The sequence below is a fragment of the Hyalangium versicolor genome, from assembly GCF_020103695.1.
GTDB lineage: Bacteria > Myxococcota > Myxococcia > Myxococcales > Myxococcaceae > Hyalangium > Hyalangium versicolor.
Genome location: NZ_JAHXBF010000010.1, coordinates 1 through 56351 on the forward strand (window position 1 = coordinate 1; position 56351 = coordinate 56351).

48 protein-coding genes and 1 other RNA gene (1 of these 49 running past the window's edge) are annotated in these 56351 nt (G+C 66.4%); 28 read left to right on the forward strand and 21 right to left on the reverse strand.

Annotation, left to right across the window (positions count from 1 at the left end; genetic code table 11):
- Positions 1 to 122 precede the first annotated feature (122 nt).
- Positions 123 to 365 (reverse strand): biotin/lipoyl-containing protein, encoded by a 243-nt coding sequence (locus tag KY501_RS21170; RefSeq protein ID WP_224365042.1) that lies wholly within the window; start codon positions 363 to 365, stop codon positions 123 to 125.
- 406 nt (positions 366 to 771) lie between these two features.
- On the opposite strand from KY501_RS21170, the gene KY501_RS21175 reads away from it, so the two are divergent.
- The 6 genes from KY501_RS21175 to KY501_RS21200 all read left to right on the forward strand — a co-directional run bounded on the left by KY501_RS21175 (position 772) and on the right by KY501_RS21200 (position 10263).
- Entirely contained in the window at positions 772 to 4305 is a 3534-nt protein-coding gene (locus tag KY501_RS21175; protein ID WP_224365043.1) for a serine/threonine-protein kinase, read from the forward strand.
- A 91-nt stretch (positions 4306 to 4396) separates the two neighbouring features.
- Entirely contained in the window at positions 4397 to 5191 is a 795-nt protein-coding gene (locus KY501_RS21180) for a hypothetical protein (protein WP_224365044.1), read from the forward strand.
- Positions 5192 to 5234: 43 nt separating this feature from the next.
- Positions 5235 to 6185 (forward strand): hypothetical protein, encoded by a 951-nt coding sequence (locus tag KY501_RS21185; RefSeq protein WP_224365045.1) that lies wholly within the window; start codon positions 5235 to 5237, stop codon positions 6183 to 6185.
- 17 nt (positions 6186 to 6202) lie between these two features.
- Positions 6203 to 7456, forward strand: coding sequence for a YcaO-like family protein (locus tag KY501_RS21190; protein WP_224365046.1), 1254 nt, complete (start codon positions 6203 to 6205; stop codon positions 7454 to 7456).
- Positions 7453 to 8244: a TfuA-like protein gene (locus KY501_RS21195; protein ID WP_224365047.1), complete on the forward strand. Its 792-nt coding sequence runs from the start codon at positions 7453 to 7455 to the stop codon at positions 8242 to 8244. The genes KY501_RS21190 and KY501_RS21195 overlap by 4 nt, the downstream gene beginning before the upstream one ends.
- 186 nt (positions 8245 to 8430) lie before the next feature.
- Complete coding sequence (locus tag KY501_RS21200) at positions 8431 to 10263, forward strand: leucine-rich repeat domain-containing protein (RefSeq protein WP_224365048.1); 1833 nt, start codon at positions 8431 to 8433, stop codon at positions 10261 to 10263.
- Positions 10264 to 10326: 63 nt separating this feature from the next.
- Here the strand turns inward: KY501_RS21200 and KY501_RS21205 are convergent, their stop codons facing one another.
- Complete coding sequence (locus tag KY501_RS21205) at positions 10327 to 11202, reverse strand: LysR family transcriptional regulator (RefSeq protein ID WP_255636735.1); 876 nt, start codon at positions 11200 to 11202, stop codon at positions 10327 to 10329.
- 119 nt (positions 11203 to 11321) lie between these two features.
- Here KY501_RS21205 and KY501_RS21210 point away from each other — a divergent pair, with 119 nt between their 5' ends.
- Both KY501_RS21210 and KY501_RS21215 read left to right on the forward strand, forming a co-directional pair.
- Positions 11322 to 12062, forward strand: a complete 741-nt coding sequence (locus KY501_RS21210; RefSeq protein ID WP_224365050.1) for an SDR family oxidoreductase — start codon at positions 11322 to 11324, stop codon at positions 12060 to 12062.
- A gap of 27 nt (positions 12063 to 12089) precedes the next feature.
- Positions 12090 to 12302, forward strand: coding sequence for a tautomerase family protein (locus KY501_RS21215; RefSeq protein ID WP_224365051.1), 213 nt, complete (start codon positions 12090 to 12092; stop codon positions 12300 to 12302).
- Between the two features lie 79 nt (positions 12303 to 12381).
- Here the strand turns inward: KY501_RS21215 and KY501_RS21220 are convergent, their stop codons facing one another.
- Complete coding sequence (locus KY501_RS21220) at positions 12382 to 14427, reverse strand: Ig-like domain-containing protein (RefSeq protein ID WP_224365052.1); 2046 nt, start codon at positions 14425 to 14427, stop codon at positions 12382 to 12384.
- Positions 14424 to 16136, reverse strand: coding sequence for an OmpA family protein (locus tag KY501_RS21225; RefSeq protein ID WP_224365053.1), 1713 nt, complete (start codon positions 16134 to 16136; stop codon positions 14424 to 14426). The genes KY501_RS21220 and KY501_RS21225 overlap by 4 nt, the downstream gene beginning before the upstream one ends.
- On the opposite strand from KY501_RS21225, the gene KY501_RS53195 reads away from it, so the two are divergent.
- A complete protein-coding gene (locus tag KY501_RS53195; protein WP_255636736.1) occupies positions 16135 to 16260 on the forward strand; it encodes a hypothetical protein in 126 nt (41 codons plus the stop codon). The two genes, KY501_RS21225 and KY501_RS53195, sit on opposite strands and share 2 nt — an antisense overlap.
- A gap of 110 nt (positions 16261 to 16370) precedes the next feature.
- Here KY501_RS53195 and KY501_RS21230 read toward each other — a convergent pair whose 3' ends face one another.
- Positions 16371 to 16985: a response regulator transcription factor gene (locus tag KY501_RS21230; protein ID WP_224365054.1), complete on the reverse strand. Its 615-nt coding sequence runs from the start codon at positions 16983 to 16985 to the stop codon at positions 16371 to 16373.
- On the reverse strand, positions 16982 to 18892 hold the full coding sequence (locus KY501_RS53655) for a sensor histidine kinase (RefSeq protein WP_304608629.1): 1911 nt from the start codon (positions 18890 to 18892) through the stop codon (positions 16982 to 16984). Before KY501_RS53655 ends, KY501_RS21230 begins: the two co-directional genes overlap by 4 nt.
- Before the next feature lie 576 nt (positions 18893 to 19468).
- Between KY501_RS53655 and KY501_RS21245 the strand changes: the two genes are divergently transcribed.
- From KY501_RS21245 to KY501_RS21255, 3 genes are all read left to right on the forward strand, one after another.
- On the forward strand, positions 19469 to 21448 hold the full coding sequence (locus tag KY501_RS21245; RefSeq protein WP_224365055.1) for a hypothetical protein: 1980 nt from the start codon (positions 19469 to 19471) through the stop codon (positions 21446 to 21448).
- A gap of 105 nt (positions 21449 to 21553) precedes the next feature.
- Positions 21554 to 22438 (forward strand): hypothetical protein, encoded by an 885-nt coding sequence (locus KY501_RS21250; RefSeq protein ID WP_224365056.1) that lies wholly within the window; start codon positions 21554 to 21556, stop codon positions 22436 to 22438.
- Positions 22439 to 22594: 156 nt separating this feature from the next.
- Complete coding sequence (locus tag KY501_RS21255) at positions 22595 to 25012, forward strand: WD40 repeat domain-containing serine/threonine protein kinase (protein WP_224365057.1); 2418 nt, start codon at positions 22595 to 22597, stop codon at positions 25010 to 25012.
- A 235-nt stretch (positions 25013 to 25247) separates the two neighbouring features.
- On the opposite strand, the gene KY501_RS21260 is transcribed toward KY501_RS21255, so the two are convergent.
- The 3 genes from KY501_RS21260 to KY501_RS21270 all read right to left on the reverse strand — a co-directional run bounded on the left by KY501_RS21260 (position 25248) and on the right by KY501_RS21270 (position 28759).
- Entirely contained in the window at positions 25248 to 25601 is a 354-nt protein-coding gene (locus KY501_RS21260; RefSeq protein ID WP_224365058.1) for a hypothetical protein, read from the reverse strand.
- Positions 25602 to 25706: 105 nt separating this feature from the next.
- On the reverse strand, positions 25707 to 27299 hold the full coding sequence (locus KY501_RS21265; RefSeq protein WP_224365059.1) for a M28 family metallopeptidase: 1593 nt from the start codon (positions 27297 to 27299) through the stop codon (positions 25707 to 25709).
- A gap of 377 nt (positions 27300 to 27676) precedes the next feature.
- Positions 27677 to 28759, reverse strand: a complete 1083-nt coding sequence (locus tag KY501_RS21270; RefSeq protein WP_224365060.1) for a M57 family metalloprotease — start codon at positions 28757 to 28759, stop codon at positions 27677 to 27679.
- A gap of 397 nt (positions 28760 to 29156) precedes the next feature.
- On the opposite strand from KY501_RS21270, the gene KY501_RS21275 reads away from it, so the two are divergent.
- Complete coding sequence (locus KY501_RS21275; protein WP_224365061.1) at positions 29157 to 30314, forward strand: hypothetical protein; 1158 nt, start codon at positions 29157 to 29159, stop codon at positions 30312 to 30314.
- Between the two features lie 265 nt (positions 30315 to 30579).
- On the opposite strand, the gene KY501_RS21280 is transcribed toward KY501_RS21275, so the two are convergent.
- Positions 30580 to 31230 (reverse strand): TetR/AcrR family transcriptional regulator, encoded by a 651-nt coding sequence (locus KY501_RS21280; protein ID WP_224365062.1) that lies wholly within the window; start codon positions 31228 to 31230, stop codon positions 30580 to 30582.
- Positions 31231 to 31420: 190 nt separating this feature from the next.
- On the opposite strand from KY501_RS21280, the gene KY501_RS21285 reads away from it, so the two are divergent.
- From KY501_RS21285 to KY501_RS21305, 5 genes are all read left to right on the forward strand, one after another.
- The gene (locus KY501_RS21285; protein WP_224365063.1) at positions 31421 to 33352 is read left to right on the forward strand and encodes a c-type cytochrome; all 1932 of its coding nucleotides are present in this window, start codon (positions 31421 to 31423) and stop codon (positions 33350 to 33352) included.
- A 74-nt stretch (positions 33353 to 33426) separates the two neighbouring features.
- Positions 33427 to 34428: an oxygenase MpaB family protein gene (locus tag KY501_RS21290; RefSeq protein ID WP_224365064.1), complete on the forward strand. Its 1002-nt coding sequence runs from the start codon at positions 33427 to 33429 to the stop codon at positions 34426 to 34428.
- A 55-nt stretch (positions 34429 to 34483) separates the two neighbouring features.
- Positions 34484 to 34714: a DUF1993 family protein gene (locus KY501_RS21295; RefSeq protein WP_224365065.1), complete on the forward strand. Its 231-nt coding sequence runs from the start codon at positions 34484 to 34486 to the stop codon at positions 34712 to 34714.
- A 111-nt stretch (positions 34715 to 34825) separates the two neighbouring features.
- A complete protein-coding gene (locus tag KY501_RS21300) occupies positions 34826 to 35089 on the forward strand; it encodes a hypothetical protein (RefSeq protein ID WP_224365066.1) in 264 nt (87 codons plus the stop codon).
- A gap of 207 nt (positions 35090 to 35296) precedes the next feature.
- On the forward strand, positions 35297 to 35755 hold the full coding sequence (locus KY501_RS21305; protein ID WP_224365067.1) for a hypothetical protein: 459 nt from the start codon (positions 35297 to 35299) through the stop codon (positions 35753 to 35755).
- Between the two features lie 377 nt (positions 35756 to 36132).
- Here the strand turns inward: KY501_RS21305 and KY501_RS21310 are convergent, their stop codons facing one another.
- The 3 genes from KY501_RS21310 to ssrA all read right to left on the reverse strand — a co-directional run bounded on the left by KY501_RS21310 (position 36133) and on the right by ssrA (position 37661).
- Complete coding sequence (locus KY501_RS21310; RefSeq protein ID WP_224365068.1) at positions 36133 to 36729, reverse strand: hypothetical protein; 597 nt, start codon at positions 36727 to 36729, stop codon at positions 36133 to 36135.
- Between the two features lie 16 nt (positions 36730 to 36745).
- Positions 36746 to 37180, reverse strand: coding sequence for a hypothetical protein (locus KY501_RS21315; protein ID WP_224365069.1), 435 nt, complete (start codon positions 37178 to 37180; stop codon positions 36746 to 36748).
- Between the two features lie 119 nt (positions 37181 to 37299).
- Positions 37300 to 37661: a transfer-messenger RNA gene (gene ssrA / locus KY501_RS21320) on the reverse strand.
- Between the two features lie 190 nt (positions 37662 to 37851).
- On the opposite strand from ssrA, the gene KY501_RS21325 reads away from it, so the two are divergent.
- The 4 genes from KY501_RS21325 (at position 37852) to KY501_RS21340 (ending at position 43793) form a co-directional block, all read left to right on the forward strand.
- A complete protein-coding gene (locus tag KY501_RS21325) occupies positions 37852 to 39198 on the forward strand; it encodes a M16 family metallopeptidase (RefSeq protein WP_224365070.1) in 1347 nt (448 codons plus the stop codon).
- Positions 39198 to 40817 carry a M16 family metallopeptidase gene (locus KY501_RS21330; protein WP_224365361.1) on the forward strand — a complete coding sequence of 540 codons (1620 nt, stop codon included), beginning with the start codon at positions 39198 to 39200 and terminating at the stop codon, positions 40815 to 40817. Before KY501_RS21325 ends, KY501_RS21330 begins: the two co-directional genes overlap by 1 nt.
- A gap of 116 nt (positions 40818 to 40933) precedes the next feature.
- Complete coding sequence (locus KY501_RS21335) at positions 40934 to 42946, forward strand: OmpA family protein (RefSeq protein ID WP_224365071.1); 2013 nt, start codon at positions 40934 to 40936, stop codon at positions 42944 to 42946.
- An 85-nt stretch (positions 42947 to 43031) separates the two neighbouring features.
- The gene (locus KY501_RS21340) at positions 43032 to 43793 is read left to right on the forward strand and encodes a 2OG-Fe(II) oxygenase (protein WP_224365072.1); all 762 of its coding nucleotides are present in this window, start codon (positions 43032 to 43034) and stop codon (positions 43791 to 43793) included.
- Between the two features lie 18 nt (positions 43794 to 43811).
- On the opposite strand, the gene KY501_RS21345 is transcribed toward KY501_RS21340, so the two are convergent.
- The 4 genes from KY501_RS21345 to KY501_RS21360 are packed head-to-tail and all read right to left on the reverse strand — an operon-like array spanning position 43812 to position 47939.
- Positions 43812 to 44375, reverse strand: coding sequence for a hypothetical protein (locus tag KY501_RS21345; protein WP_224365073.1), 564 nt, complete (start codon positions 44373 to 44375; stop codon positions 43812 to 43814).
- Between the two features lie 9 nt (positions 44376 to 44384).
- Positions 44385 to 45815: a hypothetical protein gene (locus tag KY501_RS21350; RefSeq protein WP_224365074.1), complete on the reverse strand. Its 1431-nt coding sequence runs from the start codon at positions 45813 to 45815 to the stop codon at positions 44385 to 44387.
- A 10-nt stretch (positions 45816 to 45825) separates the two neighbouring features.
- Entirely contained in the window at positions 45826 to 47085 is a 1260-nt protein-coding gene (locus KY501_RS21355; protein ID WP_224365075.1) for a glutathionylspermidine synthase family protein, read from the reverse strand.
- Positions 47082 to 47939 (reverse strand): DUF350 domain-containing protein, encoded by an 858-nt coding sequence (locus KY501_RS21360; RefSeq protein WP_224365076.1) that lies wholly within the window; start codon positions 47937 to 47939, stop codon positions 47082 to 47084. Before KY501_RS21360 ends, KY501_RS21355 begins: the two co-directional genes overlap by 4 nt.
- A 241-nt stretch (positions 47940 to 48180) precedes the next feature.
- Between KY501_RS21360 and KY501_RS21365 the strand changes: the two genes are divergently transcribed.
- Positions 48181 to 49128, forward strand: a complete 948-nt coding sequence (locus KY501_RS21365) for an AraC family transcriptional regulator (RefSeq protein WP_224365077.1) — start codon at positions 48181 to 48183, stop codon at positions 49126 to 49128.
- 57 nt (positions 49129 to 49185) lie between these two features.
- Entirely contained in the window at positions 49186 to 50409 is a 1224-nt protein-coding gene (locus KY501_RS21370; protein WP_224365078.1) for a nucleotide disphospho-sugar-binding domain-containing protein, read from the forward strand.
- A 4-nt stretch (positions 50410 to 50413) separates the two neighbouring features.
- Here the strand turns inward: KY501_RS21370 and KY501_RS21375 are convergent, their stop codons facing one another.
- Genes KY501_RS21375 through KY501_RS21385 form a run of 3 tightly spaced genes read right to left on the reverse strand, consistent with a single transcriptional unit; the run spans position 50414 to position 52936 of the window.
- The gene (locus KY501_RS21375; protein ID WP_224365079.1) at positions 50414 to 51256 is read right to left on the reverse strand and encodes a hypothetical protein; all 843 of its coding nucleotides are present in this window, start codon (positions 51254 to 51256) and stop codon (positions 50414 to 50416) included.
- Positions 51257 to 51260: 4 nt separating this feature from the next.
- Entirely contained in the window at positions 51261 to 51857 is a 597-nt protein-coding gene (locus KY501_RS21380) for a TlpA family protein disulfide reductase (RefSeq protein WP_224365080.1), read from the reverse strand.
- Positions 51854 to 52936: a CFI-box-CTERM domain-containing protein gene (locus KY501_RS21385; protein WP_309242983.1), complete on the reverse strand. Its 1083-nt coding sequence runs from the start codon at positions 52934 to 52936 to the stop codon at positions 51854 to 51856. The genes KY501_RS21380 and KY501_RS21385 overlap by 4 nt, the downstream gene beginning before the upstream one ends.
- Before the next feature lie 101 nt (positions 52937 to 53037).
- Between KY501_RS21385 and KY501_RS21390 the strand changes: the two genes are divergently transcribed.
- From KY501_RS21390 to KY501_RS21400, 3 genes are all read left to right on the forward strand, one after another.
- Positions 53038 to 53340, forward strand: a complete 303-nt coding sequence (locus KY501_RS21390) for a hypothetical protein (protein WP_224365082.1) — start codon at positions 53038 to 53040, stop codon at positions 53338 to 53340.
- A gap of 92 nt (positions 53341 to 53432) precedes the next feature.
- Complete coding sequence (locus KY501_RS21395; RefSeq protein WP_224365083.1) at positions 53433 to 54653, forward strand: S1C family serine protease; 1221 nt, start codon at positions 53433 to 53435, stop codon at positions 54651 to 54653.
- A 144-nt stretch (positions 54654 to 54797) separates the two neighbouring features.
- Complete coding sequence (locus tag KY501_RS21400; RefSeq protein ID WP_224365084.1) at positions 54798 to 55079, forward strand: vegetative protein; 282 nt, start codon at positions 54798 to 54800, stop codon at positions 55077 to 55079.
- A 40-nt stretch (positions 55080 to 55119) separates the two neighbouring features.
- On the opposite strand, the gene KY501_RS21405 is transcribed toward KY501_RS21400, so the two are convergent.
- A complete protein-coding gene (locus KY501_RS21405) occupies positions 55120 to 55854 on the reverse strand; it encodes an RNA methyltransferase (RefSeq protein WP_224365085.1) in 735 nt (244 codons plus the stop codon).
- 51 nt (positions 55855 to 55905) lie between these two features.
- Here KY501_RS21405 and KY501_RS21410 point away from each other — a divergent pair, with 51 nt between their 5' ends.
- Positions 55906 to 56351, forward strand: the 5' portion of a protein-coding gene (locus KY501_RS21410; RefSeq protein ID WP_224365086.1) for a hypothetical protein. The gene runs 142 nt beyond the window's last position; only the first 446 of its 588 coding nucleotides appear in the window; its start codon is at positions 55906 to 55908; its stop codon lies beyond the right edge, outside the window.

Below are 56351 nucleotides of genomic sequence, written 5' to 3' on the forward strand. Positions count from 1 at the left end.
CGGGTGATCGCTACCTGGCTGCCTCGGTGCCCCACCTGTCATCGCTCCAATTCTCAACATTCCTCACGCCACCGACCAGGCCTCCCGGCTCACCCTGCAGGCCCCTGATGCAGTAGTGCTACTTAGCTCGCCGTCTCATCCAACCTGCACAGAATGCCGCCCTTCGGGACCACCTCGCCCTCGGCGGCGACGATCTCTGCCACCCGCCCCGCTGTGGGCGCCGGGATCTCAGTGTCGGCTTTGTCGGTGGCCACCTCGACCAGCGGCTGCTCACTCGTCACAAGGTCACCCTCACGCACGAGCCACTTGTCTACAGTCCCCTCGGCGACATCCTCCCCGAGTTGGGGCATCACAACGTCGATCATCGAATCGCTCCTCGCTCAGTGAGCCCTCTCGGGCGAAGGGTAGAACACCCGCCCAACGGAGCATAAGACGGAGAGGGGCTATGGAGGTATTGCCTCCAACCCCTTGGACGAGGCCGCAGCCGCCTTCGCTCCGGGCGCCAAACTCCGGCCTTTTCTGCTCCCCCACGCGTGGGCAGGGCCGAAACCACAAGAGGCGAACCCACCGCCTGAGGCAGTGCTCGGTGCCGCGGCCCCAGCGGTGCACAGCAGCCTCTTCCGTGAACTCGCGATCGCTCTTCCGAATGAGGAAGCCCGCCCGTCCGGAGAGGAATACATCGAGGGCTGAAGCCGCACGCCGAGCCTTGTTGTCGCCGTCGCAGTGCCCTCCCTACTCATAGAGATACGGAGCATTGGCATAGGGGAAGCCATGAACCAAGGGGAGGTCTCTCTGCCGGGGCAGGAACTGGCTGGTCCCCCGCAGATGATGGGCCCTTATCTCATCCAGGGGGTCCTCGGCAGCGGAGGAATGGGAATTGTCTACCTTGGGGTCCACCGGCGAACGGGCGAGCGCGTAGCGCTGAAGACGGTACGCGTCACCCGTGCCACCTCGCTGGCCAGCATCCGGCGAGAGGTCCAGTCGCTCAGTCGCATCCACCATCCTCAAATCGTCCGCATCATTGAATACGGCGTGGCTGGCGGGCTGCCCTGGTACGCCATGGAACTCGTGGAGGGCCGGAGCTTCCATCGGCTCATCGCGCGCTACTACGACCAGCCAGGCCTCTACTTCTCTCTCTCCTCCAGGAGGAGTACCCGAGAGGGGGCCTGGCGCGAGGAGGCGGGCACACCCACCTTGGAGGGAGTGCCAGCGCTGCCAGCACGCCCCCTGTTGGAGTGGGTACTGCAGTTGTGCGCCCCGCTGGCCTACCTGCACGGCTGTGGCCTCGTCCACCGCGACCTCAAGCCCGGCAACATCTTCATCCGCAAGGACGGCTCCATGGTGCTGGGCGACTTCGGCCTGGCTGTGGAGTTCGGCGGAGCCTTCGGGCGCGAGGTCCTCAATGCCGACGGGGCTGGATTGGGCACGCTCATGTACATGGCACCCGAGCAGATCCGCGGGGACCTCGTGGACGCCCGTGCCGACCTCTACTCTCTGGGCTGCATCCTCTACGAGTGTGTCACCGGCTTCGTGCCCTTCTTCGGCAGCTCCGACAAGGTCATCCGCCGCCGGCACCTCCAGGAGCCGCCCACTCCGCCCTCGCGTCTCGTCGAGGAGCCAATTCCGGAGCGGCTGGAGTGGCTCATCCTCAAATTGCTGGCGAAGCGGCCCGAGGCTCGGCTCGGCTATGCCGAGGACGTGGCCCAGGTGCTCACAGAGTTGGGAGTGGAAGTCGGCAGGCCCAGGACGCTCCCCAAGCCCCGGCCTTACCTCTACCGCCCGCCGTTGATGGGGCGAGAAGCCGTCATGGGCAAGCTCCGTGGCCAGTTGGAGGAGATGTTGCTCTGCCAGGGTGGCCGGGTCTTCATTGGCGGGGGCAGTGGAATGGGAAAGACGCGTCTGGCTCTCGAGGTGGCGCGTGAAGCCCTCTATCGCAGCATCACGGTGGTGACCTGCGAGTGCCCCCCCATCGGCCTTGCCTCGCCGCTCCACCCCTTCCGCGCGCTACTGGCCAAGGTGATAGATTGGTGCCGCAACAGCGGCGAGGAGGAGATAACCCGGCTGCTCGGGCCAAAGGCCAAGGTGCTGGTGCCCTACGAGCCGCTCCTGGACGAGCTCCCCGGCCAGCGAGAGCTGCCCCAGCCCCTCCCTCTCTCCAACACCGACGCCGCGCGGGCTCGCATCTTCTCCGCCCTCCAGGACATTCTCTTCGCCTTCGCCCAGGAAGACCCCGTCCTGCTCATCATTGACGACCTCCAATGGGCAGACGAGATGACCCTGGCCTTCCTAGAGCAGCTGAGGCAGGAGGACCTGGTCGAGCGGGGCGTGCTGCTGCTGGCCACCTACCGCATGGAGGAGATGAGCGAGGCCCTGCGCGCGGTGGTCACCTCACCTGGGTCGCTGCAGGTGGAGCTGGGGCGACTGGACGAGGGCAGCATCGAGTCCATGGCGCGCGGCATGCTCGCGCTGCACGCGCTGCCGCAGGACTTCGACAGTCTGGTCCGCCGCTCAGAGGGCAATCCCTTTTTCGTCGCCGAGTACCTGCGAGCGGCCATCTCGGAGGGGCTGCTCCACCGTGACAGCGTCGGCCAGTGGCGGCTGGACGAGCGGGCACGATCAGAGGGCTCTCTCACCAGCCTGGCGCTTCCGGTCTCCATCGCGGAGGTCATCCACCGGCGCCTGCGCGAGCTGGATGCCAGGTCCCAGGTGCTTGTGGAAAGCGCGGCCGTACTCGGGAAAGAGTTCGACGCCGAGCTCCTGCTGGAAACGGCGCCCCTGACCCCCACGGAGGCTCTGGCGTCCCTTGAGACGCTGCGGGTGCGGCAGATTCTCGAGAAGGCTGCGGGTGGCAGGCTGCGCTTCCTTCACGACAAGCTGCGCGAAATCACCGACGCCCGCATCCCCCCCGAACGGAGCTGCCAGCTCCACTTCCGGGCCGCCGAGGCCATCGAGCACCGGTACCAACGGGCGCTCGACTTCCCCCTCTACTTCGCGAGCATGGCCAACCACTGGATGAAGGCCGAGGTCCACGACCGGGCCAGCCGCTACTTCCACATGGCGGGCGAGCGCGCTCGCACGGCCCATGCCACCCGGGAGGCCATTGGCTTCTACCGGGAGGCGCTCGCCGAGGCCCGCGAGCACCAGAGGCAAGAGGGCCACGAGGCGGAGGACTGGCGCTTGCCCCTGCTGCGCACCTACGAGAACCTGGGAGACGTGTTGTCGCTCACCGGGCAGCAGACAGAGGCCCGCGAGGCCTTTGGCGAGGCCCTGGCCCGCGTCTCTTCGAGCGAGCGGATCCACCGGGCCTGTCTCCATCGCAAGGTCGGCAAGACGTGGGAGCCGCACCACCAGCACGACAACGCGCTGCGCGCCTACGACGCGGCCGAGGCCTCCCTAGGACGCGCGCCCGAGGAGACGGGTAGGTCGGACCCGGACGTGTCTGCCTGGTGGACGGAATGGGTGCAACTCCAGTTGGAGCGCCACAGGATCTGCTACTGGATGAACCGCGAGGAGGAGATGGCCCGCCTGGTGGAGAAGATCCGCCCGGTAGTGGAGACTCGCGGGCTGCCCCAGCAGCGCGCCCGTTTCTTCGTGGCGCTCGCCAATAAGGCATTCCGGCAGCAACGCTACGCAATTTCCGCCGAGACAGTGGAGCACGGCCGCCTCGCGGTGGAGGCCAGTGAGGACTCTGGAGACATGGAGACGCAGGTGATGGCCCGTTTCTGCCATGCCCTCACCCTGCTGTTGCACGGGGACCTCGGCGAGGCCGAGCAGGAGAGCCTCGCCGGACTGCGGTTGGTGGAGCAGACCGGGGACCTGACGCAGAAGGCGCGCCTCCTCACCTACTTGGCCGTGGTGTACCGCGAACGCGGGCAGGTCGGCCGCACCCGGGAGTGCTGCGAGGAGAGCCTGAGAGTAGCCACCGCGGCCCGCATGGACGATTACGTGGGCGCGGCCCGGGCCAACCGCGCGTGGGTGGCATGGCGGGAGAAGCGGGTGGATGAGGCCGAGCAGGAGGCTCGGGCGGCCCTGGAGTGCTGGCGCAAGCTCTCGGCCATCTACCCCTATCCGTTCCAATGGCAGGGCTTGTGGGTACTCCTGGCGGTGGCTCTGCGGCGGATGGCCGTCGCGGAGGCAGTGGAGCATGCGCGCGCGCTGTTGGACCCGACGCAGCAAAGGCTTCCGCAACCACTGGCCGCCACGTTGAATGCCGCGCTAGTCGCATGGCACCAGGACCAACAGGAGGCAGCTCGGGAATACCTAGAACACGCCACGGAGGCCGCCCAACGGATGGGTCTGCTTTGAGAAGCGCTGCCCACACTGCTCAGCAATGCTCACATTCAGAGACACCACACTCTGCCCTTAATAGAGCCACACTTTCCCCGTGAGGAGATCCATGGACCTGACACGATATCTGCTCTTCACCAGCCTGGTGAAACACGGTGGAATGCTGCGCTATCTCTTCGCCTCCCAGGTGAGGAAGCGACTGCTGGAACAGTATCAATTGCGCAGACAGGTGAAATCTTCGGCATTGACAGGAAACCCAGACAGGCTGTTCGAACTCTACTACATCAACAAGCTGGACGAGGGAGAGGCCGAAAAAACGTTTGAACGCCTGCGGGATGACCCGAGCTTCGTTGCAAGTCAGCAAGTGATTGATGACGTACGCATCACGGAAGATGAACGCATCCACGACCTGATCATCCCCCCCGCGATCGTAGGGTTGAGTCAGATGCCCTATCTGACTGAGAGCAAGAGCCAACGGGCGTGTAGTCAGGCTGTTGCGGAGGCCCCCTATCTCCTGCACGTCACGTGCACACTGCACGAAAAGGAAAACTTGACGCAGTTCAATAAGTCCATGTCCGTGCTGATCAAAGAGTTCGAACGGGCAGGTTTGTCCCTGGTCGTGGCCGGCCAACGGACGTGCAAGCTGGAGCTTCCGGCGGATCCCAAGCAAAAAGTCAAGCTGAGTGAAATCGCCGAGAAAGAGGAGCAACGCGTTGAGATTATAAACATATGGGAATTCGATAATCCTGACAACATCAAGCGGTTGATGATGCGGCATGCGGAAAGCCAGGCGTACGCCGAGCTTGACGAGATCTGCGATCAGGAACAGCACTTCTGCAGAAACGTGTCGCGCCACTATCAGCGCTATCCACTGCTGGGTGGGAACCCCTTGTCCATCACTTGATGGCTGGCCAGTTGGGACTGAGCAAGCCAGAGGCAACAGGAACATGAGCGACAAGAAACCGAATGGCGAGAAAACCTGGCCAGACAATTCCAAACTGGATCTCCAGCAAGATCTGCAAATCGAACAGGATGACCTGGTCATCTTTGGCGAAGACGGGAAGTTCTACGTGGTCCAGAAAGGGCAATACACGTCGACCGAACTCCCGCAGGCCCTGTTGAGCGCACCGGAGTTCGTCGTTGGACTGGGCGCGATGGTCTCCGACATCACTGTCACTCATCCATGGAGTGAACAGAGCGAGCTGACGGAGAGATGCTCGTGCGTCGTGCTGAATCTGGCTGCCATCCGGCAGGTGAGCGAGAAGGAGGATCCCAGAAAGGCCCTGACGTTCCTCGAGAAGCAGGGCCAGGGGGACAAGAAGAGCACCCACTGCCTTCATTCGGATGGGAAGCAGACCGCGCTCAACGTGAAGCCCGGGCAGAGCGATCTGGTGATCTTCAACGAGGAGAAGAAGTTCTATTGGGTGAAGCGGGAAGAGTACGAGTTGATCGAGCTTCCTGAAGACTTGAGAAGCGCGCCGGAGTTCATGGTCAGGCTGGGCGCGGTGGTTGCGGACATTCCCAGTCTGCCGACAGCGGGCTGTGCGTGCTACCTCCTGAACTTGGCCAGTGTCCGGAAGGGAAGCAGCTACGCTGCCCGGGTTGCCGAGGAGCAGAATCTGGGCGGTCGGCTCAAAAAGCTGGAGAAGCAAGACCCAGACAGTGCGTCCCTCACTCAGGCGAGGCAGGAGGCCGTTCGCGCCAGCAAGGAGGAGGAAGAAAAGGCCGGGTACGAGACAACGGCGTTGCGAGGCAAAATCCAGAAAATGGAGGCCGACGCGTGGCGGAAGAAGTGCGAGGCTGCCCGGGAGCGGAGCAAAGCAAATCGGAGAGGGCCGACTTGGATGCAACGTCTGCGTGCCCGACTGGGAAGACGTTCCAAGCTCCGGAGTCGATAGTGGAAGGCGGACTGACCATGCGTCAGGGGAGGAGCAAGACCTGCCCAGCAGCCCGAAAACGCTACCGGGCGGGGACGCACCGGCTGATCTCTCCTGAGGAGACGCTCCAGCGGGTTCGGCCCCTGATGGGAGTGATGGGCATCACCCGCATCGCCAACATCACCGGCCTGGACCGGCTGGGGATTCCCGTGGTGACGGTCTGCCGGCCCAACTCGCGCTCCTTGGCTGTCTCCCAGGGCAAGGGGTTGGACCTCGCCTCCGCCCGGGTTTCCGGACTCATGGAGGCAGTGGAGACGTACCACGCCGAACACATCACCCTCCCGCTCACGCTCGCCACTTACAACGAGCTGCGCTTCAGCCACCCGCTGGTGGACGTTGCCCGGCTCCCCAGGCTGTCGGTGGGCTCCTTCCACGCCAATCTGCGGCTGCTGTGGATCGAGGGCCGCGACCTGCTCGGCGACAGGCCGGTGTGGCTGCCCTTCGAGCTGGTGCACACCGACTACACCGTGCCACTCCCCTCGGGCAGCGGCTCGTTCTTCATGAGCTCCAACGGACTGGCCTCCGGCAACCATTTGCTGGAGGCCATCAGCCACGGCATCTGCGAAGTGGTGGAACGTGATGCCACCACCCTCTGGCACCTGCGCTCCGCAGAGGAGCGGCAGCGGACCCGGCTCGCGCTGGACACCGTGGACGACCTGGCATGCCGGGAGGTGCTGGAAAAGTACGAGCGCGCCGGCGTGGACGTGGCCGTCTGGGAGACAACGTCGGAGGTCGGGCTGCCCGCCTTCTTCTGCATGAGTGCGGAGCGCTCGCCGGAGCCCTTTCGTCCGCTCTACCCGACGACGGGCGCGGGGTGCCATCCCACCCGCCAGGTGGCTCTGCTCCGGGCCCTCACCGAGGCGGCCCAAGTGCGGGCCACGCTCATCTCCGGCTCGCGCGATGACCTGGGCGTGGACCGGTACTACAAGGCCCTCCAGGACCCGGGCCTTTGGTCCCGCGTGCATGCGCTGATGCAGTCGCACGGGTCCATGCGGTGCTTCGACGAGGTGCCCTCCTTCGAGGCGGACAGCTTCGACGAGGACGTGGCCTGGGTGCTGGCACGGCTGGCTGCGGCGGAATTCGAGCAGGTGGCGGTGGTGGATCTCTCCAAGCGTGCGTTCGGGATTTCTGTGGCGCGGGTGGTCATCCCCGGGATGGAGGCCATCCACGATGCTCCTGGCTATGTACCGGGCACCCGGGCCCGGCGGCTCCTAAAGGAGCGCCTCCCATGATCTACGTCTTCGCGGGGCCGACCCTGTCCGCCGAGGAAGGGAGGGCGGAACTCGACGCGGAGTTCCTCTCACCCGCAGCCCAGGGGGACGTGTACCGGGCCGCCCTCTCGAAACCCGAGGCCATCGGCCTCATCGATGGCTACTTCGAGCGCGTTCCCGCCGTGTGGCACAAGGAACTCCTCTGGGCCATGGCCGAGGGGATCCACGTCTACGGCAGCGCCAGCATGGGGGCCCTGCGCGCGGCGGAGCTGGCCCCCTTTGGCATGCATGGCGTCGGAGCCATCTTCGAGGCCTTCCGGCACGGCGACCTGGAGGACGATGACGAGGTGACGGTAGTGCATGCGCCGGAAGAGGCGGGGTTCCGGACGCTCTCGGAGGCGATGGTCAACATCCGGGCCACGCTGGCGGGGGCTGAGCGGGCCGGGGTGCTCCGCACGGAGGCACGGGTAACCCTGGAGCGGATCGCCAAGGGGCTCTACTACCCAGAGCGGAGTTACCCGACCGTTCTTTCCCAGGCGGCCCGGGAGGGGATCCCGGACGCCGAGTTGGAGCGGCTCCGCGGCTGGCTGCCCCATGGCCACGTCAACCAGAAGCGCGAGGATGCCCTGGCCATGTTGCGCACAATGCGCGAGGAGCTGGCGTCCCATCCCGGACCGAAGCAGGTCACCTATTCGCTCGCACGAACGGACGCCTGGGAGGAGGCATGCCGCCGCGTAGGCGCGATGGAAGCGAGTTCCCAGAAACGCGGGCCACCGATTGGCGAGACAGCGGCTCCTCTGGCGAGGTAACGCCTCGAACTAACAAAGACTCGAGGCATCGCAGGCCCGGACGATCCCGCTCACCGCGATCGAAGTCCCTCGCTTTCCCGGCCTGCTCGCTGTGCTCCGCATCAACAGCATCCCGGAATCAGGTGTACGGAGGGACAAAGCGTTTCGTTGCGCGGCCTCATCGCTTCGCAGTAGTCCCCCGAGTCCATGAGAGCACCTCGACTTCCGGCGATCCACCACCACCTCCAGCTGCGGCTCCTTGGCCTCGAGGGGGCGATTCGCAAGTTCTGGTCGTACGAGCAGCGCGGCGCGAGCCTCGACCTGCATCACGGAGTGGTAGGCACGGCGGGTAAGCGCGAGTCCAAGGCATTCCCTTCGGAAGAGGCCGCAGCCGCCTTCGCCCGGAAGACCGTCGCGGCCAAGGTCGCCAAGGGCTACTACTCCAGCGAACTCGCCTTCGAGACCGTCACCTGGTCGCAGGTGAAGGACGAGGTGAAGGCCGCTGGCAACTCCGAGGCCGAGAGCGATCGCGTCCTGGTGCTCACCGGGGACATCGTCGTGCCCCACAACCTGTGGCTCGACTACCGCTGTGGAATCCTCGCCCTGGCCGACGAGGACGACCCTCCCTTCATCGGGCTCATCGTGCGCGGCAACCTGACCATCGAAGGTTGCCTCCTCAATCATGAGAACGACTACGGGCCGTTCCTTCAAGTCCACGGCAACCTCATCGCTCAGGCCATCGCGACCGGTGGCTCTCAGATACGAGTCAAGGGGAACGTCACGGCCAGGGACATGGTCGGCGTCTACAACCACGGCTGCTTCGCGGCCGGCGGCGAACTCGTGGCCCGCACCATCGCCACCGAGCACACCATCACGGCGGAGGGCCCGCTCGACACGCACCAGTACCTCGGCTGGGGCGCGAAGGTCTTCGCCGTCTCGGGTGGCGTCGAAGACAGGCAGGAGCCCTACGAGGCGAAGGGAGTGTTCGTCCCGGCGGTGGTGGACGGCGATCGTGTCGACCTCCGCAAGGCACGGGAGCTCCTGGCCGCTGGCAAGCCCATCTCCCGGACTGAGTTCACCAGCGTCCGGGGCGCGTTCCGGAAGCTTGTCGCCAAGAAGCTCGAGGAGCCCGACAAGGTCAAGAGCCTCTCGCTGGCAGGGAAGGACCTGACGTCGTTGCCGGAAGAGCTCTTCCTTTTTCGGCGCCTCGAGAAGCTCGACCTCACGCACAACAGGCTCCGGACGTTGCCCGAGGAGCTTGGCCTCCTCACGGAGCTTCGCGAACTCCACCTCCGGGGCAACGGTCTGCAGACGCTCCCCGAGTCCATCGGTGCGCTGACGAAGCTCCGCTTCCTGAACCTCGAGGCCAATTGCATCTGGCGGCTCCCGGAGTCACTTGCCCGGTGCGTCGAGCTGCGGATGGTGAACCTCACCAACAACCCGTACTCCCCCGTTCGGAACTCCTTTGGCGGCTGGCAGAAGGTCGAGCTGATGTGGGACTTCCCCGAGGTGCTCACGCGTCTGCCCAAGCTCGAGACGCTGACCTTTGACGGAACGTTCCTGCGCACGCTGCCGGCGCGACGCTTCGACAGCACCACCCTCCAAAAGGTGACCGTCCGGAATTCACTCGTGATGCAGGTCGACCCGGAGCTCCACGCGCAGCTCAACGTGGCCGTGGAGGACAGCGCCCAGCGCGCCGTCAACTACATCCGTTATTGGTTCGCCACCGACGTGATTCATCTCGAGGACTTCTACGACTTCAAGGCGCGGCGCTACGACTTCGCGGAGGTCATCACCCTGCTGGGGCTGCTCCTGCGCATCAACATTCCCACGGCGGCGCCGTATGACGCGTCGGTGGCGGAGTTCAAGAAGCAGAGCGAGTACCTCGCCAAACATCTCAACTGGGACGGCAAAGGGGGCCATCACGTGCGCGCGTTGTTTGGCGCATTGCGCGATGCGCTGGACACGCTGGGCGAGCCCTACCCCGACAACGCGCTCATCGCCGGCCTGCGGACCGTCTTCGCGGCCCATGCCGCCTGATGGCTCAGAGAAGGTAGAGGAGCTGCGTGATGGGAGACCGGAGCGCGACCAGTCTGCCCCGAGTCACAGCCGCGCACGCTTGAAGATGTCGGAGATCCAGTCGAGGAACACGCGCAACCGCGGCGCACGCTGCCGATCGCGCGGGTAGAGCGCCGTCAGCGGCGTGGGAGAGGGGGGATGGTCCGCGAGGACTTCGACCAGGGTGCCGCTCGCGAGATCCTGCGCGAACCGATACCGCGGCGCCTGCACCAGCCCCAGCCCGAGCCGCGCCAGTTCGGCCATGGTGTCCGAATTGTTCACCCGGACCCGGCTTGGCAAGGCGATGTGGCGCAGCCTCCCGCCCACGCTGAATTCGAGCGGCAGCACATCGCCCGTCCTTGAGGAGACGAACCCCACCATCTGGTGCCCCTCCAGCATGTCAGGAGTCATGGGGACGCCGTGCGCGGCAAGATACGCGGGGCTCGCCACGGTGATCTCCTCGATCGTGCCGAGACGGCGCTGGAGCATCCCGCTGTCCTCCGGCTCGCCCGCCCGGATGACACAATCGACGCCCTCGCGGATCAGGTCGACCAGCCGATCCCCCTGGCCGATCTGCAGCTCGATGAGCGGGTGGCGGGCGAGGAAGTCCGGCAGGTGGGGCAGCACGAAGGTGCGCGTGAGAAGCGGGTGGGCGTCGATGCGCAGCAGGCCGCGGGGCCGCGCGTCGCGCAACAGGCCCTCTGCTTCCTCCACCTCGGCGAGGATGGCGACACAGCGGCGATAGTACTCCTCGCCATCCAGCGTGGGCGCTACGTGCCGCGTCGTCCGCGCGAGCAGGCGCACACCGAGCTGGGCCTCCAGCCCCTTGAGCGCCTCGGTGGCCGTCGAGCGGGGCAGACCCAGGTCGGCCGCCGCCGCGGTGAAGCTCCGTCGCTCGACGACGCGGACGAACAGACGCATGCGATCAAACCGGTCCATTCCGGATTGTTCGCCATATCCGAATGGTCATGGCAAGTCCCGGCCGATGATGCGGCGTCGCCAGGCAGGTATCTCCTGACTCGCACCACAGGAGAGAGTTCATGCAAGAGCAACGGCAGAGGGTCGCGATCGTAACGGGGGCATCCAAGGGTATCGGCGCGGCGGTCTCCCGACGCCTGGCGCGCGAGGGGCTCACCCTGGTCGCCCATTTCGCCCACGGTCGCGAAGAAGCCCATCGGCTGATCGGGGAGATCGAAACGACTGGAGGAAAGGCCGTCGCCGTCCAGGGAGATCTGGCCGACCCGGCCACGGCGTCCGCGCTATTCGATGCGGCCGAGCGGGCATTCGGTGGCGTCGACATCCTCGTCAACACGGCCGGCATCATGGAGCTGGGTCCAATCGTCGAGTTCGAGGACTCCACCTTCGAGCGACAAGTGGCGGTCAACCTGGGCGGTGTGTTCCGCGGCATGCGTGAAGCGGCGCGGCGGCTGCGCGACGGCGGGCGGATCGTGAACTTCTCGTCGAGCGTCGTCGGCCTCTACCAACCCGGCTATGGCGTCTATGCCGCCACCAAGGCCGCGGTCGAGGCGATGACCCATGTCCTGGCCAAGGAGCTTGGCAAGCGCCGAATCACCGTCAACGCGGTGGCCCCGGGGCCGGTCGAGACGCAGCTCTTCCTCAAGGACAAGAGTCCCGAACAGGTGCGCGCGATCATCGCGATGAACCCCTTTGGCCGCCTGGGCCAGCCCGAGGACATCGCGAACGTCGTCGCCTTCCTGGTGGGACCGGATGGCGGCTGGGTGAACGGCCAGATCATCCGCGCCAATGGCGGCGTCATCTGACTGAAGCGGACTTCAAGGAGAACTCCCATGCCCTTTGCCAACATCAAGGTACCGCAGGCCGCGCTGTCCAAGGCGCAGAAGGAAGACATCGTCCATCGCGTGACGGCGATGTTCGTCGACTACTTTGGCGAGGCGGCGCGCCCGCACGCCATGGTGCTGATCGAGGAAGTGCCCGATGGCGGCTATGGCCGCGCCGACGAAGTGTTCATCCTCCCCGAGGCCTACCGCGCCAAGGACTGAGGCTCCCCTCCGCCCGACTGCGCAACTGATCGAGCGTGGTGCCCTGCGCCAGACGGACGCGACGCGCTGGGCGACGCGCTCATCGACGGCGGTGGATAGGAGCCCCCCGGAGTGCCGCCAGCGCCAGCAGCACCAGCCACGAGGCTGGAAGCGGTGCGGCGCTGCACCCTCCTCCCGCCAGGTGGGGCAACCTGACCGTCCACTGCGCCTCGGCCGGCGAGGGATCGGCATTCCCTGCGGAATCCACCGCGCGGACGCGCAGCACATGGGGACCTGGCGCGAGACTGTAGCTGGGCACGCAAGGTGTGAAGAGGCCCTCGTCCAGGCTGCACTCGTAGGCCACTCCCGCCTCGTTGGAGGAGAACTCGAACTCCGCTTCTTCGCCGACAACAAGGGCCGGAGGGCCGCTTGGAATGAAGGTGTCTGGAGCCTCGGTGTCGACAATGAAGGAGGTGGCAAGGGTGCCCGGGCCCGTGTTCCCCACGGCATCCGTGGCGGTGGCCGTGAGCATGTGCTCGCCTTCGGCCAGCGGCGTACCCACCTTGCAGCTCCAAGAGCCGTCCCCTGCGGCTACCGCAGTGCAGACGGGCGTCGCCATGCCGTCGAGGAGGACACGAACGACAGAGCCCGGCTCCGCGGTTCCTCCCACGCTGGGGGTATCGGCTGCCAGCACCTCGCCACCTCCCGGCTTCGTCACGGCCGGTGCTGCGGGCGCAGCCGCATCCACGATGAAGGCGCGCCAGGCCGAGGGCGAGGAGCTGTTGGTCGCCACGTCGATCGCGGTGGCCAGCACGGTGTGAGGACCTGCCACGAGAGGTTGCGAGGGCATGCAGCTCCAACTGCCACTGGCGGAGGTGATGGCAGTACAGAGAATGAAAGTGTCCTCAACCACCGTGATCTGGCTGCTGGGCTCCGCCAGCCCTCCGAACTCAGGCACCGCGTTGACGATAGCGCCCTGGGCGGGAGTGATGAGCGAGGGAGCCGCCGGGGCGATTGTGTCCCGGAGGAAGGCCACCGGGACCGAACTCACCGTGGAACTCAACAAGGTGACTGTGGCCACTGCCGAATGAGGCCCCTCCGCGAGCGCTGGGATGGCGCAGGTCCACTCGCCAGACCCGCTGGCCACCGCCGTACACGCGGGCGTGGCGTCTCCATCGAGATAGACATCCACCGTCGTGCCGGGAGCGGCCTCCCCCGCGAAGGTTTGGGGTCCATTCCCAGCGGGGGCCTGGGAGATGACGGGCTCCTGCTGGCAGATGGAGAGCGCATCCACTCGGTAGACGATGGTCGTATTGCTGTTGTTGTTCGACGTGCAGTCGGTATCCACCATTGCCACGAGCACGGGACCGGAGACCGCCTCGACGTCCCTCTTCAGTCCGACGCTGAAGCCGGCACTCATGGCCAACACGCGCGAGGGCTGCCCTGAAGGAGGGTTGGCGCCCAGAGAGAAGATGACGGGGCCTGCTGCGCTGGTGAAGTTCACCCCCAGGACTCCGGGCAGCCAGCTACTCCCCGCGTAGTAGCTGATGGCGCCCGAGACGTACCGAACCCGATACCGGCCGGGCGTGCTCAGGAGGGCCTGGGTGGCGGTGTTGGGGAGAATGGGAGAGGCGAGGCTACCGACTGTCGTGCACTCCGAGTTGCCCCGGTACGTGAAGAAGGCGCTCACGGGGGCGGTGGGGCAGCCAAAGCCCGCCTCGACGGCACATGCCGCCGAGCAGCCATCCCCGTCCACCGTGTTGCCGTCGTCACAAGCCTCTGACGCGTCCTTGATTCCGTCGCCGCATGCCACGGTACACACCGAGGGAAAACCCGTGCAGCCATAGCCTGGCTCGATGTCGCAATGGACCCCGCATCCGTCACCGGCGGTGCTGTTGCCATCATCGCACTGCTCACCCTCGCCGAGCGCTCCATCCCCGCAACCCGCGTTGCAGTGCGATGGCTGGCCGTAGCAACTGAAGCCAGCCTCGACGCCGCAGTCCGCCCCACACCCATCCCCCGGGACGATGTTGCCGTCATCGCAGGCTTCACCCGGAGACACGACGCCATCCCCGCACACGGGAGCGGCGGTGTTCACAAAGGCGAGCAGGAGCGGGAGCGCCGCGAGGCAGGCCTGAAGCATCATGGGGACCTCACTGCGATGATGAAGTCGACGCGGCGGTTGGTGGCGCGCCCGATGCTGGTGGTGTTGTCGGCAATGGGGCGGCTGGGTCCATAGCCTGCCGTCTGCAGCCGGCCCGCGTCGATGCCATGCTCCACCAGCCACCGCTTCACGCTCTCGGCGCGGCGCAACGAGAGCAGGTTGTTGAAGTCCACGTTACCGCTGTTGTCGGTGTGCCCCTCGATGCGCAGTTGCTGGATCCAGGGGCGCTCTTGAATCGCTCGGACCAGCGCCTGCAGCACCGGGAGGTTCTCCGCCAGCAGTACGTCCGTGCCCGCGGCGAAGACAATGGGCTGGCGCGTGAGCAGCCGGTCTTCCTTCAGCTCCACCAGGTCGAGCGGGCAGCCGTTCATCTTCGGCTCCAGGCTGGGGACTCCGGCAGCGTCGGGGCAGCTGTCTTCTGGATCGAAGATGCCGTCATGATCAGGATCGCTGACGGGGCAACCCAGGCGCCGGGGATCGGGGGTGTCTCCCATGGGCGTGTCCGGGCAGACATCCTTCTCGTCCAGCACGCCGTCCCCGTCCTGATCCAAGATGGCGCGCACCGTCTCCAGGGAGGGGACCAGCGTGATGCGCGGCAGCTCCGCGGGGCCGGGCGCGCGCACCTGTGGGCGCTCTCGGCGGAGGGGCGGAGCCGCAGGCGGCGGGACCCGCTCACTCGCGCGAAGGGCGTCATAGGACATACGGACGAGCAGGCGGAATGTCGGTGTCCCCGGCTGCCGCTGCAGACCGGCCCCCGCGCCCACACCGATGCGAAGCCGTTCCCCGAGGCGGACATGCAGGCCGAGCAGCGCATCAAGGCTCGAGTAGAAAGGCTTGAAGGCATACGCCCGCGGAGTGATCAGCGTGGCGTAGAAGGCCTCGGGGCCCAGCGCGAAGCGCCCCGCCGGGTGGACGTACTGGAGGCTCGCTCCAAGCTGAGCCTCGGAGCCCGCCGTGCTGCCCTCGGGAACGGGCAACTCTCCCAGGTGCGCCTCGGGGCGCAGGAGGAAGCCCCCCGTCACGGACCAGCGCAGCGAGGAGCGGGCGCCGGACAGCACCAGCTTGGACAGCATGCGCGCCTCCAGATCGCTGGTGTGAGCGGCCGTGCCGTCGAAGAACTTGCGCAGCGGCACCCACAGGGTGCCACCGAGGCTGGCGGAGAAGGCGCTCCGGCCAGGCTGGCCATACAGGCGCACCATGAAGCCGATGCGCGGATCGCTCACACCCAGGCCGCTCACGGGGACGACGCCCACAAGCGGCTCCTCCTGGGCGGCGGCCCGCAGGCTCAGGGCCCGCAGGGAGGAGGCGGAGGAGGACGAGGAGGAGGAGCCTCGCTCCAGCAGCGTGAGCGGCACCGAGGCCGACAGCGTCATGCAACCACAGAACGAGCCCGACACCTCGAGGTCACCGAGCAGTTGGTGCTGGATGAGGACCCGAAGCTGTTGGAACTCTCCGTCCTCATCCTCCACCCCCAACACCAGAGGCCGGTAGGCATAGTCGAGGCTGATGCCCGCCGACCATGTGCCCGCCTCGAACCGGGGCGAGTCCACCAGGAAGGAGGACTCACCCACGGGGGTCGGCTGGGTGCGGTGGATCTCGAAGCCCGAGCGCGGGAGGCTCGGGCGCTGTTGGGCCATGGCCGTCAGGGAAAAGGCCCAGACGGCCAGCAACGAGAGGAGGTACCGGGTCATGTCAGCTCCGTGGGGGGCAGTCACCGTCCGCCTCGTCTCGTCAGAGCAACAGGGACTGCGTCAGTTCGGCGGCAGCTTCACGAGCTTGAACTTCTCGTTGTCGGTGCCCGACGTCTGCCACTGATGGACTGGAATTGGCGCATCAGGTGCTCCTTGAAAGCACTCGGGATGATGTATTCTCTACCTAGAGTGTCTGTGAATGGGTATTGGACCTGGTGCTTACACAGCAGGGGCTCAGTTCTGACCCAGCCGGTCCACGAACCGCACCAGCTCCGCTATCGAGTCCACGCCCAGCTTCTGGATGACGCGGGCGCGATGCACCTTGATGGTCTTCTCCGTGGTGCCCAGTTGCTGGGCAACCTCTTTGTTGGTCAACCCCTGGGCCACCAGCGTGCAGACCTCTCGCTCGCGGGGGGTGAGGACGGCATGACGGGCATGCAGCTCGGCTGCCTCGGCTCGGCTGGCGCGGGACGCCGCATCCTTGAGCAAGGCTTGGGAGATGGCTCCCAGCAATTGTTGCTCATCAAATGGTTTCAGGAGAAAGTCCACGGCGCCGGCCTTCATGGCCCTGACGCTGGCAGGCACATCTCCGTGGCCAGAGATGAAGATGACAGGCAGGTGGCAGTCCCGGGACTCCATGGTCTGTTGCAGCTCCAACCCATTCAGCCCCGGCATCCGCAGGTCCAGCACGGCGCAGCCCGGCGTGTCCCTGGGCAGTTGCGCGAGGAACTCGGCGGGCGAGGAGAACGTCTTCGTGGCATAGCCGACGGTCCGCAGCAGCCGCCCTAGCCCCCGCAGCACGGAGGCATCGTCGTCCACGAGGAAGATGGTGGCGAGGGATTGTGTCATGGCGGGGACTCCAGATGCGCCGCGGGAAACACACACCGTAACAGAGCGCCTCGCCCCGGAGGGCTCTCGGCGTGCAAGTGGCCGCCGTGCGCCTCGACGATGGAGCGGCTGATGGAGAGCCCCATGCCCAGCCCGTGCTCCTTGGTGGAGTAGAAGGGCTCGAAGACGAGGGTCAGCTGGGAAGGCGCGATCCCCTCTCCCGAGTCCTGCACGCTCAGCTCCACCTGCCCAGGGCCTGGCGAGGCGGTGCGGATCTGGATCTGGCGCTTGCCCGCGGGGACACTGGCCATGGCATCCATGGCGTTGATGAGCAGGTTGAGCACCACCTGTTGGAGCTGGATTCCGTCCCCCTGGACGGCGGGCAGCGACGAGGCCAGCACCAGGCGCAGAGTCGCGCCGCGCAGTTGCATGTCGTTGGCCAGCAGGCGCGCCACCTCGCGCACCAGGTCATTGAGGGAGTGGAACTCCTGCCGGGGCTCGCCCCGCTTGAGCAGACCGCGCATGCGGTGGATGACCTCGCCCGCGCGTTTGTCGTCGGAGATGATGTCCCCAAGAGCCTCGCGCACCTCGCCCAGTTCCGGGGGGGTGGCGTTCAGCAGGCGGCGTGCGGCCTGGGCGTTGCTGAGGATGGCGGCCAGGGGCTGGTTGAGCTCGTGTGCCAGCGAGGCCGCCAGCTCGCCCAGGGCGGCCACCCGGCCCACGTGGGCAAGCTGAGCCAGGGTGCGGCGTGCCTCCATCTCCGCGAGCTTCTCCAGGCGTTGGCGCTCCAGGAGCTCGGCCTGGGCACGCATGCGGCGGCGGCGCTCCACCACGAGCCCCCCAGCCACCAGGGCCTGTACGGCGCTGATCGCCAAGGCGCCCAGGACATACCAGCGGTAGCTCTCCCAGAGCGTGGGCTCATTGAAGGCGAGCCGTACCCCCGGAGGCACCCGGTCTCGGGGGATCTCCCAGCGCCGCAGCGCGCGGGCATCGACCGCCAGCGTGCTCACGGGGGCCGGCTTCAGGGGAGCGAGGAATTCCCCCTGCTCTCCGCGCAACACGCGGGCGGTGAGCATGCCCAGTTGCCGGCCCACGGCCTCGTAGCTGACGAGCGCTCCGCCGACAACCCCCCCACCCAGGACGGTGTCGTGCAGGGCGAAGATGGGCCGATTGCAGGCGGCCAGCAGCAGGCCCGCCACCTCGCGCGGTACGAAAGGCCTTCCGGTGGTATCGGTGAGGAAGGTGGATGTGAGGACGGCGGTCTCGTCCGGCAGGGTCCTCGCGCGCTCGAGCATCTCGGCCAGCGGCAGGCCGCTCAGGTCGATGAGCTCCAGCCCTCGCTGCTCCAGCAGGGGCCGCACCTCTCGCAGGATCCGCTCCTGCTGCTCGCGCTCCCAGGGGCTGGAGCCGTTGATGAGTGCCAGCCGCCGTGTGCCGGGCAGCAGTTGCAAGGCCAGCTCCGCGGTGGCTCGCATGTCGTAGTGCAGCCAGAGCCCCGCTACCTGCTCCGGGCGAGGTTGTTGATCCCAGAGCCGCTCTTCTTCGGACAGGATGATCACCGGGACGTCAGGCCACAGCGCCTGGCGCAGTTGCAGGGTCACCTGGATGGCGTCGGTGCGCATGGTGATGAGGGCATCTGGCCGACGATCCCGGTACTTGGCCAGATACCAGGTGTGAAGGGCGCGTGTGTATTCAGGCCCGCGGGCCCAGCCCAGATCCAGGCTCTCGACATCCAGTGTGATGGGACCGTCCTGGGCCTCCCACAAGGAGGAGCGGAGACTGGCGACAAGCATCGCCATGGCGGGCAGCGCCATGTCCTCGGGGGCGAGCAGGAGCACGGACTTTCCAGCCGGACGCGCCTCCTGGGCCACTGCAGGGGGAGTCAGCAACACTGCGAGGCAGAAGAGGACGACCGAGCGCCAGGGCATGAGGGACACTGACCCTTGCAGCATCGACCGAAAAAGAAAACCCTACCTGGGGACTGCCCACCCAGCCTGGGAGGCAGGCTCCAGCACGGGGGGCCCCTCAGAGCGGGCCAGGATGGGTCAGGGGAGGGCACCTCTACGAGGCAGAGCTCGATCAGCACCCCAGATCCTGAGCACCTGTAGAACCTCCAGGCGACGCTGGATTTCGAGCGCCGAGGCGTCTCGCTGGCCCCACGCGTGTCCAGAGTGCGAGCTGCCTCGCGCTGGAATCACAAATGCCGTGTCGTGACTCAACCCAAAGGAAGAAGTGTGAATTGTAGCTCCACCGTTTGCCGCTCGGCGCGCCGGCCCCTGCCAGGCCAAGCACATACACACCCGACCAAGCGGCGGTGGCTCCGGCCGTGAAGATCCTCGTCATCATCGGCACGCTGCTCGCGCCGCTGCTGGGAATCATCCTGGGCGCCATCTACATGGCTGATGCGTCCCCAGAGAAAAGGCTGTGGGGCGCCTGTGGCTCATCGTCGGGACCTCCGCAGCAGGCCTGTACATGCTCTGCATGGCCGCCGCTGGAGCATGACCATGGCGGGCACGAAAGTCCTCACTGTCAATGCGGTACGCCTCAGTCCGGAGACCATCCAAGCCTTCGAGGCCGCCTGTGGCACTGCCTTGAGAAGCGGTGATTATTGGTACGACCCGCTCGCTGGCCACTGGGGGGAATGGGGAGCCCCCCCCTTCCCTCGGCCACTCGCCCCCGGGCTGAGCCTGGGCGGCCCCCTGCCCTTCAACGCCTCGGGAGGGCAGACCGCTGTCGTAGTCAACGGGCGGGCGCTCCACCCCACCGAGATCATGCAGCTCATCGCCAGGTACGGCTCCCCCCCAGTCCCTGGGAGCTACTGGCTGAACGCCAGTGGGGACGTCTTCGCGCAGAATGGGCTGTTCCTGTTCAACGTCCAGGGGACGCCCCAGCGCGCGCCCGCTCCCGTGATGGCGACGGGCATCGACCCGGAGCAAGGCGCCCTCGTGCGGGGGATGGATGAGCTGATGAGACTGCTCCGCGAGCGCGGAGAGGAGGGACAGCTGAACCCGGATCGCCAGGAGGTGCTCGCGTCCGTAGTCAAGGAGGCCCAGCACAGACTCCTCTCCCGGTCCACTGATCCCAAGGCCACCCTGCGGCACATGCGCACGCTGATCGAGCGTGTCTCCGCATTGGACCAGCACAGCCATCCGGCCCGCCCACTCCCCACAGGCTCACGCGCCGAGCATCTCTCCGCTATCGCGGCAGAGCTCAGGCGCAATCTAACCGTGGAGTTGGTGGATGCCCGTGCTTCGCTCGAGGACAAGCAGGCGCTAACAAACCTCTATGAGCGCGTAGCCCATGCCGACTCGGAGCTCCACGAGCCACGCATGATCAATGATCGCACAGCTCTCGCCTACGAGCGCGAGAAGCTCCGACAGCTCGCCTTGGACGTACGCACGTACTCACTGCGGACCCACCTCATGATCGCGGAGCCCTTCTGGGACTTTCCTCCGAAACCAAGGGATCCCAACACGGTGTGCTTCTCGGGGGGAGAGGATGTGCTCCGGCTGATCCAACCGGCCTGCGCCGAGCGTGGGCTGAAGTTCTCCTCCTCTGCCAGCAACCAGGACTCCGGCCAGGGGCGATGGAATCAGCTCTGTATCAGCAATATCGCCATCTTTGATCTGACGGTGCGACCAGGGCCGGAGCTGGCTGCGGTCTGCTACGAACTCGGACTGGCGTTCGCCCTGGGCCGCCCTGCTCTCATCGTGGCCACGCTTGGGCAGCGGCTTCCCTTCGATGTCGATGTCCCTCCTGTTGAGCTGCGAGGAGATGGTGGGGACACTCACCGTCTGGGCGAGGCGCTGGATGAGGTGCTCTACAGCCAGCAGCGCAACGTCGGACGGAGTGCCCTCCGCGAGACCGTGAACTACGCACTGCGACGGTTCGGCCAGGGACGTGGCGACTGGCGGACACTGGGAGGGCTGCGAGCGCTAGGCGAGCAGCCAAACCCAGGGGGCCTGGAAGCCCGCGGCATCCTGGAAACGGTCCTGGAGCACTCCCGCGCTGGGACGCTCCGGCTCATCCACCCCTCCTGGGTAGGACACTATCCCGCGCCCGGTGAGCACCGCTGCTTCCATGTCATGCCCTTTCGCGAGCGCTGGTCCGCCGAAGCCATGGTGATCACCGAGCAGGAGTGCCAACAGAGTGGCGTCCGCTACATCCGCGGCGATCGCGTTCAGGATCCGCGCATCAACCACTCCATCTGGGAAGAGATCTGCCGGGCCTCGCACTTGGTCGTGGATCTGACGGGCTACAACGCCAACGTGGCGCTGGAGCTGGGGCTGGCTGACACGCTGGGCCGCCACACCCTCATCGTGGGGCAGGGCGATACCGTGGAGCGACTCTTCCCTGCCCTGGCCAAGAGGCGCGTGCACCCCTACTCCCTCGCAACCGAGGGCGCGCAGCTCCGGGAGCTGCTGGCTACGTTCCTCAGCCCGAACTCACCCGAGAGCCTGGAGGTACCGCTGGGGCTCGAATGAGTGCCGCATCGGGGGGGGCTGGGCTCGCGTCACATCCCGCCCAGGGCAACTCCTTCCATGGGGAAGTACGTCCTCGCACTGGAACCTCTCGCCAAGGAGAGCCACATGCCTCGTCATCGCGCAGAAGCACTCTGGAACCTCCCGTGGGAGGCAGGTCTGGCCATCTGTCGGGTGGTCGCTCGACAATTGGGGTGGCGGCTCACGAGCGAAAGCTCGACGTGGGTGGCCTTCGTGGAGGAGCGCCGGAATGTGTCATTGACTGCCCCGGTCACGGTCACCGTCATGTGCTTCAGCACGGGGCCCATGTCCACGCGGCTTGTCCTCGAGGTCTCCAGCTTTGGTCCGCTCCAGTCTAGCCGTGTGAAGCAGCAGGCGGACATGGTGGGCCAGCTTCTCGAGCAGAACGCCGCCCGGTTACCCGGGCTGAAGGCCACATCGCGTGGCCAGGTTCCGCTGCCTCAGGAGCCCTGCTCCCGGCAGTTCGCCGTCAACAGGGTGCGCTTGAGCGACGCCCAGTTGCAGGCGTTGGAGAGCACCTACCACACACGCTTCCAGGATGGCCGCTACTGGTACGACCACTCTTCGGGAGCATGGGGAGTTGAAGGAGGGCCGGGAGTCGGAGTCATCCCCGCTGAGCTCCCGATCGGCGGGCCGCTGCGCGCGGATGCATCGAACGGAGATACCGGTTTCTTCGTCAATGGCCGTGAGCTGCACTCAGCAGATGTCGCAGGCCTCCAGCGCTTCTGGCCAGCGGTGTTCCCAGGACGCTACTGGGTCGACGCGCGGGGGAACTACGGCATTGAAGGCGGCCAAGTGCTCGGCAACCTGCAGGCGCTGGCGCAGGCGCGGGCCCAGGTGCAGGCCATGCAGCTGACAGGCGGCGGCGGACCGTGGAGTGTCTTTTCGGGCGGTACGACCGTCGGAGGAGACGGCCAGGGCTTCACCTACGCTTCGGTCCCCGGCTCCTCCAACATGTGGTTCAGTGGCTAGGAGCTTGTCGGCGAATCAGCTTGGGTGAAGAGAGCGCGTGGCAGACTCCCAGGAGCCCCTGTTGGAACAGGTGGGAAACACGCGTGGCATTCACAGCCTCCCATGCCCATACATAGAAGAGGGTGTGACTTTCGACGGGCACATGGGGATTCCAAGATGGAGGCACTGTCTTTGGGAGAGGCTTTGCTGCGCTTCGCGGCGGATGCAGTCGTCCCGCTCGTGGAGGGTGCTGTCGCGGCGCTGAGCCTGGGCATTCCGGGATTGGGAATCGTCGCTTCGCGCGCCATCGGCTATTTCGGCCCCATCATCGTCAAGCGATGGATGGACTGGGGCAGGAACCGGTCGGACAAGGAATGGGACGATGCTTTCGTGGACTTGTCAGCCCTTCCTCCTTCTAGAGCGAACACTGTCGCTGGGGACATCCTCAAGCGTGAGGTTCCGGGCGCCTCGGAAGGGGACAAGCGCTTGGTCCTGGGATACCTGAGCGCCATTCCCTCCTGCGTCAGCCATTCCCTGCAGCCCGAAGCGAGAACGGGGCGTCTGACCCTTCCCCCGGTTCCCTCAGCTGAGCGCCTGCAACAACTCCTGGCTGTGCTCCCCATCGATCCGCTCCCTTTCATCGCGCCCTGCCCGTTTCCCGGGACGCCCTACTCACTGGAGGAATTGGTAGGAGTTGGCGGCTTCGGAGCTGTGTACCGGGCGACGCTCTCCGCCGAGCAGTATCTCCCGCGGGCAATCAAGGTGTGCCTCAACCCCTCCATGCGTTCGAGCCTGGAGCACGAGCGAGCGCTCCTCGACCGGTTGAGCACGGAGGGACGTCAGGGATGGCCGCTTGGCGTGGTGAGGCTCTATGGGTATGAGTTGTCCGCGGCGCATCCTTTCCTTGTTTACGAGTTCGTCCGGGGAAGCAACCTGGGCCGACTGGTCGCCTGGCACAGGCGCCAGCACGGGAGACCCCAGTCCCCCAGCCGTATCCTCGACATCATCCGGCAGCTCACCGAGGCCTTGGCCAGCGTGCATGCCCGGAATTTCGTCCACCGAGACCTGAAACCCGCCAACATCCTCGTGGACGAGTCCGGCACCGTCCGCATCACCGACTTCGGCATTGGCGGAGTGGTGACGGGCGAGGAGACCCGGACCCGGTCACTCCAGACCCTGACTGTGGCTGGCAGCCGCATGCTGGAAGAGGCCACCCTGATTCGGGGCGCAGGCACTCCCCTCTATATGTCTCCTGAGCAATTCCGAGGGGAGTCGTCAGCGGCCCACCACGACATCTACAGTCTGGGGGTCATCTGGTACCAGATGCTCGCGGGCGACGTGCAACGTCCGATGTTTCCATGCTGGGCTGATGAGCTCGCGGAAGAATACCAAGCGCCCCGGGAGCACATCGAACTCATCCGGGCCTGCGTGGGCTACGCGAAGCGGCGCCCCAAGGACGGTGCGGCCTTTCTCCACCTTCTGCCGGCCGTGCGGTCCACCCCTGTGGCCGTTCCAAGCTCCGTCACCAGTCCTGACTCAGTGTCCGTCCCCACCCCGAAACCCCTCCGGCCCACGACCGCGTCCCCCCAACAGGTTGCCGTCAAGAGACTTCCGGATCCCGGCAAAGCGAAGCGCTTGCGTGCGCCTGTTCCTCCAGACCCGATGGGGGCCACCCACGTCTTCTCTGGGCACGAGGCGAAGGTGAACAGCGTTGCCATCTCCGCCGATGGGCGCCACCTCCTGTCCGGGGCCGATGATGGAAAAGTGCTGCTCTGGAAGGTAGGGCACGACAAACCCATCGCCTACCTCCAGGGACACCAGGCAGAGGTGACAAGTGTCGCGTTCTCACAGGACCTCCGGCATGCCATCTCTGGCAGCCGCGACAGATCAGTCCGGTACTGGGACCTGGACGAACGGTACGAAGAGGTGTGGCAAATCAGGGCTATTTTCCAGGCGAGTGTCATAGGCGTCGCGTTCTACGCGGGTAACCTCATTGCCGTGGCCTGCGGCGACCTTTCGCTCTACTCCACTGGAACCCAGTTCCGACTGCTCGACCTGGAACATGGAACTGAGTTGGTGGGCCTGGATGGAGGCACCGCCATCTGCAGCATGGGCTTGTCGGAGTCCCTGCACCAGGCTCTCTTCGGGGAAGACAGAGGCATCCTCGAGGTCTGGGATCTCAACGCTCCCCGGAGAAGGATCCGGGACCTCCAAGGGCACTCCGACAGGGTGACCTGCCTCTGGACTTCTCCCGACGGAAGGCATTGCCTTTCGGGGAGCGGCTCTCCCACCCGCAAACACTGGCCCCGGGACACGACGGTGCGCTACTGGGACCTGGCCGAGGGGCGAGAGCTCCGCTGCTTCCGCAAGCACTCCCAGACGGTCACGGGTGTGGCCCTGCTGTACGGCCAGCGAGCGGTGTCGACCAGTCGTGATGGAACAATGCGCGTCTGGAGCCTGTCGGACGGCGAGGAACTCCACCGCATTGATGTGTCGCCCGTCGCGCTCAACACCGCCACTATCTCGGCCGATGGGCACTTTCTCGCAGCCGGAGGAGAAGACGGAGTCGTGCGGCTCTGGCCGCTGCCAGGCTGAGGGCCCCGCGATCCGCGCGTCACGCCAAAGCTGAACGTAACCACCCGGAATGATTCGGCATCGATATCCCGCTGCGTCCCATGTAGTCCCGCCGAACCTGACCCTGGTCGCGATCGAGCGCGCGAAAACACCGCTCCGTAAGGGTCGGCCATTCATTATCGGTTCTTCACCCGGCGGAGCACTCAGAGTGCTCCGCCGAGCGCACATCGGTTGAATCAGCCACTACGAGGTGCCGTTAAAAGCACCCCCCGCAGTTACCAGCAGAGCAGTTGTTGAAGTTCTGGCAGCACAGCGCCGCGCAAAACGCGTAGAAGCCACCGCAGCTCCACGAATACACCAGACAGGCTTGGTAATCGTTGCTGCAATACTGACAGGTGTCCGCCCCTTTCACGGACGTTGACTCCTGTGCCTTCTGCGCAAGGAACGCTTCGAAGCACGCGCGGGCCTCTGCCTCATTGCGCGCGCCCGCGCAGGCCGAGGACTCGGCGCGCTCCTGCTGCGGCTCGGACTGACCCGGCTCCTCCGCGACACCACAAGCTGACGCGAGCGCTACGAGAACAGCCATCATCAGGGTGTTGAAGATCTTCATGGGCAATGCCTTTTCTTGCAGGGATGCAATGTGGACGAGACATACTGCAAGTAAAGAATGCCGCACGCTGAGTACACATTCAAGACGACCCAGGAAAACAGGCAATCATGGAGCGCCGTTGCGCGCGAAGCGGCGGAAGAAGCTGTCTCCATTCCAGTGCGGTCGCTCGGGCGCATCCGCCACGATACGGGTGAGCTCGGCGAGCACGCGGATGAACTTCGCCGCGCCCTCCTTGTTCACGGGCTGGGCCACATCGTCCGATGGCGCGTGGTAGCGCTCGTAGCGCCACTTCTTGAAGAGGGCCTCTTCCGGAGAGCCCCGGGTGTAACCGAACTTGAAGCTCAAGGCGGGCACCCCCAGGCGGATGAAGGAGTACTGATCGCTGCGGATGAACAACATCTGGTTCGGATCCGGATCGGGCACCAGCGTCACGCCATGGGCGTCGGCGATCTGCTGGAGCGGCGCGGCGAGCGAGGACTCCTCCCGGCCATAAGCCACCATGCGGGTGAAGTCGGTGAGGGGCAGGAAGTTGTCCAGGTTGAAGTTGGCCACCAGGCTCTCGGCGGAGACCGTGGGGTGGGCGGCGAAGTACCTCGAGCCCAGCAGGCCTCTCTCTTCGCCCGTCACCAGCGCGAAGATCACGGAGCGCTTGGGCTTGGACGACTGGAGCGCCCGCGCCAGTTCCAGCACCGCGGCAACTCCCATGGCGTTGTCCATGGCGCCATTGTAGATGCGGTCGCCCTTCACGGGCTCGCCCACGCCCACGTGGTCCAGGTGCGCGGTCAGCACCATGTACTCCTTCGCCAGCGCGGGATCGCTTCCGGGCAGCAGGCCCACCACGTTGACGGACTTCACCGGCGCGATGGCGAAGTCCACCCGGCTCTTGAGTCGCATGGGCAGCTCGAACTTCGGCAGCGGCTGGTCCTTGTCCGCGAGCGCGAGGATCTCCTGGAAGCTGTGCGGAGCCCCAGCGAAGAGCTTCTGCGCGTGCTCGGAATTGAAGGAGACCCGCAGCTTCAGGCCCTGCTCTTCGTTGAGGGAAGCCTCGGCGAACTGCATCGCGGGCTGGTGGCGCGACTCCGAGATGCGCGACCAGGGCATCTCCTGCTGCTTGGGGCTCTGGAGAATCACCAGGCCGACCGCGCCTGCCTTCCGTAGCGCCTGCGTGCGCTCGGCGACGGAGGAATGGTGGGCGCGGAGGGCTCCTGGGATGCGAGAGGGGCCACCTTGGAGGATGACGGCCACCTTGCCCTGGAGGTCCACATCGGCGAAGTCGTCATGCCCGGCCTCGGGGATGGACAGGCCGTAGCCCACGAACACCAGGGCCGCCTCCACAGTGCCCGGCTCGCCCTGCCGGGGCGAGATGATGGCCTCTCGGCCCAGCACCAGCGGTATCTCCTTGCCGTTCCTCACCAGAGCCAGCGACGAGCGCTTCTCCACCACCCGCCGCGAGGTCAGCTCTACATCCTGGAGATACGCGTCGCCAACACCTGGCTTCACCCCGAGGGCCGCGAGCTGCTCCGCGACATAGGCGGCGGCCTTGCGATGGCCCTCGCTGCCCGTATCGCGTCCCTCCAGCGCATCACTGGCGAGGAACTGGACATGGCTCCACCAGCGCTCGGCCTCCGGTGAATCGGCGGCGTGGGCGAAAAGGGGAGTCAAAAGGCCGAGGACGAGCAGGAGGAGAAGACGGGGCATGAGGGAACTCTCCAGCGGAGACGTGGCAGGAGGCAATGGTTTCCGTCCCTTCATCCCTCGTGGGTGAGTGTGGAAACGATCTTCCAAGAACGCGGGCTTTCGATCGCGGGGACCGTGGGCAAAACGCGGGATCTGCTCGTACGTTCCTGGATCAGGAAATTCGCGCGGCTGGACATCCAGAGGCTTGATCTCTGGGCGCTCCAGCCGCCATCGCGCTGCGCGAAACGCTCAAAATGACTCAACCTCGCTGCGGCGCGAAGGGGGAACGATCGCGTTAGCCGCGCTTCCTCGAGATCGTCTCCACACCATGGCCTGAGCGATGGCGCTCGTGGCGCCGAGGATGAGAACCTTCTTCATGCGGGATACTGTGTCTATGATTACGGTCTTGGACACTGGTCAAGATAGCTTGCAAAAAGCTCGGGGGTATACGCACTGCATCCAATCCAGTTGCACGCACGCACTCGCACAAGCGCACCATTAACACCAACATTGAGTGTAAACATATCGGCCGTTCCACTATAGACCGACGTCCAGGTCATTGTTCCAATGGCCCTCTGCTGGCCTTCCCAATACTGGACGTTGCTACTGGCGCCCGACCATGTGACTTTGTTGCGGCCGTAGCACCCGTCCCACGTGACCCTTAGCGCGACCGGCGCCAGCGGCCGCTCCTCGACGATCATCCCGTACATGGCCTGCAGAGCGGTGACGTCGCTGGCGGTGAACTCGCCGGCCTCGAATCTGCGGAAGCAGGAGTTCATGACCGAACCGCCGACCACCGCATCGGTAGGCATGCCCGGGATGAGGATGGCGCCGACGCCAGTTCCCTCGTCGGTGGCGGAGCCGCCGCAGCTGATGGCGCGGTTGTAGTAGTCCGAGTGACGGAAGCCGATGGTGTGGCCAAGCTCGTGCGTGAGGACGTGCGCAATGGTGTTGTCGCTATACTGGCTGGTCTGGCCGCCAAGGGTGATGGATCCGTATGGCAGGCCGTTCGACGGGTAGCCGGCCGCGCCGCCGTTCATGGCTGGATCGATCACGGCGTTGATGGTGAAGCTGCAGTCGGTGCTCGGCGCCCGCGCCATCGAGAAGGTGAGCGGCAGCTCGTCGTAGTGCTGGATCGCCAAGTCGAGGGCCATGCTGAAATTCCCCGTGAACTCCGGGGCGTTGACACAGATCTTCGTCACGGACGCGCTCACGATGTTGGCCGTCCGGTAGTGCTCCTCGGTGGCGCCGGGGGCCCTCTGCAGCATCTCGCGAGACGCCGCCAGGGATACCTCCGCGTCTCCCCCGACGTAGACGGCGTCGCCTACGATCGCGATTTCGCCAGCGGGGAAGCCGGCCTGCAGCAGGTTGTCGATGATCTCCTGCGTGTCCGTGGGTTGCTCGCCGCATCCAAAGGCCAGCACGCTGCTCGCTACGAGCGCGACGACCGCGCTCATCGGGTTCCTGCGGGTGTGAATCATATTCACTCCTCATGGCTGCGGATGAGGGGCGGTATATTCAGGATGAGCAGGCTTGGAGTCAATTGCCTTGAAGTCGTTATTCGTAAGTCAGGCCTTCACAGCACCAAGGTTGTTGATGTCGCTTGATACCGCCTCGTATGTCTTCCACACGAAGGGGAGCCAAGTGCCGTTGTCATCGCTGGCCAGGATGACGGCAGGAGCACTCTGACGCTCGAGCGGACGCGATCTGCGAGGAGCGCTGAAGGCACCATGAATCGGGTGAGGAAAGGACAGTCTCCATCGGCGCTGTGAAGCCACGCCCCTTGAGCGGATGAAGCGGTTCACAGCCGCTCCTTCCCCTGGGTGGCAAGGTGACTCCTGCCTGGCCGCGTTGGCCCGGCATACAGGGGGAATCACCGTGTCACCGTTCATCTGGAAGTCTCGCTCGCTTCTTGCCTCTCTCTCACTGGTCGGGCTCCTCATGGGGCCGCTGGGGTATGGAGCAACCACGGATCCGATGGAGAGCACCGAGCCCGTCTTGGCGCTCGAATCCACTGCCCAGACCGAGTCCGCGGAGACCGGGCCGGACTACGCGCTTGCCCGCGTGGACTGGCTCGAGCCCGTGGTCCTCACCACCGATACACCCAGCTTCGCTCTCGTGACGGGCCGAGCGGTGAAGATGCGAGCTTTCGTCACTGCGCCACAAGCTGGCGCTCCGGCTCCGCAGGTGCACGTCAGGGTGCTCGATTCTCAGCAAGTGCTGTCCGACAGCGTGATGGAGCCCCCTACGCCCGCCATCGTGGGGACGCAGCCGGAGCTCGGCAGCCTCAGCGCGGCCTATCTGTTCCAGCTGCGGGCCGAGTGGGTGAAACCCGGTCTCCAGGTGGAACTCACCGTCGAGTCCGGCCCTGATGGAACCGATCCCGACCTGACCAACAACCACCTGGTGCTGCGACCCACCGTGGATCCGGCTCACGTGCTCTATCTCACCGTGGTGCCAGTGCGGACCCAGATGGAAGGGCTGGCCAGTCTGCCGGAGGAGGCGAACGGCCCGGAGGCCACGCGCCAGGCCCTGAAGTCCCTGCTGATGGCCACCTTCCCGCTGAGCGATGTGAAGATCCGCATCCACGCGCCCTACGACGCTCACGTCACCACGCAGTACAACAACTGGGGCTATCTGCTCGGAGAGATCGACAACCTGAGCTTCTCCGAGGGCAGCCACGGCTACTACCTGGGCTTCATCAAACCCTCAGGGGGTAGCACCGTGGGTAACTCGTTCATGCCGGGCACCGTGGCGATCGTCGCCTCGGGAGACCCGTGGCTCAAGGGCACGGTGCGACATGAACTGGGACACAACTTCTTCAGAAGCCACGCGTACTGTGGCCCCCTGGACGCGAGTGGGCAGAACTGGGGCTACAACGCCGAGAAGAACCAGATGATCGATCCCACCCTGACGAACGACGACATGTCGTACTGCGGCCCGTCCTGGGTGTCTCGCGCCAACTACCTCGGCATCCTCAAGCAGCTCAAGGTCTATGGGCTGGACAAGCCCAAGGACATCTCGGACTGGAAGTAACTGCTCCGAGCCTGCTCGGCCCGTCACCCTTCGGGGGACGCTCGTCTCCAGTCCATGCCCATGGTGGGCGGGTGAAGGCCAGCATCATCCAGGCGATGCGCGCGAGGAGGCCCACCCGGAAGGCGTCCTCCCCGCTGAGCCAGGCGCCGGGCTTGCCCAGTGCCTGGCCCGTCACCGTCTCGGCCATGTGGCGAGTGGGTGTGTTGACGGCCGCCATGGAGGACGCGGAACTCCTCTGCGCGCTCTTTGGACGCCTGGGCCTGAATCAGCGCAGCGGCAATCCCAGCCGCATTGCCAGGAATGACTGCATCACGTCGGCCGCGGCCTGGGTGTATTCGTTCGTCATGCGGCCATGAAGGTAGAAGGACATACGTAGGCTCGCGGTGCCGAACTCCACCGCCAGCGCTGCGATGTCCGGCGGCCCCCGCGGGATGTCGATGCCGCGCGTCGCGAGCAGGCTGCGCGCGAGCGTGCCGAGGCGCGCGATCGTGGATTCGAGCGCGCGAAAGCTCACATCCGAGACCGGCCCGGTCAGCAGGACGACCTGCGCCGCCGGATGCGTGCGGTAGAAATCCGCCGCCGCATGAACCATGCGAGTGATCAGCTCCTGCCAGTCCGTGGCCTCCGCGAGGCTTTGGGCATAGCTCGTCAGGTGCGCTTCCAACGCCCCGAGTTGGCGCTCCGCGAGCTCGTTGAGCAGGGCTTGGGGGGTCGGAAAGAACTTGTAGATCGTCGATCGAGGGTACTCGAGACGTTCCGCCAGCGCCGGGATCGAGAAGGCCGAAAGCCCTGATTCGAGCAGCAGTTCCTCCGCCACCTGGAGCACGGCATCGACCCGGACCTTGGCGCGCTGCTGCTGCGGCTTGCGCGCCACGAAATCTGGGTTTGGGGCGGATTGACGTGAATTCTTAGTCATGGTAATCACATCCATTAAGCGACAAAAGTCGCTTATGACACCTTGCATCAAATGTCCCTTTCCGGGGGGCGCGGGAAAGGGGCTCATCACACGCGCGTGACTCGGAAACTGACGTCTCCGAGCACGCGCCCACCCGGTCGGACCGAAGCCCCATCCAACCGACCCACATTATGTCAGGAGGAGGGATGTCATGGCGGCACATTTGACTCGACGCGTTATCGTCGCGCTGTGTGTTGTGAGCGCCGGCGTCACACCGGCGGCAGCTCAATCGGACCTGCTCGGCAGCAAACGTGGAGGGCACTACTGGTTCGAGTTCTGTACGGGCAAGCCCGATGCGACACTCTTACCACCCGACCCACGGTCACTCGTGACGCCGACGTCGAGCAAGAACGTCGTCTTCAACGTGGGGTGGAACTCGTGCATGAACAAGGCTCCGCTGACGTGTGGCGAGCTGCGGTCGAGCAGCGCGGCCGGAGGGCGGCTGCTTGGCGGAAACGGAAGTCCCGAGGCCGGCTGGGAGTTCAGCGGCCATTCCACCTGGAGTCTCTGGTCGATGCCGGCGTCCCAGTACAACGCGCTGTGGCTGAAGTGGGGCCTGCTGTTTCGCCCTTCCGACTTCGACAACCTCGTCGCCGAGCGCTACGGCATCCCTCTCAGCTCGCAGCGCAATCCGTATCCTCTCCCGTTCGAGGATCCGAACCTCACGAACGGTGGCTCCGGCCAACTGCCGATGGCACTGACCCAGACACGCAACCCCGACGGCTCGTGGAGCGGACAGATCGGCGTCACGTGTTCGGTCTGTCACGGCGGCCAGGTTGGCAAGGCGAGCGACGGCGCGGGCCTGGGGGCGTTACACGGCACCAACGGCCTCACCGACGTGACCCTGTTCTTGAGCGAGCTCGGAGGCCTCAACCCCGCCTTCACGATCGCCTCCCTGAACCGCATCCGCGGCACGGGTAACATCACCAACTTCCAGCTCTTCGCCCTGCTCACGATCTTCGATCCCGACGGGACGATCCCCGGCGTCATCCTCAATCCGGAGATCTGGGCGGCCGGCTCGACCGGCACGGAAGACCCGCCGAACTGGTGGAACCTCGGGCACCGGCCGGTGAAGTTCTTCGACGCCGGTATGAGCAGCGACGCCACGCGCATCGAGCTCTCGTGGTACATGCCGGGCGCCGCACTGCCGAACTACCAGGACGGCTACGACTGGATCCTCAACAACGAGTACCAGGCGAACACCTGGATGCTCGGTCTGAAGTCGCCGGCCTACCCGCTGCCGGTCAACACGGCGCTCGCGGAGCAGGGGGCGGTCCTGTTCCACACGCTCGATCTATGGGCATCGAACCGCCACAACCCGGTCGTGAAGCCGCAGCAGGCCGGCAACGGCTCGTGCGCGAGCTGCCATGGAGCCTACGCGCCGCGCTACGTGAACGATCCGAACTTCCTCGCCAATCCCTCGTTCGAGGGCATGGCAGCCAACCTCACGCCGATCGAGGTCGTCGACACGGATGACGCCCGAATGCTTGCCAACGACGGAGCCGTCGCGACCGAGGCCAAGTACAGCTTCTTCGGGTACAACGGTCAGGACGGGTGCGCCGACAAGTACAACATGATTGGCTATCTCGCGCAGCCTCTCTACGGCATCTGGGCGTCCGCCCCCTACTTCCACAACGGCTCGGTGCCCGACCTCTGGAGCTTGCTCAAGTCGTCGGACCGCCCGCGGATCTGGCGTCGCAAGTCGAAGTCGCCGAGGCTCGGCGTCGTGATGGGATTCGAGACCGACCTCGCGAAGGCCTATGACCAGACCAAGGTCGGGTGGAAGTACGACAACATTCCGTGCAGCTACCTGGCCCTCTCGCCGTTCAACCACTGCAATCCGTGGGATCCGAACGAGACGCCGCTGATCGAGGGCGGGCTGTCGCTGCTGTACGGCAACGGCGCGCTGGCCTGGAACCTCCTCGGCAGCATCGCGGCCCCGAGTTTCTCGAACTCGGATATCGAGAATCGCAAGATCTACAACACCCGGATGTTCAGCCAGTCGAACTCAGGCCACACGTTCACCGACGTGCTGACCGATGCGGAGCGCACCGCGCTGATCGAGTACATGAAGACGTTGTGAGCCCTACTCCGGAGCGTGGCGGGGATTCGCTCGCCACGCTCTGGCACACTCCATCGGCGCCAGGTTTCGCTCTCATGCTGCCCAATCACTCATCGCTCGAAGGTTATGAACACCTCGGCCAGAAGCAGAGCAAGCTCGAGTCCCCCCGGGTCGATCCGGAAACGGCCTATCGCAGGCCCTTCCTGAGGCCCCGCTCGCCCCAGGTCCAGCGCGACATCGCGGCGCTCGATCCCGTGCGGGATTGCCAACGCATCGTGAACCTGCTGGCGACCTACGAGTTTCCCTTCGACCTGCAGCGAGCCCTCGAAGTCGCGCTCTTTCACACCTACGGAAGCCAGTCGGTCTCCCGGCTGCTCGATCGCACGGGCGAATTCAGCAAGCGCGGGCAGAAGCGCTACGACGACACCCGCCTCCTGCTCACTCACTTCACGGAGTCAGGCTGGGACCTGGAGATGGGTGCGCGCGCGATCGCGCAGATGAACCACATCCACTCCTTCTTCAAGATTCCGAACGACGACTACCTGTTCGTGCTCTGGACCTTCATTGACTTTCCCATCCAGTGGATGCGCGACTTCGGCTGGCGCCCCCTGACCGAGCATGAGAGCCAGGCCTGGTTCTCCTTCTGGTGTGAACTCGGGCGTCGCATGCGCCTGTCGGACGTGCCAGAGAGCAAGCCCGCGTTCGACGAGTTCGTGCGCGCCTATGAGGCGCGGGAGTTCGTCGCGAACGCGGCGAGCCATCGGGTGGCCAGGGCCACGCTCACCATCCTGGAGAACTGGTTCCCGAGCCCCTTGAGGTTCGCGGTCGCCCCCGCGGTGTTGAGCCTGGCGCGGCCTCAACTGCTGCCAGCCATCGGGATGTCCGCCCCCGCCCCATGGGTGGGCCGGGCGGTGCGGGGAGTGCTCAAGCTGCGCGCCTGGGTCAAGCGGCACGTGTCCTTGGAACACTCGCCGGTGCGGATCGAGGGAACCCCCAATCGCACCTACCCAGGCAATCAGTACACGGTGGAACGGCTGGGACCCGAGTTCGCGGCACGACGGCCCGGGGGCGATGACCCGGGCTCCGTGACCCGATGAGTTCCCTCAAGCAGGAGCGGAGCCGGGGCAGGAGGAGGAGAGCCCCAAAGCGGAAGTGGCGCTGGAGGCGTTCACACCCGACGAGGTCAACCCATGCGCGGGCAAGGACCTGGACCTTCAGATCGGGCCGCGGAGGCTCGCCTTCACGTCGGAGACGTTCATTCTCTCGTCTTCCCTGCCGAACTTCCATTTCCACGCCGTCACTGCCTACGACATCCTCCGCTCGCGCGGTGTACCGCTCGGCAAGCGTGATTACGAAGGCCGGCTGCGCACGAGATCAGCCTAAGCCGGAAATTCGTTGTGGAGGCAGGCGACGGGTGTTTGCGTACGTGAAGGGAGCAGGAGGGGTCAGAGCGATCGTGGTGCACCTCCTGTTGGTGGGGCTCGTGGTGGTCCTGTGGGGCGGCGCATCGCTGACAGGTTGCGCGCATGCACGTTGGAACTGGCTCAATGGGCCTCGGCGGACATCGCCAATCGTGCGGCCCACACGGTTCTGGCAGATGCTCGCCCAGGAGAAATGATCGCCGCCCTTTGCATCCAGTTCAAACGCAAGTACGAGCGAATGCTCAAGGACGAGCTCGCCGGAGCTCGCGTTTCAGAGTGTCGGACCCAAGGCATTGAGACAGTGTTCTTCGACATTCTCATGGGCGGCGGACGATGAGTGACCTGACGCAAGAGGACCTGGTCCGTATCGCTCACCAGTTCTATCCCCAAGGCTTTCCTCCAGAGGATGACGACCTCAGTGAGCCCACTCCAGCCCATCAGCGTACCCCCGAGCACCAGCGCTTCATGGCTGCATGGGAGCGGGCGCTTCGTTGGGAAAAGTGGGGTGCGTTCATGGACGAACTCCGGACAAGTTTTCCGGAGCATGCCATCGGGGGGTGGGACACAGCCGTTCGTCTCAGCCTGCCTGCGCTGCCAGATCTACAAAGCGCAACCCGCTGCTGACGGCGATCAGCTCGTCACCCGTGTGGCAGTCGCGGTGAGCGTCCTTGCGCCGCTCTACGTCGTCTACGTCACGACACAGCACTGGTACCCGCACCGAGACACGGAGCGTCCAAGCGCGGCGTCAGCCAGCAGCCCCTTCCTCATCCGCCGCGCTTCACGTCAGCAGCTGACCTTCGAGCCTGCGCCTGGCATCCAGCCCCACGCCGTTGCGCTGGCACAGCTCGTGGAGCGAGTCCTGGAATGTCGCCCGTTCCCGCGGCAGCTCGCTCATGTGCCATTGCAGGGTATTCGTATCGGGCAACTCAACTCTCTCAGCTCCGATCCGCCTCCGACGCTTCTCGACGCCCTCTTCAGCGACGATCTGGCCAACCTGCCTTGACGGCCCGGCCAGCGCTACGAGTGCGACCAGCTCGTCCAGTTGCCCTCGCGACCTCGGCCGAAAAAGAAAACCCCGTGGCACCTGGATGGCGCCACGGGGTTCTGTGCTGCAGTGGAGGCGGCGGGAATCGAACCCGCCGCCGGAGACTTCCGGCAAGAGCTCTACAGAGCGGTCGAGCGCGGTTTCTATAGGAGTTCCAGCCGCTTACGCTGCTCCGTGCTCCGCGCCGACATGTGTTGAGAGCGCCCCAACACGGGTCTGCTGTAGCAATGCAGCAAGGCACGTCACAGCGGCTCTGGAGGCCCTGAAAGGGGGCGTTGCCCGCCACACGTTCGTGCAGGATCCGCGTGGCGGGTGGTGGAGTAGGGCGCCCGAGGTCACCAGCGATCATCTGTAAAGAGGCAATCGATGAGCTGGGCATCACCCATATGCACATTGCCGCACTGAATGTCGGGAACGGAGGTGAAGAGCACTTCGGTGGGCAAGCGCTGAACTTGGAGAGAAGAGCGCACGAGGGGCTCGATTTTCTCCACGTAGGGCTTGGTCTCCGGAATATCGCCGTAGAAGGTTCGCGAGGGTGAGGCTCGCTTACCCACGTGGTGCTGAAACGAGCTGTAGAGCACGAAGACAGGAGCGATGATGCTGACGAGTACGACGACGGCGCGTACTTCCTTGGTGCCATTCGCCAGAAGCGGGGGCGCTGGGAGATACAGCCTGGCACGCCAGCAGTTGTCGTTCGAGAAGAGAGCGGTCCAGTCCTCGACCCTGAAGTGTGGAAGAGCCTCTTCGAGGCGGCGGAGCAACTCCTCCCAGCGTGCCGAGCTGCTGGACGCCTCCTGACGCGTCTTCAACAGGCGCTGATACTGCTCCGAACTGCCATAACCCTCGTCGCTACTGCGGACAAAGGAGGGGTAGTAGCGGTGCACCACCTCAAGGAGCTGAGGAGTGGAGAAAGGAGGGGCCGAAGGATCCATGCGAGTCTCAGTGAGGTTACATATCGATGAAATCGCGAACTCGGGCGCCAGGAACTGGCACCGATAGAAGCTTTTGCATCTCCTGACGAAACCTCTCACACATCACGGCCGAGACAAGGCCCTGGGGGAGAACCAGCTCCGCGGCGGCATCAGCAGCCTCGGCTGCAGCAGCCTCGGCGAGGCCATCGTCGACTGTCCCGAGGAAGTTGGTTTCTGGCACCTCCACCTGGACCCGGCACGGCACATTGTGCACTCCACCCTCCGACACACGCGCAAGCGTGATGATCAGCCGTGCCATCTTCCATCCACCTGGACCCCGCCCTTTGAGCGAGACGATAGGGGAAAAGTGGAACTGCGCTGGTGCGATTCCACCTGGTCCGCCGACGATGGAAACACAGGCCGTCGCGAGCAGAAGGAAGGCCACCGAGAAGCCGCAGCGCAGATTCCTCATTGCGTCTCCCTCCTCATCCAGCGCCGCGAGCGCGGCCAGCTCGTCCGGCTGCCTCTCGCGGCCTCAACCGAAAAAGAAAACCCCGTGGCACCTTAATGGCGCCACGGGGTTCTGTGCTGCAGTGGAGGCGGCGGGAATCGAACCCGCGTCCGAAAGCCTTCCGCCCTTCGACCCTACGTGCGTAGTCCGCGCTTTGTTACGTCCCGAAGGCTCCCACGGACGGGATACTCCGAGCCGGTCCTGGAAGATCTCGCCACCTCGGGCCCAGGATCCCTTGGCAGCCAGCCCGCATTATGACGGTCCTACCCTACCCCACGGGCCGAGAGCAGGAGGACCGCGCGCTAAGAGCTGGTGTTAGGCAGCCAGCGCGAGCTCAACGTTGTCGTTGGCTTTTGTGTCTTTTGCCAGCGGTTTAACGAGTCACTGACGGCTCGGCACGCGTCTCGGGCTTCTATGCCCCCGTCGAAACCAGGTCGCCCCCTTTCGTTCGACGCTTCTACAGTAACCGCTCACGGAGGAAGTTCAATCCTCCTGACGTACCTGTCCCTCCGGTCTCCCACACACTCCCCAACAGATTCACTCATGCTTGCCTCCCCTCCAGGGTACCTGACGCCGTAGGGTGCCCCACCGCCGAGGTTGTCTACCCACCTCGGCCGCTCTGAGGTCACCGCATGCGCAGATTCCTCCCCCTCCTCCTGCTCCTGCTGGCCCCGGCCCTCTCCGCCGCCGCCCAGCCGAGCACCGAGGCCTTCCCCTACCCCCTCAAAGTCGATCGGCTGCCCAACGGACTCACCGTCGTGCGCGTGCCGTTCCGCTCGCCCGGCCTCATCGCCTACTACACCGTGGTGCGCGTGGGCTCGCGCAACGAGGTGGAGCCCGGCAAGACGGGCTTCGCCCACTTCTTCGAGCACATGATGTTCAAGGGCACGAAGAAGCACCCCGAGGGCGAGCGCGATCGCATCGTCGCCAGCTACGGCTACGACGACAACGCGTACACCACCGACGACTTCACCGTGTACCACTCGTATGGGCCCTCCTCCGGGCTCGACGCGCTCGTCGAGTTGGAGGCCGATCGCTTCCGCAACCTCGAGTATGCCGAGGCTTCGTTCCGCACCGAGGCGCTCGCGGTGCTCGGCGAGTACCACAAGAACGAGGCGCGTCCGGAACTCAAGATGGAGGAGCAGCTCCTGGGCACCGCCTTCAAGGAGCACCCCTACCGCCACACCACGCTCGGTTTCTACGAGGACATCAAGGCCATGCCTGAGGCCTATGCCTACAGCCGCTCCTTCTTCGAGCGCTGGTACACCCCGGACAACACCCTGATCTTCGTCGTCGGAGACTTCGACGACGAGGCCCTCATGAAGCAGATCCGCGCGCAGTACGGCCCGTGGGATCGCAAGGTGGCCACGCTCCCCATCCCCTCGGAGCCGAGCCAGAAGGAGAAGCGCACCACCCACGTCGACTGGCCCTCGAGCACCCTGCCCCGTCACGTGCTCGCCTGGCACACGCCCGCCGCCGCGCTAGCGACTCCCAGCGCCGCCATCCAGTCCGTGCTCGCCGCCTACCTCGTGGGTCCCACCAGTCCGCTCTACAAGGAGCTCGTGCTGGAGAAGCAGCTCGCCGAGTCCATCGGCAGCGACTTCTATCCGCACCGCGATCCTTCCCTGTTCATGATCGGTGGCACGCTCAAGGCCGAGCAGAATCGCGCCTCGGTCGAGACCGCCCTCACTCGCGCCATCCGGGAGCTGGCCACCGGCAAGGTGGACGCGGCCCGGGTCAAGGCCATCCAGAGCAACATCCGCTACGGCCTGCTCATGAACCTGGAGTCTCCGGATGACGTGGCCGGCCAGCTCGCCTTCTACGCCGGCATCTTCGGCACTCCGGAAGCGCTCTCCAGCCACCTCCAGAACGTCGCCAAGGTGCAGCCCGATCAGCTCGTCTCCTTCGCGAAGCGGTACCTCGTCGACTCCAACCTCACCGTCCTCACCCTCACGCCCGCCGCCGGAGGCAAGCCGTGATGATCTCCTTCACTCGAACCGCTCTCGTCCTTGCCTCCGCGCTGTGGCTGAGCGCCTGTGCCAGCGGGCCCCAGCCCACGCCTCCGCCCGAGCCGCCTCCCCCTGCCGCGGCCCAGGCACCGGCTGCGCCCAAGACCCAGGCGCTCACGGCTCCGCTCCCGCCGGTCTCGGCCACACCGCTGAAGCAGCCCGCTCCCATGCAGCTCGTCGTCCAGGCGAGCGCCGAGAACCCCATCGTCAGCTTCCGGCTCGTCTTCCGCAGCGGCTCCGTGGATGACCCGAAGGGCAAGGAGGGCCTCACCGCGCTCACCGCCCAGTTGCTGGCCGAGGGCGGCACCCGGAAGCTCTCCTCCGCTCAGCTCCTGGAGGTCCTCTTCCCCATGGCCGCCGAGCTGAACGTCTTCCCGGACAAGGAGTTCACCACCCTCTCCGGCCGCGTCCACAAGGACTTCCTGCCGCGCTTCCTCGAGATCTTCACCGACGTGCTGCTCGAGCCCCGCTACGATCCCAACGAGTTCGAGCGCCTGCGCACCGATGCGCTCAACGCCGTCCGCAACCAACTGCGCAACGAGAATGACGAGGAGCTCGGCAAGGCCGCCCTCGACGCGCTCCTCTATCGCGGCCACCCCTATGAGCACTTCGTCGGTGGCACCGTGCAGGGGCTCCAGTCCCTCACGCTCGACGACGTGAAGGCCCACGCCCGCCGCATCTTCACCCAGGATCGGCTCGTCATCGGACTGGCCGGGCCCGTGGATGACGCGCTGAAGAAGTCCGTCACCTCGCGCCTGTCCGCGCTGCCCGCCACCGGCGCTCCTCGTGTGGAGCTGCCTCCCGTGCCCGTCGTGCCCGGCCGCGCCGTCGTCATCCAGAAGCCCACGCTCTCCACCGCCGTCTCCATGGGCTACGTGACGCCGCTGCGCCGAGGCGATCCCGACTTCTTCCCGGTGGCCTTCGCGCTCTCGTACCTGGGCGAGCACCGCCAGTTCCACGGCGTGCTCTTCCAGGAGCTGCGCGAGCGGCGCGGCCTCAACTACGGCGACTACGCCTATGCCGAGCACTTCCTCGAGGCTCCAGGCACCACCTACAGCCGTCCCAACATCGCCCGGACCCAGCAGGATCTCACCCTGTGGATCCGGCCGGTGGTCCCGGCCAACGCCGTCTTCGCCACCCACGGCGCCGTCTACTACCTCGACCGGCTCGTGCGTCAGGGCATGCCTCGCGAGCAGTTCGAGGTCGTCCGCGGCTTCCTCATGAACTACACGCGGCTGTGGGAACAGACGGATCAGCGGCGCCTGGGCTACACCATCGACTCGCTCTTCTTCGGCACGCCGAACTTCCTCGAGCAGTACCGCAAGGCCCTGAGCGACATGACTCCCGACTCGGTCCAGGAGGCCGTGCGCCGCCGCCTGCGCCCCGACGCGCTCAGCTTCGTCTTCGTCACCCAGGACGCTCCGGCGCTCGTCAACGCGCTGAAGTCCCAGAAGGTCCAGCCGCTCAGCTACGCCTCCGCCAAGCCGCTGGAGCTGCTCGAGGTGGACAAGGCCATCGTCCAGCACCCCCTCTCGCTCCAGCCCGACTCCATCGAGCTGATCCCCGCCAGCTCCTTCATGGAGCAGTGACGGGCTCGCAGCCTGTTTCATGTGTTTCGGTAGCGAGGCGACAGTAGAAACCCGCATTTTTCCTGTCGCCTCGCGTATTTCTTTTTGTTCGACAGATACGGGGTATAAGCGGACCCATGCGAGGACTGCTCCGCGAGCCCTGTCTCCCCGGGCTCCTGCGCCAGGCCACGGTCCGCCTGGTGCTTGTCTGTGCGTTGGTAGGAGGCTTCACCGCCCGCGCTGACCATGATCCATTCGAGCGCAGCTTCGACGCCGTCCCGGTCAAGGCCACCGCGGCCCAGGACAGTGGCATCGCGCTCGAGGGTGCTCGGCCTGCTCCCGTCAGCAGCCTCCGTGCCGCCCTGCTGCTCGACTTCAACCTGAGCATCCTCTCGCTCAAGCTCGGCGAGGAGCGGCTGGGAGATCTGATCCCCTACCGGCTCGATGCACACGCCCTCTTCGCGTACCAGTTGCACCCCCGCGTGGAGCTGGCCGCCGATCTGCCCTTCACCGTGTATCAGGGAGATCACTTCCAGTTGTTGCGAGACGCACTCGCAGCGCAGGACTTCCCAGGTGCCGCCAGCGTGAGCCACGTGGGGCTCGGGGATCTGCGCCTGATTCCGCGCTTCCACCTGTTGGATCCGTCCGTCTATCCGGTGGGGCTCGCCCTCGTGGGCGAGGTGCGGCTGCCCACGGGCGATGGATACAGCTTCCTCGGTGAGCGCCGGGTCCTCTTCGCGCCACGGCTCGCGGTGGAACGCTCGTTCGGCCCCGTGCGCCTGCTGGGCAACGTGGGCTGGCGCTTCCGCCGTCACGCCCAGTACCTCAACCTCTATGTGGATGACGAGTTCACGCTCGGCGCCGGCGCGGTGGTGGATCTGCCCGACGTGGGGCGCCTCACGAATTTCCAGGCGCTGGCGGAGATGCACCTGTCCACGCCCTCCTCCGCTCCCTTCAACTTCAGCCAGGCCGACTCCCTCAAGACGCCGTGGGAGGCGCTGGTGGGCGCTCGCGCCCGGATCTCCGGGCCCTGGGGCCTGACGCTCAACCTGGGCCGCGGCATCGGCCTGCATGGTGGCTACGGCCGCGAGGCCTTCCGCGTCATGGTCGCCCTGACCTACGAGGAGTCCATCTTCGACGCGGATGGAGATGGTGTCCCCGACTCGCGCGACAAGTGCCCCACCGAAAAGGAGGACCGCGACGGCTTCCAGGATGACGACGGCTGCCCGGATCCAGACAACGATGGCGACGGCATCGCCGACGGCGAGGACTCGTGCCCCGACAAGGCTGGCCCCAAGGAGCTCAAGGGCTGCCCGGAGAACATGGACTCCGATGGAGATGGTGTCCCCGATCACCTGGACGCCTGCCCGCAGAAGCCCGGCCCCAAGGAGCTCAAGGGCTGCCCTGCGGATCTCGACTCCGATGGGGATGGCATCCCCGATCACCTGGACGCCTGCCCGCAGAAGCCCGGCCCCAAGGAGTACGAGGGTTGCCCGGACAGTGATGGCGACGAGGTGCCCGACAACGAGGACGAGTGTCCGGACATGTTCGGCCCGCCGGAGAACAACGGCTGCCCGTACGACTCTCCGCCGTATGTGGTCGTCGAGTCCGACCGCATCCGCATCAAGGGCAACATCCTCTTCGAGACTGGCCAGGCGAAGATCCGCAAGCAGTCGTTCAAGCTGCTCGACGAGGTGGCTTCGGTGCTCGCTCGCAACCCCGAGCTCGGACCCGTCCTCATCGAAGGGCACACCGACAACGTGGGCGCTCGCGCGCTCAACCTCGACCTGTCCAACCGCCGCGCCAAGGCGGTGTTGGACTACCTCGTGGGCAAGGGCATCGCGCGCAAGCGCCTGCGGTCTCAGGGCTTCGGCTTCGAACGGCCGATTGCGCCCAACACCACGCCGCTCGGCCGCGCCAAGAACCGCCGCGTCGAGTTCCGCCTCGTGAAGGATGAGGTGGAGACGCCTCCGCACGAAGTGCCTGCTCCCGCGACTCCACCCGTCACACCCAACGGCGCGGCGCAGGACGCGAAGAAGGAGTCCGCTCCCGCGGCGGCTCCGACTCCGGCACCGGCGAAGGGCACAGCTCCGGCTCCGGCTCCGGCTGCTCCGAAGGAGACGAAGTCCTCTCCTGAGAAGCCTCGGTGAGTGCCCGTTGGGAGCCCACCAGAGTCGGGTGAGGCTCCCTCGGGTGCTTGACGCTCCGGGCAGGCGCGCTCCATCGTCCACCCTCATGGCCGCGCCGACTCACGCCACCCTCGCCGAGCGCCCGTGGGAAGCGCTTCGCTCGGGCAGCTCCGACGTCTTCGAGCTGCTCGACACGCACCTGGGCGTGCGCGTGCCCGGCTTCCTCTCCCGCGAGTCCTGCGCCCACTTCACCCGCCGCGTCTATGACGGCAGGCCGTTCTGGATCTCCGACTTCGGCGGCGTCCAGTTCTCTCTCGGACGTGCCTGGTACACGCACCTCGAACAGGACCGCGAGGACGAATACTTCGCTCAGGCCCGCACCTCAGATGCCCAGGTCGAGCGCTTCCTCCCCGGCCTCCAGGCGAGCCTGCGCGATGCCATCGCCACGCTCGTACGCGCCCCTGCGCCCCAACGCCCGGGATGGTGCGGCCCCGGTGTGCACATCTTCCCCGCGGGACAGTGGCTGTCCCACCACGGCGGAGACATCCACTTCGATACCGAGGGACTCTCCGACGAGCAGTGCCAACAGGGCTCTCGCGCCCTCACGCTCGTCCTCATGCTCCAGCCCCCTGAGTCCGGCGGAGCCCTGCGCCTGTGGGACGTCACCTACGAGGGCAGCGATGACGTGCCCGACGAACTCCCCCAGCGCTCCTACGTTGACGCGAACTATTCCGTAGGGGACCTGGTCATCCTCGACAGCTATCGCCTCCACCAGATCCAGCCCTTCACCGGCCCGAAGGACCGCATCTCCGCCACCGCCCACGCCGCGCTCGATGTGTCCGGCACGGTCTGGGAGACGTGGTTCTGACTCCGCCGCGCACCTCGCTCAGGTGAGCACGCGCAGGTAGTGGTAGTTGTCGCTCCCCAGATCATCCAGCACGAGCCCGTACTCGGGATCATCTCCAGGCAGCAGGTAGACGACCTCCGACTGCACGTGCAGGAAGTTGAGCATCGAGATGCCCTTCAGGATGTGCTGGAAGGTCTCCACCTTCCACAGCCTCTCCTCGGAGATGTTGAGGTGCGCTCCCAGCCGCTTGTCACTCGTGCTGCCGTGCTGAAGCAGCAGGGACATCGTGAACACGCAGTAGCGCGACTGCCCGTCCTCCGGTGCCGGAGCAGAGCGCGCCTCCTTGCCCTTCAGCCCGTCCACCCAATCCTGGAAGTCCCCAGGTGCGCGCGAGGGATCATCCCAATAGTCCCACACGCCCCACTTGAACTCGGAGGACACGTCAAGCAGCGCGTAGCAGATCTTCCGATAGAAACCGTAGCGCTGCCCGTGCGTGGTGCGCTCGGAGCCGGAGGTGATGATCGCGTGCAGCCGCTCGTACACGGGATCCCGAGGCGTCTGCATGGGCCGCACAATCTGCATCGCGAAGATGGAGTAGTCCATGGTGCCCTCTCACCCTCCGTAGCTCGAGTAGCTGCTCGACGTCGGCGCGCGGTTCCACGAACTGTAGGAGCCGTGGGCGAACCCCAGGATCTGCTGCGTCCCGCGCGCCACCCGCACCTGGACCTTGGCGAAGCCATTGGGCCTCTGCCGTGGCGCTCCGGAGGCCGAGTTGGGAGGAGGTGTGAACATCGTCGCGCGGCGCTGGGGCTCGTAGTAGTGACCGCGCGAGAGCTGCGAAGGAAGGCTGCTCGGATCCACGCTCGGCGGGCGGTTGCGCCACCAGGGATACAGCCCCCAGAAGATGGAGTGGCTCTGCGGCGAGCCTCCGAAGAAGTAGGGCTGTCGTGGCAACGCGGCCAGCGCGTCGGCTGTGTACGGCTGCGTCAGCGCGTCCTCCGCCTTGGGATCCGCGGGCTGGAAGTCGCTCGCCGCCATGGCTTTCACGTCGATGCCTGCCTCGCGGTAGCTCACGAAGTCCTCGTTGATGTCGTCCAGCTCCTGCAAGGGCACGTCGCCTGGAACGATGTACAGCACGTGCTGGATCCCCAATCCCTTCAGGCTCTGAGCCGGAGGCAACCGCACGAGGTACCGGTTGTCGAACTGCTTCTTCACGTCCGTGAAGGGCAGCAGGCGGTTGCGATCGAGCACGAACACGGGCGGCGCGGGTGTGCTCCGCTCTCGGGCCAGCCGATCCAGGAGCGGGCGGTAGTACACCACCGCCGCAAGCGTGAGGTGCGCGGGCACCACGCCGCGAGGGTGAGGCCAGTTGTCGAACGTGTAGATGGGCTCGAAGCGCCGAGCCAGCCCCGTGGAGAAGGCCACCGTCTCGGGGCCCGGGAGATCCACGAACACCGCCGTGGTGCGTGACACCTCCTGGCCCTGGGGAAAGAGGCTCTCCAATGCCAGGCCCTGCCGGAACGCCGTGTCCATGGCCGGGGTGAAGATGGGCCTGAGCGTGCCCTTCAACGCGCTCTTCGACTGCAATCCCTCCCAGTTCGTCCCCGGTACCTCCGCGAGCGCCTGGAAGAGCGTCGCCTGGTAGAAGGGCTTGAGCGAGTCCTGCCGGGGCGCCATCCCCGTGGCGAGCGTGTCGAACGAGCTCGCGTCGTACGCCACCGAGGACTGTCCCACGAAGGAGAGCGCCTCGTCCGGAGCGCCGAAGTTCCATCCCTGCGCGCGCTGGGTTTCCAGCGTGTCCCGGTCCTCGATGGGATCGGACGTCACGCCGGTAACAGCGGCGATGATCCCACCTCCCACGGCCACCACGCCTCCCAGGGCCGCGAGCGCCTTGAGCGCCGAACGCCGGCTCATCGGATCCTGCATCTCCGAGAGGCCTTCGTTCCACCACTGCGCGCCGACGATGCCCGGCTGACGGGTGGTCACCTTGCGCAGGAACGGAAGGTCCTCTGGCTCGTTCTTGCCCTTGTCTCGCTCCGCCACCGGCCCTCCCTCAGGGCGTCACGAGCACCGGGACGCTCAAGGCCCCTGTGTCCGTGGCACCGCGCTGCACGCGGGCGTAGAGGCCTGCCGCCTCGCCCGCGATGACGTAGACACCGTGGTTGATCGACTCGCCGCCCTCCGCCTCCTCCGCCTCGAAGTAGCGCTGGGCCACCCACCGGCCCGGCACCGCGTGGACGAGCGCCGCGTTCCACTCGTCCTGCGGCGTGAGGCGGCCTACCAACACCTCGTCTCCCTCCGCGCCGTAGTCCGACTTGAGCACCCAGTCGGCCTTGTCCTTCGCCAACTCCTCCACCGGCACCGCCTCCATGCGCACCGTGTAGGGGATGAAGGCGCGGATGGTGGCGCGGGCTCGAGGTGAGAAGCGCTCGTGGTGCTCCCACATGAAGGCCATGGCGCGCTTGTTCTGCGTGAGCACGGCCCCGAACGGGTTCACCACCACGCACCGGCCCTCCAGGCACGCCTGCATCACCAGGGACAGGGGCTCGGCCAGAGGCGCCAGATCCTCGGCCGGATCCTCGTCGTCCCAGACGGGGAGCCGCTCGCTCCACCAGTCCGTCTTGTAGTGGCGCAGCAGCACGTCACAGGGCTCGTCGAACAGGCGCACGCGCCCGTCCGGCCCCCCCGAGAGGTTGAAGGGGGAGCCGATCCGCACCGCCCAGCCGCGCGACTCGAACCAGGCGCGGTACAGCCGCACGAGCGCCAGATCCTCGGGCATCTCCGTGGGGTAGATGATGCCCAGGGCGGGCGACTCCGGCACGGGCACCAGCAGCCGCGCCGCGAGCGACTCCACCATCTCGCAGAGCCGCTCGCCCAGTTGCCCGTTGGGGTCCTTCGTCCCCGGCCACGAGGGCTGCACCAGCGGGTTGAGGAGCACCGCCTCCGCCTCACCCGTGGGCGTATCGCTGTTGAGCTCGCACACCGCCAGCCCGCCGTCCTTCGTGGCGAAGACGTCCGCCCGGGCGATGCCGTGCCAGAACGGCTGCGAGGCCTGCCACATCAGCCGCTGGAACGGCGTGAGCCCGAAGAAGGACTCCAGCAACTCCGGGGACGCGGCGCAGGCCACGGTCAGCTCGTGGTAGACGGCCGCCACGTCCTCGGCTGCCCGGTAGAGGCGCTCCTGACGCTCGCGCGGGAGCAGCAGCGGCTCGGCGCGGAAGCGCGGCGTCCCGGACAGCCACGGATCCGTGACGATGCCCGTGGCGAGCAGACGCTCCGCCAGCGCGGCATAGCTGAGAGAGGGAGTGCTCATCCGAGGCGCGTCACCAGGAAGGCCGCCGCCAGGTAGCTCACCGCCTCCAGTGCGCCCATGCCCAGGTTGCGCTCCGCACCGATGCCCTGATCCAGCCGGCCGCCTCGCAGCTTGAAAGGCGCCCCGAGCAACAGCGTCTGCACCAGCAACTGGCGCACCGGGTAGAGCGTGAGGATGAAGACGAGCGCCTGAGCATAGCCACGCAGCGAGGCGCCCCACCCCACGAAGGTCCCCTCCACCGCGTGGCCAACGATGAGGGAGACGGCGATGGTGACGCCCGCGTAGCTCAGCGCCGCAGCCAGGTTCTCGCCCAGCACCTCCTCCGCGTCGTCATACCGGGTGAGGGTGCGGAAGAGCACGACGAAGGCGTGCAGCGTGAGCTGGGACAGCACGAAGAAGACCAGGGAGATGCCCAGCATCCCCAGGTCCGTGCCAGAGATGGAGCGCGCGAGGATGATACCGGTGGCCAGGTAGTGCGCCCCGGCCGCCAACCCCGCCGCGGTGTTGCCGCGCTCGATCTCCGCCAGCAGCCGAGCGCGCAGCAGCACCTTCACCCCCAGGTGCCCGAACGCGGCGAGCAGCCCCAGCGCCAGCAGGCCATATGCGGCCACCCAGAGCGCGTCCTGGGCCACGCTCTCGCCCTGCGCGCACCCCAGCACCACCGAGCCGGCGATGAGGAAGATGCTCAGCACCTGCCCCACCTGGAGCAGGGCCCGTGCCGTGTTGTCGTGCTCCAGGTCCTGCCTCACGGTGTGCTGGGGCGACAGCAGCCGCTGACCGGCCCGGAACAGCAGCAGCAGCACGAGAACCGTGATCCCACTGAAGGTGAGCAGGTACAGGGGGCGAAGCTCCATGGCCTGGATGCTAATCCCCCTCAGGTAGGTCCCTGAAGGAGAAAGCCTCCACCCCCGGGAGCCTGCTTGTCGCACCGTCGGTGCGAGTACTCACCTGAGCGTGCGAAGGAGGTCCCCTCCGGGCGCGATGCGCGCCAACCTGTCCACCTGTCAGACAGGTTCGATTCATGTCCCCCGCCCGGGGCTGCCCTCTCGTGCGTCCACTTCCTGCCTCGTCATCAGGCGCGCTACCCTGTCCGCCATGCCGGCTGGGTTCGACCGACAACTCGTGGAGCGGATACAGGCCATCCCCGGTGGGCCGGGCGTGGATTGGATGCTGTTCGAGTCCGGCAGACGGCACGTCCCATGGATGAAGGCCGACGCCGCGTCGCGGCGCATCGCGCAACGCGTGAACATCACCTCCGTCTGGGCGGAGGGACGGACCGTCGAAGGGCCGAAGCATCACAACCCCGGGCTGGAGCTGAACTGGGTGGAGCAGGGAAGCATGGAGATGATGTTCGGTGGCCGATGGGTCGAGGCCTCCGCCGGTGCGTGCCTGCTCATCCCCTCGACCATCGAACACACTCCTCGCTTTCGCTCCGCCGTCTTCCACCAGGTGCGCTTCTCGCCCCAATGGATCGCGGATGCGGCCGCGCAGCTGGAGAGCGCGTTCCCAGAGGCGGAGGAGCCGCACGTCTTCGGTTCGGATCAGCGCATCACCCGGCTCGCCCGCTGCCTGGCCGAGCAGATCAACCTGGGGCTCGGAACCGAAGATCCCGAGCTGAGCGCCTTGAGCGACGCCCTCACCTTCTGTCTGGTGCGCGGCCCTCCCCTCTCAAGGGAGCGCTCGCCCGACGCGAGCATCCGTCGCGCACTGGAGCTGATGGCCTGCTCCTACAGCGAGCTCCTCACCGTCGATGATCTGGCGCGGGCCGCCGAGTTGCCGCGGTTCGTGTTCCTCCGACGCTTCCGCGACCAGGTGGGGACGAGCCCCTACCGCGCCCTCACCGAGCTGCGCCTGGAGCGTTCCGCCAAGCTGCTGCGCACATCGAGCGCCACCGTTCTCGAAGTGTGCCTCTCCTGCGGCTTCGGGGACCCGAGCCGCTTCGCGCGCATGTTCCGCCAGCGCTACGGCTGTACGCCGCTCCGCTTCCGCCGCGAGCAACAGCCCACCGCGCACGAAACGCCTATTCTCCGCACGAACCGCTGAGACGCCGCTCAGGGCCGCGGACAGGATTCGGTGCATCTCTCTTCTCCGGAGTGCACCATGCGAGTCCTCTTCTGCAGCTCACCTCTGCTCGGCTATTTCCTCCCCCTCGTCCCATGGGCATGGGCACTGCGCGCGGCGGGGCACACGGTGAGGGTAGCCACCACGGGCGAGGGACTCGAGGCCTGCGGGCACGCCGGGCTGCACGCCTTCGATGCCGCGCCGGGCGTGAACGTGGACGAGGTGTTCCGAAGCACGATCGCAGCGAACCGAGCGGCCATGCCTGTGGGAACCCCTCCTCCCTGGGCAGGCGCCGGGAAGAGCTCCCCCTTCTCCAACAAGCCGGCCACGCCGCCGGGCCCAGGCAGTGCCTCCCCCTGGGGACAAGCCGGCCGAACCTCCCCCTTCGCCAAGGTGGCCGACTTGATGACGGATGAGACGATCCGCATCGCCCGAGACTTCCGGCCCACGCTGGTCATCTACCCGCGTCTCCACGTGCTGGGCCGGCTGGCTGCGGAAGTCCTCGGCGTGCCGGTGGTGGCGCACTCGCCCAGCCTCCCCATGGCTCCCGAGATGATGGGTCCCCTCTCGTGGCTGATCCCCCCCGAGGCCTGTGAACGCCACGGGCGCACCATCGAGCTGGCCAGCCCCGCGGCGCTGCTCCACCCCACGCCTCCGAGCATGCTCAACGACGACTTCCCTCCGGGCTGGCCCACGCGCTACGTGCCTTACAACGGCTCGAACGGAGCGCTTCCCTCCTGGCTCCTCGAGCGTCCCACGCGCCCACGGATCTGCGTGACGCTGGGCTCGGTGATCCCCGGGATGGGCGGCGTGTCGGCGGTGAAGAACGTGGTGGATGTGCTCGCCGAGCGGGATGTGGAGGTGGTGCTCGCCCTGGGCGGCGCGGACCTGCAGTCCCTGGGAACCCTGCCAGCGAACGCGCGCGCCACCGGCTGGGTGCCACTCAGCGAGCTGCTCCCCAGCTGCAGCGCGATCGTGCACCACGGAGGGGCAGGCACGACCTGGACAGCACTCGCGCTCGGCATCCCCCAGCTCATCCTGCCCCAGGGAGCGGACCAGCCCTTCAACGCCGCGGCAGCCGAAAAGCGCGGGGTGGCGGTGGTGTTCTCACCGGTCCCCGAGACCCGGGCGCCCCTGGAAGAAGCACTCGATCGAGTGCTCAAGAACGGAGAGATGCGAGCAGCAGCGCGTGCCGTCCAGGAGGAGATGGCGAAGCTCCCGGGCCCTCACGAGATGATCGAGAAGCTCGCCGCGCTGACCTGACGCCTCACTCCCCAGCGGGAACGGCGTGGTCCCGGCGCAGCCGCTCCAGGAACTCCGGCTCGAAGGCGCCGTCCACCCGCAGCGAGTAGCGGAAGAACGGATCCGCCTCCACGCCGTGGTAGTCGAAGTCGTTGAACCAGTACGCGCGGCCCGTCACCGGCAGCTTCCGCCGCGCCTGCTCGTCCCACAGGAACAGGCGCTTGTTGCCCCGAGGGCACACGGTGATGAAGTGGTCCGGTGCCGTCTGGTCCTCGGGCTCACCGTCACGGTGGACGGTGCCGTGATCATTGGCCTCCAGCCCCAGCAGCGTGCAGCGGCCGATCTCCCGGAACGGCAACGAGCGCACGAAGGCCACCGTCCGCGGAAAGTAGAGCCGAGCCTCCCGCGTGAAGTCCTTCCCTTGCGCCGTGCTCTTCTCGCTCCAGTAGCCGCCGGGGACGAGTTCGTAGAAGACCTTCCACGGGAAGTACACGCCGTGCTTGAACTTCAGGAAGAGCATCTGCTCGCGCGTGAGCGGATGGTCCCGCTCCTCGCCGAACTCGTAGGTGTGCCGCTGCTTCGCATCGAACGCCTCGGGCTCTCGGCCCAACGACACGAAGGTGGCGAACTCCTCCTTGCTGAAGCCGCGGATCACCTGTCCGTAGTCGATATACGGATCCTCCGCGAGTGACGGCGGCATGATGCCCATCGCCTTGTGGCTGCCGCCCGTGTAGCTCGTCTGCACCTGGGCCAGCGCGTAGCAGATCTCGTCGTCCAGCGACTCCAGCTTCGCCAGATCCAGGTACGGCTCCAGGTTCAGGAACGCACGCCCCCAGAGCCCCACCAGCCCATCGCTCGAGGTGCTCATCGCCTCACTGCTTCAGCGCCTGCTCGATGCGCCGGCGCAGGGAGTGCTCGGGCATCATCCCGCGCACCGCGTCCGTCACCTTGCCATTGCGATCCAGGAAGTAGAGCGTGGGCAGCGCCTCGATCTGGAAGGCCCGCGCCACCTCGTCGTTGGCGTACACCACGTAGGGCGCCAGGTCCGGCAGGTTGCGCTTGACGAACTGGTCCACCAGCTCTTCCTTCACGTCGTCGTCATCTCGGCTGGCCGCGACGAACACCAGGCCCTGGCTCTCGTACTCCTTGGCCAGCTTCACCAGCGAAGGCATCTCCTCCTGGCACGGCGGACACCACGTGGCCCAGAAGTCCAGCATCACCACCTTGCCCCGCAAGTCGCTCAGCGCCAGCTTGCCTCCACCGTAGCGCTCCATCTGGAACGAGGGCGGCGCCGCTCCGTCCGGCACCAGCTTCGAGCGCTGCGCCTCCATCACCCCCAGGTACACCAGCCCCGCGAGCCCGAAGGACGCCGTGAGCACCAGCAGCAGCTTGGAGACAAACTCTCCGCTGCGGCGCGCGGGCGGCGGGGGTGCTCCCTCGGGAGATGGCGTCGTCACCGGCTGCGTCACGTGTGTCCACTCCTCGTCAAGCCACGGTGCACCAACGTCAACGCCTCGCGCACCCCCATCTTCACCCGCGGGTGCCTCACCACCCAAGCCGCCAGCTCCGGGCCATACCGATAGTAGCCACGAATGAACGCCCGACCGAGCCCATGGTGGCGCAGCACGTCGTCCCGGAACGCCCGGAAGGCCACCAGCTCGGGAGCCCCCTCCCCGAACGCCGCCGTCGCCAGGAAGCACGAGGCCGCCGGGCTGATCCACATCAGCCGCCCGTTGGTGATGTTCACCACCACCTTCAGCTCCCGCGCCTCCGTATAGAGGAAGCACAGCAAGTCCCGCCGCGCCGCGGGGAACTCGGCGCCGCTGGCCTCCTCGAAGTCGATGCGCGCGCTGCTCCCGCCCCCCACCTCGTCCACCGTGAAGAGGTATCGGTTCGAGCTGCGCTGCGCCTCCACCTCCAGCGTGCGCAGCTCGCCGAAGTACGCCAGGAAGGGCGTGTTGCAGGCCGGGCACACGTACCGGTGGTACGCGTGACTCGGCGTGAACGCGTAGTCGCCTATCCGCTTGCACCCCGTGTTGGGGCACACGAGCTTCACCTTCGCCTGCGGTGCCTCGCGCGGATCGTACCGGGAGGCCCCCGTCGCCTTGTCGAACACCGGTGGAGCCGCGGGCGCCTGCGTCACCAGGCTGCGCGTGGGGTGTGCCGCCCGCTCCAGCTCGAGCGCTCGACGCCACGCCTCCTCCGCCGGCCCCAGCCGCCCGTCCACCGTGTGGCAGAGCGCCTCGGCGTGCGCTTGAACCGCCGCCAGGATGCCGTGCGCCACAGGAGGGGCCTCGGGCGCCCACGTCACGGCGATGGCCTGGGCCAGCACCTGCTGGGCCTCGGGCAGCAGCGCCTCGGCCGCCTTGCGCGCTGGATCCTCCGCGCGCCGGTATAAAGGAGGCTCGGGGATGCGCGCGAACAGCGCCGAGGCGTCCGTCCTCAAGCGCTCCAGCGCCGCCGGAATCCCGCTGCGCCTCACGTCCATCTGCGCCGCCTTCGCCTGGGCGGCCTGGAAGAATTCTTCGGGCTGCAAGGCCGCGCACATTAAAGGCCCCCACCTCCCCTGTCAGCGACCTTTCCTGCCCGCGTTGGAAACTGGCCCTCTCCTCCCGTTCGGTGTACGAGAGGGTAGGAGGATGTAAACACATGGGTCTGCTGAAGTTCTTGGTGTGGACGTCGTGCGCGGTGGGGCTGGGCATCTTCCTGGCGAAGGGACAGGTCGACGGCCGCACGCCCCTGGACCACATGGAGCGAGCGTGGAAGCGCAACGTGCACCCCTCGCAGATGGACCGGATGAGGGACGGGATGGACCGGGTGAAGGACGGGCTGGAGGACGCGCTGGACGAGGCCAAGGACGCGGTGGGCAAGAAGTCCGAGTCGGCCCCGCGCGAGCGCATCACCGCCGAGGATCGTGAGGCAGTGAACCGTCTGATTGCACAGAAGAAGTAAGGGAGCTCCGAGCCCGGAATGCCCCCCGCTTCCTGTTCTCCCCGCCTCTCCCTAGCTTCGAGGGAGCGGTGGAGGGGTGTGGGAGGCGTTCCATGGCAAGTGCGCAGAGCAGGGGCGTGCTGTTGGCGGCGGCGGCGTGCGCGCTGATGGTGGCAGGATCCGCACGCGCGGCCGGTGAGGGCGCCGGGCGGTTGTGGCTGGAGGCGCGGGGCCAGGAGCTGCATCAGCAGCGCTCCACGCTCAGCCAGGTGGCGCGCGCGGCGATGCCCGCGGTCGTGTCCATCACCACCCGGCAGGTGAGCACGGAGGCTCCCGCCGAGGAGCAGAAGGGCATCGGCTCCGGCTTCATCATCCACCCGGACGGCTACATCCTCACGAGCACCCATGTCATCGAGGGCGCCTCGGAGGTGATGATCAAGGTGAACACTCCGGACGGCTACCAGGAGGAGTTCCCCGCGCGGATCGTCGGCCAGGACGAGCGCACGGACTGCGCGCTGCTGAAGATCGAGGCGGGCCACCGGCTGCCTGCCCTCAAGCTCTCGTCGGCCTCTCACGTGGAGGTGGCGGACTGGATCGTCGTCATCGGCAGCCCCTTCGGGCTGGAGCACTCCGTCACGGTGGGGGTGATCAGCTACAAGGGCCGCACGGACGTGACGCCCAACGGGCGCGAGGGCGACTACGACTATCTGCAGATGGACGCTTCCATCAACCCGGGCAACTCGGGTGGGCCCGTGCTGGATCTGCACGGGGACGTGGTGGCCATCGCCAACGCGGTGAACGTGGCGGGCCAGGGCATCGGCTTCGCGGTGCCCATCGACATCGCCAAGGCGGTGCTCCCCCACCTCAAGGCGTATGGCCACGTGCGCCGGGGCTGGCTGGGCATCGACGTCCTGGACTACTCGCCGGAGGTGGCCGAGGAGCTGGGGCTCTCGCACTCCGCGAGGGGCGTGGTGGTCTCGAGTGTGGCGGCGGACAGCCCCGGATTCCGCGCGGGCCTGCGTCCGGGAGACATCATCGTCGGGCTGGGCACCCAGCGGGTGGAGCGGGCGCACCAGCTCCGCTGGCAGGTGGCAGCCCGGGGGGTGGGTAAGACGGTGGTCCTGAACATTCGCCGGGGGCAGCAGCCGATGAAGCTCCGGGTGAAGCTGGAGGAGCCGCCGGCCAGCGAGGTGGCGGCCCCGGCGGTGGCCTCCAGGGGCTCGCCTCCTCGGAAGCCCACCAGCTCTCGGCTGGGGCCCGATCGGGCCGGGTTGCCGGTGACTCCGGCGGCCGAGGGGCCCGAATTCGAGCCCGGTGCCACGCCGTCTCCCTGACGGCCAGAAGCCGGCGCCTGGCCTCCTGATCGCCGCCCAGCTTGCGTTCCCCTCGCGCGGGAGCTACACAGTGCGCCTTTTTCGGTTCCGGGCGGGCCACCAGGCGTGGCGTCCGGGCTAGCACTGCAACAGAGAGGAAAACCCATGGCTGAGGAAGCCAAGAAGACCAATCCGCACAAGAACTGGCCGCGCATTGCCAAGGGCGGCGGCAAGAAGGCTTGCTCCGTCGCGGGCTGCAAGCGCCCCTATCGCGCCAAGAGCTACTGCTTCTTCCACTTCAAGAAGTGGCGCCAGGGTGAGCTGCCCCACTCGCGCTACCGCACCTGCTCCAAGGCCGACTGCCGCACCAAGGTGCTCAAGGGCGGCCTGTGCGAGAAGCACTACAACGAGACCTACAAGAAGGAAGCAGCAGCGGCGGCGGCCTAGCCCCGTCTTCAGCTTCGCTTCTCCGGGCGCCTCCCTCCTTCTATGGAGTGGAGGCGCCTCGCTTCACCGCACGCCCCAGGTGCTTGAAGGCCGTGAGCCACAGCTCCGCCTCGCGCTGGGAGAGCCGCGCTCGCATCAACGTCCGCTCCAGCTCGTGCAGCACGTGCTCCGGCGCCTGCGGGTTGAGAAACTCCGCGGACAGCATCACCTCCTGCATCCGCTGGCTCAGCGCGCCCAGCGTGCCCATGCGTGCACCCGGCTCGGAGGCCTCCGGCACCGGCTCCTGGGTTCCCTCTCGGCCACACAGATAGAGGAGCACCGCCGCCGCCTGCGCCAGGTTCATCGACGGCTGCACCTCGCTGGTGGGGATGACCAGCACCTCCGCGCAGTGCGCCAGTTCTTCATCGGACAGGCCCCGCTGCTCTCCCCCGAGCACCAGCGCCACCCGCCCCCGAGCGCTCTCCTGCGCCAGACGTCGCACCGCCTCCTCCGGGGTGAGTGCCACTCGCCCTCGGAGCTGGGTGCGAGAAGTGGTGCCAACCGCATACACGCAGTCGGTGAGAGCCTCGGGCAGATCGCGTGCCACGGCCATCCTGTCGAGCACGGACTCACCTTTGACGGCGAGCCGCTCCGCCCCTCGGAAGGCATAGGTGGCGGGGTCGGACAAGATGAGACGCGAGAAGCCGAAATTGGCCATGACCCGAGCGACGGCGCCCAGGTTGTCCGGCGAGCGCGTCTGGTGGAGAACGACGGTGAGGTTCGCACCCAGACCCATGCCTCCGAGTTTATCTAGCTGCCCCGGGCCGTGATCGGTATATTCCGCCTGATGCGTCGCTGGGTCCCTGGCCTGCTGCTCTCCGTCGTCGTCCTGACCGCTTGTGGCGGCACGGGCGCTCCCGTTCGCTCCTCGCTGAGCGTGCGGCAGGCGCTCACCAGCTCTCCGGAGGCGCTCGAGTTCGAGTCTCCCGCCACGCGGCAGGAGTTGTTCCGCGAGCTGGCGCGGCTGTCCGAGCAGGAGGAGGGCCAGGCGGCGCAAGCGCTGGTGCTCTTCCCCATCAGCCACCACGGCGAGTTGGTGGCGGCGCCCGGTTTCGGGTCGCGGATGGACCTGCTCCAGGCGCCGGATGCGGGCGGTGTGCTGCAGCTCACGTTCGACGGGCGCACCGGTGAACACTGGCCTGATGATCGCCGCGACAGCCTTCAGGGACTCTCGGAGCGCGAGGCGGCGGAGCTGGTGGCTCGGACACTGCTGACGCACTGGGGAATCCAGCA

Excerpts from the sequence above, each read along its gene's own strand:
- KY501_RS21170 (WP_224365042.1), bottom strand. The coding sequence starts at position 365 with ATGATCGACGTTGTGATGCCCCAACTCGGGGAGGATGTCGCCGAGGGG.
- KY501_RS21175 (WP_224365043.1), top strand. The coding sequence starts at position 772 with ATGAACCAAGGGGAGGTCTCTCTGCCGGGGCAGGAACTGGCTGGTCCC.
- KY501_RS21180 (WP_224365044.1), top strand. The coding sequence starts at position 4,397 with ATGGACCTGACACGATATCTGCTCTTCACCAGCCTGGTGAAACACGGT.
- KY501_RS21185 (WP_224365045.1), top strand. The coding sequence starts at position 5,235 with ATGAGCGACAAGAAACCGAATGGCGAGAAAACCTGGCCAGACAATTCC.
- KY501_RS21190 (WP_224365046.1), top strand. The coding sequence starts at position 6,203 with ATGCGTCAGGGGAGGAGCAAGACCTGCCCAGCAGCCCGAAAACGCTAC.
- KY501_RS21195 (WP_224365047.1), top strand. The coding sequence starts at position 7,453 with ATGATCTACGTCTTCGCGGGGCCGACCCTGTCCGCCGAGGAAGGGAGG.
- KY501_RS21200 (WP_224365048.1), top strand. The coding sequence starts at position 8,431 with ATGAGAGCACCTCGACTTCCGGCGATCCACCACCACCTCCAGCTGCGG.
- KY501_RS21205 (WP_255636735.1), bottom strand. The coding sequence starts at position 11,202 with ATGCGTCTGTTCGTCCGCGTCGTCGAGCGACGGAGCTTCACCGCGGCG.
- KY501_RS21210 (WP_224365050.1), top strand. The coding sequence starts at position 11,322 with ATGCAAGAGCAACGGCAGAGGGTCGCGATCGTAACGGGGGCATCCAAG.
- KY501_RS21215 (WP_224365051.1), top strand. The coding sequence starts at position 12,090 with ATGCCCTTTGCCAACATCAAGGTACCGCAGGCCGCGCTGTCCAAGGCG.
- KY501_RS21220 (WP_224365052.1), bottom strand. The coding sequence starts at position 14,427 with ATGATGCTTCAGGCCTGCCTCGCGGCGCTCCCGCTCCTGCTCGCCTTT.
- KY501_RS53195 (WP_255636736.1), top strand. The coding sequence starts at position 16,135 with ATGTCAGCTCCGTGGGGGGCAGTCACCGTCCGCCTCGTCTCGTCAGAG.
- KY501_RS21225 (WP_224365053.1), bottom strand. The coding sequence starts at position 16,136 with ATGACCCGGTACCTCCTCTCGTTGCTGGCCGTCTGGGCCTTTTCCCTG.
- KY501_RS21230 (WP_224365054.1), bottom strand. The coding sequence starts at position 16,985 with ATGACACAATCCCTCGCCACCATCTTCCTCGTGGACGACGATGCCTCC.
- KY501_RS53655 (WP_304608629.1), bottom strand. The coding sequence starts at position 18,892 with ATGCCCTGGCGCTCGGTCGTCCTCTTCTGCCTCGCAGTGTTGCTGACT.
- KY501_RS21245 (WP_224365055.1), top strand. The coding sequence starts at position 19,469 with ATGGCGGGCACGAAAGTCCTCACTGTCAATGCGGTACGCCTCAGTCCG.
- KY501_RS21250 (WP_224365056.1), top strand. The coding sequence starts at position 21,554 with ATGCCTCGTCATCGCGCAGAAGCACTCTGGAACCTCCCGTGGGAGGCA.
- KY501_RS21255 (WP_224365057.1), top strand. The coding sequence starts at position 22,595 with ATGGAGGCACTGTCTTTGGGAGAGGCTTTGCTGCGCTTCGCGGCGGAT.
- KY501_RS21260 (WP_224365058.1), bottom strand. The coding sequence starts at position 25,601 with ATGAAGATCTTCAACACCCTGATGATGGCTGTTCTCGTAGCGCTCGCG.
- KY501_RS21265 (WP_224365059.1), bottom strand. The coding sequence starts at position 27,299 with ATGCCCCGTCTTCTCCTCCTGCTCGTCCTCGGCCTTTTGACTCCCCTT.
- KY501_RS21270 (WP_224365060.1), bottom strand. The coding sequence starts at position 28,759 with ATGATTCACACCCGCAGGAACCCGATGAGCGCGGTCGTCGCGCTCGTA.
- KY501_RS21280 (WP_224365062.1), bottom strand. The coding sequence starts at position 31,230 with ATGACTAAGAATTCACGTCAATCCGCCCCAAACCCAGATTTCGTGGCG.
- KY501_RS21285 (WP_224365063.1), top strand. The coding sequence starts at position 31,421 with ATGGCGGCACATTTGACTCGACGCGTTATCGTCGCGCTGTGTGTTGTG.
- KY501_RS21290 (WP_224365064.1), top strand. The coding sequence starts at position 33,427 with ATGCTGCCCAATCACTCATCGCTCGAAGGTTATGAACACCTCGGCCAG.
- KY501_RS21305 (WP_224365067.1), top strand. The coding sequence starts at position 35,297 with ATGCCATCGGGGGGTGGGACACAGCCGTTCGTCTCAGCCTGCCTGCGC.
- KY501_RS21310 (WP_224365068.1), bottom strand. The coding sequence starts at position 36,729 with ATGGATCCTTCGGCCCCTCCTTTCTCCACTCCTCAGCTCCTTGAGGTG.
- KY501_RS21315 (WP_224365069.1), bottom strand. The coding sequence starts at position 37,180 with ATGAGGAATCTGCGCTGCGGCTTCTCGGTGGCCTTCCTTCTGCTCGCG.
- KY501_RS21325 (WP_224365070.1), top strand. The coding sequence starts at position 37,852 with ATGCGCAGATTCCTCCCCCTCCTCCTGCTCCTGCTGGCCCCGGCCCTC.
- KY501_RS21330 (WP_224365361.1), top strand. The coding sequence starts at position 39,198 with ATGATCTCCTTCACTCGAACCGCTCTCGTCCTTGCCTCCGCGCTGTGG.
- KY501_RS21335 (WP_224365071.1), top strand. The coding sequence starts at position 40,934 with ATGCGAGGACTGCTCCGCGAGCCCTGTCTCCCCGGGCTCCTGCGCCAG.
- KY501_RS21340 (WP_224365072.1), top strand. The coding sequence starts at position 43,032 with ATGGCCGCGCCGACTCACGCCACCCTCGCCGAGCGCCCGTGGGAAGCG.
- KY501_RS21345 (WP_224365073.1), bottom strand. The coding sequence starts at position 44,375 with ATGGACTACTCCATCTTCGCGATGCAGATTGTGCGGCCCATGCAGACG.
- KY501_RS21355 (WP_224365075.1), bottom strand. The coding sequence starts at position 47,085 with ATGAGCACTCCCTCTCTCAGCTATGCCGCGCTGGCGGAGCGTCTGCTC.
- KY501_RS21360 (WP_224365076.1), bottom strand. The coding sequence starts at position 47,939 with ATGGAGCTTCGCCCCCTGTACCTGCTCACCTTCAGTGGGATCACGGTT.
- KY501_RS21365 (WP_224365077.1), top strand. The coding sequence starts at position 48,181 with ATGCCGGCTGGGTTCGACCGACAACTCGTGGAGCGGATACAGGCCATC.
- KY501_RS21370 (WP_224365078.1), top strand. The coding sequence starts at position 49,186 with ATGCGAGTCCTCTTCTGCAGCTCACCTCTGCTCGGCTATTTCCTCCCC.
- KY501_RS21375 (WP_224365079.1), bottom strand. The coding sequence starts at position 51,256 with ATGAGCACCTCGAGCGATGGGCTGGTGGGGCTCTGGGGGCGTGCGTTC.
- KY501_RS21385 (WP_309242983.1), bottom strand. The coding sequence starts at position 52,936 with ATGTGCGCGGCCTTGCAGCCCGAAGAATTCTTCCAGGCCGCCCAGGCG.
- KY501_RS21390 (WP_224365082.1), top strand. The coding sequence starts at position 53,038 with ATGGGTCTGCTGAAGTTCTTGGTGTGGACGTCGTGCGCGGTGGGGCTG.
- KY501_RS21395 (WP_224365083.1), top strand. The coding sequence starts at position 53,433 with ATGGCAAGTGCGCAGAGCAGGGGCGTGCTGTTGGCGGCGGCGGCGTGC.
- KY501_RS21400 (WP_224365084.1), top strand. The coding sequence starts at position 54,798 with ATGGCTGAGGAAGCCAAGAAGACCAATCCGCACAAGAACTGGCCGCGC.
- KY501_RS21405 (WP_224365085.1), bottom strand. The coding sequence starts at position 55,854 with ATGGGTCTGGGTGCGAACCTCACCGTCGTTCTCCACCAGACGCGCTCG.